The sequence below is a fragment of the Gordonia sp. p3-SID1431 genome (assembly GCF_025143765.1).
In the GTDB taxonomy this organism is placed as follows: Bacteria; Actinomycetota; Actinomycetes; order Mycobacteriales; family Mycobacteriaceae; genus Gordonia; species Gordonia hongkongensis.
The window spans coordinates 1-57,671 of sequence record NZ_JAMBDT010000018.1 but is presented as its reverse complement, the minus strand read 5'-3'; the positions used below and the strand labels follow the sequence as shown (position 1 = coordinate 57,671).

The window sequence follows — 57,671 nt, the reverse complement described above, 5'->3', positions numbered from 1 at the left end:
CTCCGCGTTCATGTAGCTGTTGGTGACCAGCTCGACGACCATCGAGGCGAGCTCGTCCGGCGCACCCAGGCGATGCGGGAACAGGACCGACTCGCCGAGCTTGGCCTTGAACGCCTCAGCCGCTTCGCCTTCACCGTAGATCGGGGTGTCGATCAGACCGGGGGCGATGGTGTTGACGCGGATGCCGACCGCGGCCAGGTCGCGCGCGACCGGGAGGGTCATGCCGACGACGCCGCCCTTCGACGACGAGTACGACGCCTGGCCGATCTGGCCGTCGAAGGCTGCGACGCTGGCCATGTTGACGATCGCGCCGCGCTCGCCGTGGCCGTCGAGCGGCTCGTTGCGGCTCATGGCGGTGGCCGCGAGACGGATGCAGTCGAAGGTGCCGATCAGGTTGATCGCGATGACCTTCTTGTAGGCGTCGAGGTTGTGGGCCGACCCGAACTCACCGTCGCGACCGATGGTGCGCTGCGCCCAGCCGATGCCGGCCGAGTTGACCAGCGCACGCAGCGGGCCCAGTTCGGTGGCCGCGTTGACGGCGGCTTCGATCTGTTCGGTCGAGGTCACGTCAACGGCGACGAACTGTCCGCCGATCTCCTTGGCGAGTTCCTCGCCCTTGTCCGCGTTCAGGTCGGCGACGATGACCTTTGCACCCTTGGCCGCCAGCTGGCGAGCCGCAGCCGCGCCGATGCCGGACGCGCCACCCGTGACGATTGCACTAGCTCCATTGATATCCACGCCCCGGAGCCTATCGAGCGTTCTATCGCTCGGTAAAGCCCTTCGGGGAAACACCCCGCATCGAAATCCTCCACATCAGATCACCCCGCGCCGAACCACCCCGGGGTCAGACGCACTTCACGATGGGTTCGGGCGCGTAGCGGACGGTGCGGGTGGACCGATCGATCTCCCGTCCGGTACGCGCGTCCTTGATGATCCGGGTGTCCGATGCCGTGAAACCCTTGCTCCCGCTGCTCGGGATGCAGTCGTCCCCGCGCGGAACGCGGACTCGCGGCGGATCGGTGGGGGCAACCCGCTCACCCGTGACCGACTCGACCTCGAACGCCTTCGTTCCCCAGAGCCGAACCGTCACCGACGACGGCGACCAGGCGGTCTCGATCAGCACGCCGTGCCGCGTGTTGTTGCGGAACTTTAGGTCGATGGCGCCTTCGAACACGGTCGCCTCCCGCGCCTCCGGGTACCGCGAGATGTAGTACGCGTGCTCGGTGTGGTCGACGTCTTCGAGCCCGGCGAAATAGGTCGCGTTGTACAGGGTCGTCGCGAACTGGGAGATCCCGCCGCCGACCGCGTTCGACGCCCGACCGTGGTCGATGATCGTCGACTCCACGTACCCCTGCTCCGCTCCGCGCGGCCCGGTGTGCCCGTTGAGCGAGAACACCTTTCCGGGCAGGACGAGGGCCCCGTCGACCTCGGCGGCGACGAGCCGGATGTTCTCCCCGGAAGCGCTCGAGAAGCCACCGGTGGTGTACTCGCTGATCAGTTCGGTGACCCCGAGCTTGCGCGCGGCATCGGTCGTGAGCTTCGGCTCGACGTCGTCGTAGACGACCTCGACCCTGCGATCGCCACCGTCGGCCGCCGCACTCGTGGCGACGGCGGCCAGGGTCTTCGGCCAGTTGATCGCGGCGCCGTCGACGCCCGGCACCACCTGCGGACGGCCGGACGCCAGACTGAACGTCGCGCTGACGGGGGCCCGTTGCGAGGCGTCGAGGTCGGGGGCGAGGATCTCGCGCCCCACCTTCTCGTCGGCTCGGGGGGTGAGCCCGCCGCGGCCGTCGGGCCCGAAGGTCACCATCGACGCCAGGTCTCCCGCGGGCACCTCGACCGTCCGTTTGCGGCGGTCCACGAGACTCACGGGAGCCGCGACCACCCGTTCGGCCGGTCCGGCGACGGTCGCGGCCACGACCTCGGCGCTCACCGTCGGCGAGAAGGGTTCCATGGGCAGGTCGACGGGGGCGCCGTCCAGCCAACGGTCGAGGAGGGTCGCGGCGGCAGCGTCTCGCGCGATGCGTTCACCCTTGGCGGGCTGATCCCCGACGGGCTCGGTGCCGTCGTAGTGCACACCACCCTCGACCGCGGCCTTCTCGAGTGACGCGCGCTGGGCGTCGAGCGCCGCGTTCATCGCCGTCCGATCCAGCGTGACGACCGGCTCGACGTCGAAGTCGCGGCCGAGCAGCGCGGCCAGACGGACGAGCGGATTGCGCGGTTGCTCGAGGAGACGAGCCCGCGTCGCATCGGCGTCGTATGTGAGTCCCAGCTCGGCGGGCGCGACCTCGGCCGAGCCCTCCGGCGTCCGCAAGACGACCGGTTGTCGCGAGCGCGCCGTCAGCTCGTCGAGTACGGAGGTGAGTTCGGCGGAGTTCCGACCGCCCGCATCGATACCGCCGACGACGGCGTTGCGTGGGGAATCGGAGCGGGTGGCCACGAACTCCGCGGCGAGGACGAGCGTGATCACGGCGACGACGGCGAGCACGGCGCGTAGCGCGGATCGTGCTCGGCGAGAGCCTGGGGTCACAACTCCATCCATCGGGGCTGGCAGCTCGGCGGGCTGACGACTTACCAATCAGGGGGGTGGCCGCAGAACTACGGTCGGGAAAGCAGGCGCTCCGGCCGAGCTGTCGGGTCGGGGGTCTGACAGCGCAGCCGGAGCTATAGACATATTTACGCTACTTTTCGGCCGGAGGCATCCCCGGACGGCCGATTCTGTCGAATATGTGACGAAGTACCCCGATTCGTCCCACGAAAGTGAGACGGATCGGCCGATCAGTCGCCGATCCGTCTCACTTATCGGGATTCCAGCTCTGGATGATGTCCGCTTCGGGTCGTCAGCCCTCGATGATCGCGGTGACGCCCTGGCCGCCCGCGGCACAGATCGAGATCAGCGCGCGACCGCCGCCGTTCTCCTTGATCTGCTTGGCCGCCTGCGCGACGATCCGGCCGCCGGTCGCCGCGAAGGGGTGACCCGCCGCGAGCGACGAACCGTGGACGTTGAGCTTGCTGCGGTCGATCGAACCCAGTGCCGAGTCGAGGCCGAGGCGCTCCTTGCAGTACTCCTCGGACTCCCAGGCCTGCAGGGTCGCGAGGACCACCGACGCGAAGGCCTCGTGGATCTCGTAGAAGTCGAAGTCCTGCAGTGTGAGCCCGTTGCGGGCGAGCAGACGCGGCACCGCGTAGGTCGGAGCCATGAGCAGCCCGTCGGGCCCGTTCACGTAGTCGACCGCGGCGGTCTCGCTGTCCACGAAGTAGGCGAGCACCGGCAGTCCGCGGTCGGCGGCCCACTCATCGCTGGCGAGCAGCACGGTCGACGCACCGTCGGTGAGCGGCGTCGAGTTGCCCGCGGTCATCGTCGCGTCGCCGAGGGAGACGCCGAAGACCGGCTTGAGCTTGGCGAGCTTCTCCGCGGTGGAGTCGCCGCGCAGGTTCTGGTCGCGGGTCAGGCCCAGGAACGGGGTGATGAGGTCGTCGAAGAAGCCGGCGTCGTAGGCGGCCGCCATGTTCTGGTGGCTGCGGGCGGCCAGCTCGTCCTGGTCGGCGCGCTTGATGCCGAACTCCTTGGCCGTGACGGCGGCGTGCTCGCCCATCGACATGCCGGTGCGGGGCTCGCCGTTGCGCGGGATCTCGATGCCGAGCTTGGTCAGCAGCTTCGCGGCGCCGAGGATCTGGTCCTTGGTGCTCCGCGCGCGATTGACCTCGAGTAGCTGACGACGCAGGCCCTCCCCCACGGCGATCGGTGCGTCCGACGTCGTGTCGACGCCACCGCCGATCGCGGCGTCGTAGCGGCCGCGGGCGATGCCGTCGGCGACCGTCGTGATGGCCTGCAGTCCGGTGCCGCAGGCCTGCTGGATGTCGAACGCGGGGGTGTACGGCGACAGCGCCGAGCCCAGCACCGACTCGCGGATGAGATTGAAATCACGGGCGTGCTTGAGCACGGCGCCGCCGGCGACCATGCCGAGCTGCTCGCCCTGCAGGTTGAAGCGGCTCACCAGGCCGTCGAGCGCGGCAGTGAACATCTCCTGGTTCCCGACCTTCGCGTACGCCTTGTCCTGGCGTGCGAACGGGATGCGATTGCCGCCGAGGATCGCGACGGGACGATCGCTGCGGGTCTTCGGCTTGCTGGTGGGGTTGGACTGTTCGGCCACGTCGATCTCCCAAGGGTCGGGTGCGGTATCTATAGCGTATTCTTACTCATCAGTAAGTTCGTTGTCGAACGACAGTCAGAGGAGATCAACGTGGCCGCCAACGGAAACACTGGCCTGTACTCGAGCTTCGTCCATTCCGCGCCCGGCGCATTCATCGCCAAGCAGGCCGGGTTGCCCGTCCCGCCGCCGCTGCGGCGCTACAAGGCCTCCGAGCCGCCGCTGCCCGGCCCCGTGCTGCTCGGCGGGTCCGGCCGGCTCGTCGAACCGCTTCGCGAGATGCTCTCGACCGAGGACTACGACCTCATCCAGAACGCCACGACCGGCCGCAGCGCCGACAAGTACGGCGGCCTCGTCTTCGACGCGACCGGCATCACCACTCCCGCCGAGCTGCGTCAGCTCTTCGAGTTCTTCCAGCCCGCGATGCGCTCGACCGCGGCCTGCGCACGGTTTCTGGTCATCGGCACCACGCCGGAGCTGGTCACCGATCCCTCCGAGCGCGTCGCGCAGCGCGCACTCGAAGGCTTCACCCGATCGCTGGGCAAGGAACTCCTGAAGGGGTCCACCGTCCAGCTCGTCTACGTCTCCCCCGACGCCAAGACCGGTTTGACCGGCCTCGAGTCGACCGTCCGCTTCGTGCTGTCGGCGAAGTCGGCCTTCGTCGACGCCCAGGTCATCCGGGTCGGCGGCGCCGACGCCACCGCGCCGAAGAACTGGGACAAGCCCCTGGAGGGCAAGGTCGCCGTCGTCACCGGTGCCGCCCGTGGCATCGGTGCGACGATCGCCGAGGTCCTCTCCCGCGACGGCGCGCACGTGATCGCCGCCGATGTCCCGCAGGCCGGGGACGCGCTGTCGGAGACGGCGAACAAGGTCGGCGGCACCGCCTTCCCGCTCGATGTCACCGCGGCCGACGCCGGCGCGAAGCTCGCCGAGCACGCTCTCGAGCGGCACGGCGGCATCGACATCATCGTCAACAACGCCGGCATCACCCGCGACAAGCTGCTCGCCAACATGGACGACTCCCGCTGGGACGCGGTCATCGCGGTCAACCTGATCGCACCGCAGACCCTCGTCGAGACGCTGCTCGAGAAGGGTGCTTTACGCGAGGGCGGCGCCGTCGTCGACGTCTCGTCGATCGCCGGCATCGCGGGCAACCGCGGCCAGACCAACTACGGCGCCTCGAAGGCCGGTGTCATCGGCCTCGTCGACGCCTACGCGCCGATCCTCGCCGAGAAGGGCATCACCATCAACGCGGTGGCGCCCGGCTTTATCGAGACCAAGATGACCGCGGCCATCCCGCTCGCGACCCGTGAGGCCGGCCGCCTGATGAGCTCGCTGCAGCAGGGCGGTCAGACCGTCGACGTCGCCGAGACCGTGGCCTACTTCGCCAACCCGGCGAGCAATGCCATCACCGGCAATGTGGTCCGCGTGTGCGGCCAGGGATTCCTGGGGGCCTGATGGGCAAGACGATCACCCTCCCGTCCGCACCCGGCACCGCCGAGCTGTACGGCAAGGCGGTCACCGCGCTGCTGCCCGGCATCGGCAAGCCGCCACGGGTGCCGGCCGACGCCACCGCACCCGAGACGCGTTACCGACTCGACGGCGTGCGGGTGGATTCGACTGCGCTGCAGGCGTACTGCCACGCGACCGGGCAGCGGTTCGGCGGCACCCTGCCGCTGACGTACCCGTTCGTGCTGCAGTTCCCGGTCGTCATGAAGCTCATGACGTCCGACGAGTTCCCGTTCGGTGCAGTCGGTTCGGTACACATGACGAACACCATCGAACGTTCGCGGCCCATCGAGGTCGGTGAGCCGCTCGACATCGTCACGCATGCACAGAACCTGCGCGAGCACCGCAAGGGCATCCTGATCGACGTCGTCAGCGAGATCCGCGTCGGATCGGAACTCGTCACCACCCAGACGGCGACGTTCCTGAAGCAGCAGCGCACCAGCCTGTCCGACGAGCCGCGGGGTCCTGAACCGAAGTCGAAGACCCCGCCGCCGCCGGACGCCATCCTGGCCGTCGACCTCAAGCGGATCCGCGAGTACGCCGCAGCCTCGGGCGACCGCAACCCGATCCACATGGGCAACCTGCCGGCGAAGGCCTTCGGCTTCCCCAAGGCCATCGCCCACGGGATGTGGAGTGCCGCAGCAGCTGTCGCGAACGTGGAGGCGCAACTGCCGGACGCGGTCACCTACGACGTCAAGTTCGGCAAGCCGATCCTGTTGCCCGCCAAGGTGAACCTCTACACCCGCCGCATCGACGGGAAGGGGAGCTTCGACATCGCGATCCGCGACCGCCGCAAGGGATTCCCGCACCTCACCGCGACGACGCGGGAGGGCTGAGGGCCCTCGCCTTTCGCTCCCGCGGTCTCGTTTCCGTCTCGCTTATTGGATCCAATCAGCGGATGGGAAGCGGGGCCGCGGGAGCGTTTGCGTTGCACCTCAGGTGTCGACACTTCAGGCGTCGGTACCGACGCCCTTCAGGCCGCGCCAGGTGATGCCGACGAGGAGGTTGGTGGCCTTCTCGAGGTCGACGTCACCCTCCGTGATGCGGTCGGCGACGGCCTCGGCGGCGCCGACGATCGACACGGCGGTGAGTTCGAAGTCGATGTCGCTGTCGACCTCGACGGTCGTGCCCGCCTTGATCAGTTGGGCGACCATCTCGGTGACCCGCTGGCGGCTCTCGGAGACGATGCCGGCGAAACCGGCGGTGCCGATGGCGACGCGGTAGAGCACCCGCCAGGACTGCCGGTGCTCGTGCACGAAGCGGAGGAACTCGCGGATCACCGTGACGGCCTGCTCACGCTGCGACAGCGAAGGGTCGAAACCGACGCTCATCGCGTCGATGAACAGACCGGACTCACGGGCGATGCACGCACTGAACAGTTCGTCCTTCGAGCCGTAGTACAGGTAGAGCATCGGCTTGGAGATCTGCGCCTCGGAGGCGATGGCGTCCATCGAGGTCTCGCGAAAACCGTTCTGCGCGAACACCTTGACGGCCGCATCGAGCATCTGCTGCTCGCGCACCGCGCGGGGCAGGCGCTTCGTTCCGCCCGACATGACCACCTCCGTTCACGACAACTGCTCCGACCGACGATATCAACAACTTACCAATCGGTAAGGTGAAACCCCATTCAAGCCGGTTCAGGGGTCTCAGCAGTTCAACAGTTCACCACACCCTTGGAGCGCAGGATGCGCACCACCTTGCCATCGAGGCGAGCGGGCGCGAGACGCCCGGCCGACACCGCGCGCTCGAGGTTGTCGAGCACCGACGCGACACGGTCGGTGGAGAGCCACAGCGCGACGTCCCCGCCAGCGAGGATGAACCTCTCCACCGCCTGCTCGATGGGGTACTGCGCGCTGATCGCCGCCATGCCCGACAGGTCGTCGGAGTAGATCACACCGTTGAACCGCGGACCGTCGTAGCCGACGCCGGTGCGCAGCATCTGGATCGCGGGTCGGCTGATGCTGGCGGGCAACCCCTTCGTCAGACCCGGGACGATCAGGTGGCCGACCATCGCGCCCGCGGTCCCGGGGTCGCGCAGGAGAGTCCGGAACGGCACGAGATCGCTGTCCTGCAGCTCGGCGAGCGACGGGACCGTCACGACACCGAGGTGCGAGTCACCCGAGCCGTGCCCGTGTCCCGGAAAGTGCTTGTACACCGGCGTGATTCCCGCGTCGGCCAGTCCTGCCGCATAGGCGCCCGCGTACTCGGTCACGACCGCCGGGTCGTTGCTGAAGGACCGGTCGCCGATCACCTCGTTGTCGGACTCGTCGCTCACGTCGGCGACCGGCGCGAAATCGACGGTGACACCGAGGCGCTTGAGCTTGCGGCCCACATCCGCCGCGATCGCGCGCACCTGCTCGGGCGTCTTGGTCTGGGCGAGTTCACGGGCCGAGGCGTGGTCGATGCCGAGCGCGGACAGGCGCGACACCCGCCCGCCCTCCTGATCGACGGAGACCATCAGCGGGATCGGCGAGTTCTGCGAAATACGTGCTGCCGCACCGCTCGTCAGAATCGCCTTGTCGGTCCAGCTCCCGACGAAGATCCCGCCGATCTCCTCGTTCTCGACGATCTGCTGCGCGTCGGCCGCCCCGGTGACGCCGACGACGATCAGCTGCGCCAGCTTCTGGCGTACGGACAGTTTCGCGAGTTCGCTTGCACCACAACTGTTTGCGACCGGAACGGTCGTCGGCGACGCCGACGAAGACGTCGAAGCGAGCGACGACGCCGAGTACGAGGGAGTCGGTGGCGGTGAGTCCGGCGTCGACGACGCGCACGCCGCCAGCGCCGCGCACAGTACGGCGACCGTCCCTGTCGTCATCGCATTCCGGATCCAGTTGTCACGGATCCCTTCACGACGAATCCGCCGGGGTCTGCGAGTTGGGCCCATGGCACGAGTCTGGCATGTAGTCTGAGCCAATGGACGTGGGGTCCGATTCGTCCGGGTCCGCCACCGCCGGGCGCGGTAGCGGCGGCAACAGTGCCGCACAAACACTGATGATCGCCTATGACGGGTCCCCGAACGCCGACCGCGCCATTCGCTACGCCGGACAATTCCTTCGCGCGCAATCCGCAGTGGTCGTCACCGCCTGGCAGCCCGGCGGCATGACGCCGGCACGTATGTCCACCCTCGCCGGCGGGATGCAGCCGTTCATCGACACCCAACTCGACGCCGGCGTCGACCAGGCGCTCGAAGACGAGGCCGCCTCGATCAACGAGCGCGGCGTGACACTCGCCGCCGAGTGCGGACTGACCGCACGCGGATCGCTCGTGGAGGTGGAGTCGACGGTGTGGGGTGCGCTCGTCGCCGCCGCCGAAGCGCTCGACGTCGATCTCCTGGTCACCGGAACGCGCGGGGCGTCGGGACTCAAGGCACTGCTGCGGTCCAGCGTCGCCGAGAGGGTCCTCAAACATTGCCATCGGCCGGTGTTCATCGTGCCCGCGAAGTGCGAGAAAGAACCGCAGGTCACGTTGTAGGGGATCTCTGCCGGGCAGGGATCTCTGCCGAGGTCACCAAGTGGCTTCGACACGGCGCCTCGCTTCGCTCGGGGCCGGCTCAACCAGCGGGGGGTGGCTTCGACACGGCGCCTCGCTCCGCTCGGAGCCGGCTCAACCAGCGGGGGCGGCACACCCGCCGGGCCGAGCGTCCCCACCTGACGGCCGAGCTAGTCGAGGTCACCAAGTGGCTTCGACACGGCGCCTCGCTCCGCTCGGAGCCGGCTCAACCAGCGGGGGGGGCGAGCCGGCTCGACCAGGGGGGCGGGCCCGCTCAACCGGCGGTGGGGACCAGCTCAATCAACAGTGACGTGTCCTGATCTGTGGGATGCGTGGCCTGGACGCCACGGGCGGCGTCGGAAACGATGTCTGCATGACGCGATCGGTGCTGATTCTCGGGTTCCCCGGGGTACAAGCCCTGGACGTGACGGGACCGGCCGACGTGTTCACCACCGCGTCGTACGCCCTCGCCGACCAGGGCGCGCAGGTCCGCTACGACCTGCGGCTGGTGTCGAAGTCCGGTCTGCCGGTGGGCACCGGCGTCGGTCTGGAGTTCGTCGCGCATCCACTCCCCGATCCGGCCGAACCGCTGGACATCCTGATCCTGCCCGGCGGCACCGGCGTCCACGACGCCTCCCGCGACCCCGACCTCGTCGACTGGATCCGACGGGCGGCGCAACGGGCACGACGCGTCGTCAGCGTGTGCAACGGCGCGTTCCTCGCCGCCGAGGCCGGCCTCCTCGACGGCAAACGCGCGACGACGCACTGGGCCGTGACCGGGTTGCTCGCCGAGCGATACCCGTCGATCCAGGTCGACGCCGAGGCCCTGTTCGTGCGCGGCAGCGACCGCGTGTGGAGTTCCGCGGGCGTCACCGCCGGTATCGACCTCTCGCTGGCCCTCATCGAGGAGGACCACGGCACCGAGCTCGCACAGCTCGTCGCGCGGTGGCTCGTCCTCTACATGCGGCGCCCGGGTGGTCAGAGCCAGTTCGCCCCGCCGGTGTGGATGCCCCGGGCCCGGCGCACGGCGATCCGCGAGATCCAGGAACGTATCGAGGCCGAGCCGGGCCGGGTGCACCGCGTCGACGACCTCGCCCGCGACGCGTCGATGAGCCCACGCCATTTCTCCCGCGTCTTCACCGACGAGACCGGTGAGGCGCCGGGCGCCTATGTCGAACGGGTCCGGACCGACGCCGCCCGTCGTGCACTCACCCAGAGCGACGACACGATGCCGGCGATCGCCACCCGGTGCGGATTCGGGTCCGCCGAGACGATGCGGCGCACCTTCGTCCGCCGGCTCGGCGTGCCGCCCGATCAGTACCGCCGCACCTTCCGCTAGCCGCACACCCGAGAACCCACGACCCGAAATGCATCCATGACCCAGATCGCGATCGTCCTCTACCCGCGGTTCACCGCTCTCGACTTCATCGGTCCCTACGAGGTACTGCGCGCGCTGCCCGACGCCGAGGTCAGATTCGTCTGGCACGAGCCGGGACCGGTCGTCGCCGACTCGGGCGTGCTCGTCGTCGGCGCCACGCATTCATTCGACGAGACACCGTCGCCCGACGTCGTCCTGGTGCCGGGTGGCCCCGGTTGTTTCGCCGCGTCACAGGACGAGAAGGTCCTCGACTGGCTGCGCGCGGTACGACCGGGCGCGCAGTGGACGACGTCGGTCTGCACCGGTTCGGTCGTCCTGGCCGCGGCCGGTCTGCTCGACGGCAGGCCGGCCACGACGCACTGGTCGTCGATGGCCGCGTTGACCCTGCACGGGGCGAATGCGGTGTCCGACGAGCGCATCGTGCGCGCGCTGCCCGACGACGACCTGGTCACCGCCGCGGGCGTGTCCGCCGGTATCGACCTCGCGCTGTGGCTGGCCGAGCAGATCGCCGGGCGCGCACGAGCCGAGGCGATCCAGCTGGTCATCGAATACGACCCGCAACCGCATCTCGATTCCGGGCACCGGTCCAAGGCGTCGGCCGGCACGATCGCGACGTCGACGATGCTGCTCAGCCACGACGTCGACAAGCCCGAACTGCTGAAGACGAGTGCGCGGCTGCTGTGGGATCGCACCCTGACGAAAGTGCGGTCTCGGCGTTGACCGCGGCCGCATCGATCCGCAGGTGTCAGCGGGTGTCACCCGGAATCGGACTTCGGCGATGGTAGTTTCATCGCCATGACCAACAACCGCCTTGTCGCCGGAGCCGTCGCCGGGGTCGCCGGCATCCTGGTGGGACTCGGCGCGGTGTTCCTCGGCGGGTTCCTGGCCTCCGAGAACAGCCCGTCCACCGATCTGAACAACATCAGCCCGAACAACGGATTCGTCCAGGGTTCGGTGGACTACGGTTCGCGCGGCGGAGCCGGCGAGACCAACTGACCCATCCACGACGCCGCCGGTCCCGGCGTCTCCTGATCGACAGCAGCCGCAACTGAGTACTCCGCCTCCGCCACCGGATCAGTCCGTACTCAGCCGACGCGGTATCGCCGTCGTCGGCGCGATCTCGCTGCTGATCTGCCTGCTGCAGTCACCGGGCCGCATCGCCGCCGACACCAAACTCGACCTCACCGCGAATCCGCTCGGGTTCCTCGCGCGCGCCGCGCATCTGTGGACGCCGAACGCACCGATGGGGCAGGTGCAGAACCAGGCCTACGGGTACTTCTTCCCCCACGGGGCGTTCTTCGCCCTGGGTGACCTTCTCGCCGTTCCGCCGTGGATCGTGCAACGCCTCTGGTGGGCGGTGCTGCTCACCGTCGGCTTCGTCGGCATCGTCCGCCTCGCCGAGATGCTGCGGCTGGGCTCGCCCGCCTCGCGGATCATCGCCGCCGCCGTCTTCGTGCTCAGCCCGCGGGTCCTGACCACCCTCGGCTCGATCTCATCGGAGACCCTGCCGATGATGCTCGCCCCGTGGGTGCTGATCCCGGTGGTGCGGGCACTCGACACGCGGGCCGAGAACGCTGCCCCGCTGTGGCGGGAGGCCGCGCGTGCGTCGGCCGCGGTCGCGCTGATGGGCGCGGTCAATGCCGTCGCCACGCTGGCAGCGCTCGGCGTCGCCGCTCTGTGGTGGCTGCTGCACAGTCCGCGCGACCGACGCTGGTGGCGGTTCGGCGCCTGGACCGCGGCCGGCCTGACCCTGGCATGCGCGTGGTGGGTCGTGCCGCTGCTGATCCTGTCGCGCGTGAGTCCGCCGTTCCTGGACTACATCGAATCGTCCCGGGTCACCACGCAGTGGACCTCGCTCACCGAGGTGCTGCGCGGGGCGAGTTCGTGGACGCCGTTCGTGTCGCCGGAGCGCGTCGCCGGGGCGGTGCTCGTCACCCAGCCCGCCGCGGTACTGGCGACCGGGACCATCGCGGCCGCGGGGCTCGCCGGATTGTGCATGCGGCACATGCCGTTCCGCGGCCGTCTCGTCGCGATTCTCGGCGTCGGCCTCGTCCTGATGTGCGTCGGCTACGCGGGTGAACTCGGGTCGCCGGTCGCCGAGCAGGTACGCGTCTTCCTCGACGGCCCGGGCGCCCCGCTGCGCAACATCCACAAGTTCGAGCCGCTGCTCCGCATCCCGCTGGTCCTCGGTGTCGCACATCTCCTGGCACGGGTTCCGCTGCCGGGGAGTGCGAGTCGCCGGGAGACGCTCTCCGCCTTCGCCCAGCCCCAGCGGTCGCGACCGGTCGCCGCGACCATCGTCCTGCTCGTCGCCGTGATCGGCGCCGGGTCGTTGATGTGGACCGGTCAGCTCGCGCCGGACGGTACGTACCAGGCGATTCCACGCCACTGGCAGCAGACCGCCGACTGGCTGACCGAGCACAGCGAACGCGACGACGGCGCCCCGCCCGCCCGCGCGCTGGTCGTCCCCGGCGCCCCGTTCGCCGACCAACTCTGGGGGCTCACCCGCGACGAACCGCTGCAACCCCTGTCCGACACCCCGTGGGCGGTCCGCGACGCGATCCCGCTCACCCCGCCCGGCGCGATCCGCGCCCTCGACTCCGTACAACGGGAGATCGCCGCGGGCCGTGGCTCCCCCGGTCTCGCCGCCACCCTCGCCGGGCAGGGCATCGGATTCGTCGTCCTCCGAGCCGATCTCGACCCCGACACCTCGCGGTCGGCCCGCCCGCTGCTCGCGCAACAGGCACTCGACGAGTCGCCCGGGCTCCGTCGCGTCGCCGAGTTCGGTCCGCCGATCGGGCCACCCAGCGTCCGAGGAGTGGTGCGCGACAACGGACTACGGCCGCCGATGCCCGCGGTGCAGATCTACGCCGTCGGCGAACCGGGCGCGCCGACGACCGGCACCGGTCCGCGACTCGTCGACACCACCGGGCTCCCCCGCATTGCCGGCGGGCCCGAGGCGATCGCCGAACTGGCCGACGTCCGCGCACGCCAGGGACTTCCCCCGCTCGGACCCGTCGTGCTCGACGCCGACGCCCGCCGCGCCGGGATCGTCGACGGCCCGTTGATCGTGACCGACACACCCGCTGACCGGGAGACCGACTTCGGCCGCGTCGACGACCACAGTTCGGCGATCAGGTCGCCGTCGGACCCGCGTCGGACACAGAACGCCGTCGCCGACTACCCCGTCGACGGCCAACCACTGGTCCACGGGGAATGGTTGTTGGACAACGAGAGCGGCGAAGTCGAGGTGTCGACGTCGGGATCGGCGGCGGACGCGGTCCAGCCCGGGCAGACCTCGCCGGCCAACTCGGCGGCCGCGGCCTTCGACGGCAACCCGCAGAGCGCCTGGGTGAGCGGCGGATTGGAGACCGCGGTCGGACGATGGATGCGCATCGGTTTCACGACGCCGCGCACCGATCTCGCGGTGACCCTGACGACCGCGAAGGCGCTCGGACCCGACGTCACGAGTGCGCTGATCACCACCGAGGCGGGCAGCACGGTGGTCTCCGGTCTCGCTCCCGGCGAACCGGTCACCGTGACCGCCCCCAGCGGCCCCACCGGTTGGCTCCAGATCCGCGCGCTCCGCACCGACGACGGCACGGCGGGAAACCAATTCGCGCTCGGTGAGGTGACGGTCTCCGATCTGCGAACCGCGACGCCGTTGCGGATCCGCCACCGCGTGGTGTTGCCCGAACTCGAGGCCGGCACCGACGTGGCCCAGTGGCTGCTGTACCAGGAGCTGTCCGGGCGGGCGTCGTGCGTCTCCGACCCCGAGCGGCAGATGACCAGGTGCGCACCGGGTCTCGCACTCTCGCCGGAGACTTCGGCGGTGTTCGGGCGCGCACTCTCGGTGCCGTCGGATGTCACCGTCTCCCCCACCGCGATCCTGCGACCCCGACCCGGTGATGCTCTGGATCGGCTTCTCGCCGAGGACGACCGGGTCACGGCGCGCGGGCCCCGCCCGGTGACCGATCCCCGCGGCGGGCCCGCGGCTGCCGTCGACGGCGATCCCGGAACATCGTGGACCGCACCGGAGATCCCCGACGAGGAAGAGTCGCCCGCGCGCGACAGGGAGACCGACGATGGCGCAGCGGACGAGAACAGTCCCACCCTGGTCCTCGACCTCCCGCGCGCACAGCGGGTCGATTCGCTGACCATCGACGCCCCGCGGGGCTATCCCGCCGCGCCCACCGAGGTCGCGGTCGACCTCGGGACGGGAGAGCAGATCCGCGAGGTCGACGAGAGCGGTCTCGTGCGGCTCGATCCCGCGGTCACCGACCGTGTCGAGATCACCATTCGCGCGCAGTCCGACCTCATCGACGTCAACAGCCTCGGGTTCGCCAGTCCCGCACCACCGGGAATCGCCGAGGTCCGGGTGTCGCCCACGCCGGCAGACGGTGTCGGTGTCGATGCCGGTGCCGACCGGGTCGTCGAGATCGGTTGCGACGACGGCATCGGCCTGACCGCTGCCGGACAGGTCGTCCGAATGTCGGTGCGCGCCAGTGTGTCCGACCTCCGCAGCGGGCAGCCGGTGATCGGCCGCCCCTGCGACGGCGGCCGGCTCGTGCTGCCCGCCGGCCAGCAGGAGGTGTCGGTCAATCCCGGCGACGCCTTCACCGTCGACGCCGTCTCGCTGGTGAACGGTGATCCGGTCTCGGCGCCCGCGTCGACGTCCCCCGCGGTGACCGAGTGGTCGCCGGTGCGGCGCGTGGTGACGGTCGACGCCGGTGCGCAACGACTGCTCGTCGTGCCCGAGAGCACCAACCCGGGGTGGCAGGCGCACCTCGACGGCACGCAGCTACGGCCGGTCGTCGTCGACGGGTGGCAACAGGGGTGGGTCGTCCCCGCCGGTGCAGGCGGAACCATCGAACTCACCTTCCGATTCGACTCGCTGTACCGGTGGGCGCTGGTGATCGGGCTCGCGCTGATGGCGCTGCTGCTCGTCGCCGCGTGGTGGCCGTCGGCGCGTCGCACCCGGGCCGGTGAACCCGTCGTGGTTCCGTCCGGGCGCGGCAACGTGCTCGCCGCGGGGGGTGCGGTGTTCGCCGCGGCGTGGCTGGTGTCCGGCTGGTGGGGACTCGCGGCCGCCGTCGTGGTCGGCACCCTCGCCGCAGCGGTACCGCAGAAGACCGGCGTCACAATCACATTCGTGGCGATGATGACCGCGACCATCGGGCTGGCGGCCGGCCCCTGGCACGCCTCGGGCGGGTACCACGGGTCGCAGTGGTGGGTTCAGCTACCGGCGCTGGTGGCGGTGTCGATGACGGCCTGGCTGGTGTTCTGGTCGGCCGTCGACGACGGGCCTGATGACGACGGGCCTGACGACGACAAGGCGTCGGCCGCGTCGTGGCGCGAACGGTGGCGACGACGATTCTCGCGGTTGCGCAACCAGTTCCGGGCCGGCTCTTCGATGAAGGCATAGCTGGCCGCAGCGACGCCGATCGACAGCCCGAGGGTGATCACGAGCACCAGGAGGGTGTCGCCGCTGAACGGCACGATGCCGAACAGCGGGAAGACCACTGCCAGTATCGCGACATGCCAGATGAAGATCCCGTACGACCACCTCCCGAGCGCGAGCATCACGCGTGAGGTGAGGATGCGGAACGGCCCGTCGTTGCAGACGAGTGGGGCGAGCAGCGCATATCCGCAGAGCGCGCCCAGAAACATCTTGGTGGCGAACTCGATCTCGGTGACCGCGCCGAGACCGGTCGGGCCGGCGATCCTGGTGCATGCCAGCGCGTAGGCGACGACGAGGACGCCCAGCATGAGCGGGCGGTTCGCGCTGAGGCGGATCGTTCCCGCCATCCAGCGGCCCGTCCACGACGTCCCGGATGCAGAACCCGACGCCGGTCCACGTTCGAGGACTCCGGCGATCTCGGCCAGGACCAGACCCGCGACGAACCACGGGAGGTGGCCGAACACCCAGTTCTTGGTCTCCACGCCGTCGGCCACGGGCAGCGAGGTGCCGACCCAGGCCCAGCCGAGGCTCAGCGCACCGAGGAGGACGAGCGCCGGCACCCGCGCCCGCAGACGGCTCCCGCGCAGCCGCAGGAGAGCGAAGCCGATGAGCGGCAGCAGTGCGTAGAAGGCGATCTCGACCGAGAGGCTCCACATCTGGGTCAGACCGGCGGTCAGTGTCAGCGGCACGAAGACCTGCGTGAGCGTGAGGTTCGCCAGCCAGACCTGCGCATCCGCTCCCTGCGCCTCGGGGAGCAGCAGGATCACCAGCGTCACCACGACCACGTAGGCCGGCCAGATCCGGACGACGCGATGGCGGAGGTACCGCGGCACCGACGGGTGCCCGGTCCCGCGATGCGCGGCGTCGACCCACGGTCGCCAGAGCAGAAAGCCGGAGAGCGCGAAGAACAAGGCGACCGCGAGGTCGAGACGACCGAGGACCGGTCCCAGCACGGGGATCTCGACCGCGCGGGTCTGGAAGGCCACGTGCGTGACCAGGACCCCGATCGCGGCGATGGCCCGCATGCCCTCGAGCTGCGGATAGAACCGCCGGGCGGTAGCCGTTGCGGGCTCGGCGGTGGCGGGGCTGGTGGGGCCGGGGTCGGTGCTGGTCATGCTGCTGACAGGGTAGCCGGGAGGCGTTGCGTACCCTCGCCACCATGTCCTCGCCGTCCTCGTCGCACCCGGAGCCCCATCGCTGGTCGACGGCGGACCTCGCGGGACCGACGCTCATCTTCGTCGGCGCGTTCCTGCTCGCGGTGACGATCGCGCTGCCCACCCTGCTCGTCGGCGGGTTCCGCACGATCCCGCTGAGCACCGACTTCACCACCGTCGCCACGGCCGACGACGCGACGATCTTCGACCGGTGCTCGCTGGAGACCCGGGCGGCCCGTACCGTCGGCGCCGACCTCGTCCGGCAGCAGCGCGTCGTGGCGGTGCAGCCGTCCGACGAACACCGGGTGACGCTGCAGGCCGGTACGTCGATCCAGGCCGAGAAGCTGCGCATCGACGATCGCGAGGTCGACCCCGGTGATCCGCGCCCCGGTGTCGATGCCGATGACCCGGCACAACCGTGCAACGAGGCGACCGTGAATGCCATCAAGGATCGGGTCACACTCGACCGGAAGAACGCGCTGCCCCGACTCGCCGCCCGCGGGGCGTCGGAGATCCAGTACGACAGCGGTCAGGCCGCGGTGCTCGTCCCGGACCGTCGCGGCGTCACCTATCTGCTGCCCTTCGACACGGCGACGGCCGACCGCGAGTTCTTCGACCCGATCACCCGCACCACCGTGCCGTTGGTCTACGACGGTGACACCGAGGTGCAGGGTCGCGACGTCGCACGGTTTCGCGCCGAGGTCCCTGACACCGACCTCGCCCGCGAAGCGCTGGGGCGACCGGTCGGCACGAATGTCTCGATCACGCGGCCGGCGTCGTGGTTCGGGTTCGGCGACTCGAGCCGGCCGTTGACCGCGAGCCTCCATCACCGGAGTTCGTGGGATCTCGCCGTCGACACCCGGACCGGCACCATTGTCGACGCCACGATCACCGTCGACGAGGCGTACCGCTTCCCCGACGGCATCCCCGGCGTCCCGGCCGGCTTCGAATTGCCGCATCTGCGCGCGACTTTCGGCTACGACGACGACACGCAGGCCCGGATGACGGACCTGGCCGACGATCTCGCGTCCCCGATCCTGATCTGGGGCCGGCTCGTACCCATCGGCACCGGGGTCCTCGGGGTCGTGGCGCTGCTGGCCGGACTGGTGCTCACCAACCCGGCCTGGCTGCCCACCCGGTTCCGGCGCCGGAGTGGCGCGGAAACCGTTGGCGGGCAACCGGAGTGACGGAGACCGGCGTCAGGAGGTCGACTCGGCGGCGAGCCTGCCGAGGGTGTCGTTCAGCTGGTGCTCGGTGACGAGCGGGAACTTGACCTTCTCGAGCAGCTTCTTGTCGGTGACCTTCGACCAGTCGTAGGTGTGGCGCACCAGCGTCTCGTTCGGACCCTGGGACTCCAACTCCCACAGCCATTCCCACCCGGGCGGCTCGGTGCCGGCGGGGGCGGTCTGCCATGCCAGCAGCTTGTCCTTGGCGTAACCGGTGACATGGTTGTCGGTCTTGTAGTCGCCGCCCATGTGGTCGCCCGACATGTTCATCGTGAACACGTCACCGACCTGCTGGATGCGATCGGCGTGGTCCACGCCGCGGATGAAACCCGAACCGTCGAGCGCCTGATGCCGTTCGGGATTGGAGAGGACGTCGAACACCGCGTCGACGGGCGCCTCGATCGTGCGTTGGACAGTGACCTGTGTGCTCTCGTTGTCGCTCATGACACAACACTGCCGAAACTTCGGGGACTCGGCAACGTCCGACCTCAACTCAGCGCGCGACCGCCCACGTCCCCAGCGCGGCGATCGTGACGGCCACCGCGGCGGTGCCCGCGACCCCGACCACCGAGCCGGTGAGGGTGACGATGACCAGCACCTCGGCGCCCACGACCAACCAGGGGCCCAGTGCCACCCGCGTCCGGTCGCGCGCGATCGCCGACAGCAGGACGACCTGCAGGACGGCGAGTGCGGCGCCGATGTAGGCGAAGAGCCACAGGATCGGCACCAAGGCGTCGTAGCCGTCCCCGAAGACGAACGGGACGACCGGGCCCGCCGCGCCCGCCAGCACGGTCAGGACGACCCCGATCCCGGCGACCACCGTCACCGCCTGACGCAACGAGGCCGACGACCGTGCTGGGTCGGCGAGACGCGGATAGAAGACGACGCCGATCGCCTGCGGGAGCCAGAAGGCCACCTTCGTCGCGATCGCGCCGAGGGCGTACACCCCGACCTCCTCGGCGTCGAGGACCCGGGGCGAGAGCAGCAGGTCGATCGACGACGCGACGATCAACACCAACTGGACCTGCGACGCGCGGACCACGCTGAGCACTCCGGCGGCCCCCGACGGTGCCCGCCCCGGCCCTCCGGCCCGTGACATCGACCAGACCACGAGCCAGACGACGCCCGCCGACGCGGCGGCCCCCAGTGTCCCGGCCAGCAGCCCACCGGCCGGTCCGGCGCCGGCGGCGAACGCCCCGATGATCGGCATCGATCGTGCGACGCCGACGACGGCCAGCACCCAGGACAGGGCCCGGAACTCGCCGCGCCCCTGCAAAATCCCCTGACCTGCGGCGATGAGCGCCAGCAGCGGTGCCGAGGCGAGTGCTGCGGCCGTCGTCGCGACGTCGGTGCGCAACAGCAGCGCGACCAGCGGGGTGGCGACGACGGTGAGTACGACGACCCAGCACGTCGTCACCACACCCAGCGCGCGGAGCCGTCCCTCGTCACCGCCGAGCACGACCTCCCGGGCGATGACGTTCTGCAGCGCCATCGCCGGCACGCCCAGCACGAGCATCGCCGACAGCAGCACCGCGAACTCGCCGTATTCGCTGACGTCGAGGAAATGCGCGCTCGCGACGAGGTGCACCACGTACATGCAGACGTTGGCCACCATCGACCCGATCGCCACCGACCCGACGGCGCCGACCGTGCCCGTCGTCCGACGCGTCTGCTGCATGGACCAAGTGTGCCGACTACACCGCCGCGGTCTCGCGCGGGGCGGGCACGAGGTACGCGTGCCGGGTTTTGCACGGGCAGTCGGGCATAGGCAACGATGGGAAGGCTGTTGCCGAGCGCGGGTCCCCCCGATCGCGCGTGTCCACCGGACCGAGAGACCGTGATGTACGACGACAACCCCACCTACGACGCCGAGTCGACCGACATCGGTTCGCGCATCGACCCGGTGCTGGCCCGGAGCTGGCTGCTGGTCAACGGCTCCCACTACGCCAAGTTCGAGCCGGCCTCGCGTTCGCGCGCCGACATCGTCGTGCTGGACATCGAGGACGCGGTGGCTCCGAAGGACAAGGTCTCCGCGCGCGACAACGTGGTCCGCTGGCTCGGGCCGAAGGAGGGTACGGCCGGCCCCGGCGCCGGAGACTGGGTTCGCGTGAACGGATTCGGCACACCGTGGTGGGCCGATGATCTCGAGGCGCTGTCGCAGACCGCCGTCGGCGGGGTGATGCTGGCGATGGTCGAGTCCGTCGACCACGTCACCGAGACCGCCAAGCGACTGCCCGGCCTGCCGATCGTCGCGCTCGTGGAGACCGCACGCGGGCTGGAACGCATCAGCGAGATCGCGGCCACCAAGGGCACGTTCCGTCTCGCGTTCGGTATCGGGGATTTCCGCCGCGACACCGGCTTCGGCGAGAACCCGCAGACCCTGGCCTATGCCCGTTCGCGTTTCACGATCGCCGCGAAGGCCGCCCACCTGCCCAGCGCCATCGACGGCCCGACGGTCGGTTCCAGCGCGCTCAAGCTCAGTGAGGCGACCGCGGTCAGTGCCGAGTTCGGCATGACCGGCAAGATCTGCCTCACCCCGGGCCAGTGCGCGCAGGTCAACGAGGGACTGTCCCCCTCTCAGGACGAGATCACCTGGGCGCGCGAGTTCTTCGCCGAGTTCGAGCGCGACGGCGGCGAGATCCGCAACGGCTCCGACCTGCCGCGGATCGCGCGGGCGACCAAAATCCTCGACCTGGCGCGGTCGTACGGCATCACCGAGTCCGACTACGACGACGACCCGGTGCACGCCCCCGCACCCTCGGACACCCACCACTTCTGATCGGCTCGCCGCGGTGACTCCCCGACGACTGTTGCCGGTTCTGTACGGCACCGGTGTCGCTGCGGCCGCGGTGATCCTGGCGCCGCTGCTGCCCGGCCTGATCGGGGCCGGCGACCGGTACCTGCTGTACCGCGATGCGGTGTCCACGCCGCGCACCCATGTCACGGACACCACGCTCGGAATCGGTGACCTGCCGCCTCGCGCCGTGCCGCAGGACTGGTTCCTTGCGATGGTGAGCACCGTCGTCGACGGCGGGATCGTCGTGCTGGCGGTCCTCGCCGCCTCCCTGGTGTGCGCGGGCGTCGGGTACGGACGTCTGGCAGCGCGCCTGGTCCCGGGCGCCGGGCGCACCGGTGCCGCGGCGGCCACCCTCGTCTCGGTGTGGAATCCGTTTGTCGCCGAACGTCTTCTCCAGGGCCACTGGAGCCTGCTGGCGGGGTACGCGGCGCTGGGGTGGATTCTCGTCGCGGTTCTGGATCTGCGGGAACGCCCGGACCCCGTCCGGTTCTCACAACTAGGCGGGCTGCTCGCCGTCGCGGGCCTGACGCCCACCGGTTCCGTCCTCGCTGGAATCGTCCTGGCGGTCGGGCTCCTGGCGCGCCCGATCGGGTCGCGACCCACGGCGGTCGCGCTCGGCCTGTGGGTTCTCAGCACCGTGCCCTGGCTGCTGACGTCGGTGATCTCCGACGCCCCGACCACGTCCGCGGCCGCCGGGGTGGAGGCATTCGGCCTGCGGTCCGAGCCGTGGCTCGGCCCCGTGGGTACGGCCCTGTCGCTGGGCGGGATCTGGAACGCCGACGCGGTGCCGGCGAGTCGGAGCATCGGGTGGGCCGCGGTGGCCACCCTCGGCCTGCTCCTCGTCGTCGCGGTCGGCGCCGGTCACCTGTGGCGTCGTCGCACGGAGTCGGACCCGCTGGTGCGCGCCATCGCCATGCTCGCGGCGGTGACCGCAATCGCGTTGATGCTGAGCACTTTCGGACCGGTCCGCACCGGCCTGGGGTTCGTCGTCGAGCAGGTCGGTGGCGGCGGGCTCCTGCGCGACACGCAGAAGTTCGCCGCACTTCTCGTCCCGGCTGTGGCGGTGTGTGTGGCAGCGGCCGTGGCAGCGGCGAGGCGTCGGGTCCCGTCTGGTTTCGCGTTCGCCGCGGTCGCACTGCTCGCGGTCGCGCCGCTCCCCGACCTGGCGTGGGGGGTCGGCGGTGCGGTGCGCGCGATCGACTATCCCGACGAGTGGCGGCAGGTCGCCGAGATCGTGCCGCCGGACCGGGGTTCGGTCGCCCTGTGGCCTCCCGGCACGGTGCGTGAGTACCCCTTCGCGCGCGATCCGTCGCTCGATCCCGCCGCACGGATGCTGCGGGCGCCGGTCGTCGAATCCGGCGAACTCCGAGTGGACGGCGAGGTGATCGACCCGGCCGGGAAGCATGCCGCAGCGGTGACGCGGGTGCTGGAGTCCGGCGGGTCACCGGTAGCGCTCGCCGAGCTCGGCGTCGGGTGGGTGCTGGTCGAGAACGGTTCTCCGCCTATCCAACTCGCGGACGCCGGACGCCTCGCCTTCGACGGGCCGGATCTGAGGCTGTATCAGGTGGGCGACGTCGTGGATCGGTCCGCCGACGCCACCGACCGTGCGATCGCCCTCGGCGCGCACCTCGTATGGGCCGCGCTGCTCATCACCGGCCTCGTCGGTCTCGGCGTCGGTGTGATCAGCGGCGCGAGTCGGACAGCACGGCGTCGAACGTCGCCATGAACCCGTCGCAGGTCGCCGACCACGAGTAGCGGCTGGCCGTGGTCTGCGCGTTCCGGCCGAGTCGGTGCGCCTCGTCCGGGTTGTCGATGAGTTTCCTTGTTGCGCTGGCCAGTTCGTCGACACCGTCGACGAGGAGCCCGGTGCGCCCGTCGTCGATGGAGTCGGCGAGTCCGGCGGCGCTGCGGTAACCGATCGTCGGGACACCGTGCTGGGCGGCTTCGACGACCGCGAGGCCCCATCCCTCCTTACGCGACGGCATGAGGTGGACCCGGGCCCGGGCGAGCAGTTCGTGCTTGCGGCGTTCGTCGACGTGGCCGTGGAAGGTGACCGCGTCGGTCACCGCGAGGTCGGCTGCGGCGCGGTGCAATTCGTCCGACCACCAGCCACCGCCGATGACATCGAGACGGGCGTCGACACCGTCGCGACGCAGCCGGGCGAGTACGGTCAACGCGTCCTCGACCTGCTTGTGGGGCACCAGCCGCGACAGTACGCAGAGTCGTACCGGCACACCGGGAGTCGACGCCCCGGTGCGCGCGAGCGCCTCGATACCTTGAGGTACCGGATCGATCCCGTTGCGCACGACCGCGATCCGCCCGGCATCGACCCCCAGCGCGACGAGTTCGGACTTCGACGGCGTCGAGACCGTGACGTATCGGTTGCGTCGATGGACGCGCGGCGAGACCCGCGACTCGAGGAACCACCCGATGTGGCCGAGCAGACGGCCGGCGACCGGCCACTGCTCGCGATGACAGTGATGGACGAGGACGACCGTCGGAGCCGGTGAGACGAGCGCCGAGAAGAACGGGACACCGTTCTGGGTGTCCACGACGACGTCGGGGCGACACCCCGCCAGCGGGCCGAACCCGAGCCGGCCCGCGACGATGGTCGCGAGTATGAGCGGATACACGCTGATCCGTCCGCCGGCGCGGAAGAACCGCATGCCGTCCCGGTGCTCGTGGCGGGGCGCCCCCGGGTACGCGGACGTGAGGAAGGTGACGTTCGCGCCGCGTCGAGCCAGTTCGGCGCCCACCCGTTCCAGGTAGGTCTCGCTGCCGCCGCCCTGAGGGTGGCGGGTGTCCCGCCAGCACAGGAGCAGGATGTTCGACGGTGTGCGCATGTTGTCCGTCAGCCTACCGACCAGGCCGTGAGCACCGGAATCCGCCGCACGTCCGCCCGGCGAGGAACCTGTCGCCGAGACACCCCACTAGAGTGACCCGACGATGACGACTTCACTTCCCGGGGGCGCGCGGATGGCCCGGCTCGCCACCCTGCGACGCGCCGCGGGACTGCTGAACGACTTCCGCTACGAACAATCCGATCCCGCGCGCTTCTACGGCGCGCTCGCCGGCGACACCGCTGACATGGTCGAGGCGTTCGTCCCCGACATGGGCGGATCGGTGGTCCTCGACGTGGGCGGCGGTCCCGGATACTTCGCCGACGCCTTCCGGGCCCGCGGCGCGCATTACGTCTCCGTCGAACCCGATCCCGCCGAGATGCACGCCGGTGGGCTCGAGCATCGCGGATCGGTCCGCGGCTCCGGCCAGGCCCTGCCTTTCGCCGACGGATGCGTCGACGTCTGCCTGTCGTCGAACGTCGTCGAGCACACACCGACGCCGTGGGAGATGGCCGACGAGATGCTGCGGGTGACGCGTCCCGGCGGCGTCGTCATCATCAGCTACACACTGTGGTGGGGACCGTTCGGTGGTCACGAGATGGGCCTGACGCACTATCTCGGCGGCCATCGGGCGGCCCGGCTGTACACCCGACGCCACGGTCATCCACCCAAGAACCTGTACGGCACATCGCTGTTCGCGGTCTCCGCCGCCGACGGGCTGCGCTGGGCCCGATCGGCGACCGGCGCCGGGCGCGCCGACCTCGTCACGGCATTCCCCCGCTACATCCCGCGCTGGATGTGGTGGGTCATGCGTGTGCCGGTGCTTCGGGACGTCCTCGGCACCAACCTCGTGCTCGTCCTGCGTCGACGCTGAAGTGCTCGAAGTCCGGTTGCGTCTGGCTGAGCCCACTGCTGGTTGAGCCGGGACTGAGCGAAGCGAAGCCCCGAGTCGAAGCCACCTCCGCACCCAGCGGCCTGAACTACTCGGCGGCGAGGTCCGCGGTGCAGTTGAGGGTGCCGCCCTGACTGGTGGCGGCGGCCAGCTGTTCACCGTCGGCGAGGATGGCGCACGACACCGGTCCGCGGATCACGATGGCCGACATGCTCGCGCGGGTTCCCTCGAGCTGCACCCGCTGGGACCACGGCGAGCCGATCGCCGGGATCACCGTCGGCGATCCCTGGCCGCGGGTGAACGTCAGCGCGACGACGTCCCCGTTGCCGGTCAGCTGGTAGGTGATGGTTCCGGAGCGCTGAGTCGTCGTCGTGGTCGACGTCGTCTCCTCGGTGGTCGGGGTGCTCGACGACGTCGTCTCGCTCGTCGTCGCCGGATCACTCGATTCGGTGGTCGACGATGACGCCGCGCTGGTGGAGTCGCCGTCGCCGGAGCGGGTGACCAGCACGACGACGAGACCCAGGACCACGAGCGCGATCAGGGCGACCAGCGCCAGCCCGATGGTCCGGCCCTTCGACCCCGAACCGCGGGGCGGTTCACCACCGGCCGGCGCGTCGTAGGGCGAGGCACCGTAAGGCGACCCGCCGGTGTACTGGGGGTCGCCATACTGGGGTTCGGTGTAGGGACCCGGATACGGCTGTCCCGGCTGATGCGGTTCGGTGTACGGACCCGGATAGGGCTGACCGGCCTGGTGCGGTTCCGTGTAGGGACCCGGATACGGCTGCCCGGGCTGCTGCTCGGTGTAGGCCTGCGACGGCGGTGCCGACGGGTCGAAGTCCGGATCGAACTGACGAGTCTCCGGCGGATCGTTCCGCGGATCGTTGGGATCGCCCTCTGGTGGTCGGGTCATGCGGACGATTCTGTCATCTGAGGGTCAGTCCCGACCCGACCACCACGAACCTGCGTCAGATGTCGGCGATCGCCTCGAGCGGTCCGGTGCGCGCCGCGCGGACGGCCGGCCACAACGCGGCCAGCACACCGACCACCGCCGACGCGATCAGCGTGATCGCGATGAGCGACCACGGGATCACCGGCGCGCCCAGGCCCCACTCGGCGAGCGTGCGTACCAACGCGACGCCGATGACGGTCCCGAGGAGCACACCCAGCACTGCGCCGAAGATCGAGATCAGCATCGATTCGAGGTAGATCGAGCGTCGGACCTGGGCTCGGATCATGCCGATCGCCCGCAACATCCCGATCTCGCGTTTGCGTTCGACCACCGACAGCGCGAGCGTGTTGATGATGCCGAGCACCGCGATCAGCAGTGCCAGCCCGAGCATCGCGTACAGCGTGCCGAGCATCTGATCGATCTGCGACGAGATCTGGCCCTTGAACTGATCCCGGTCCTGGATCTGCACCGTCAGGTAGTCCGACGTCGCATTCTCCAGATCGGTGCGCAGGGTCTCGAGGTCGGTGCCCGGCGCAGCGTTCACGAACAGCGTGACATTGACCCGCGCGAAGGGCGGGACCAGCTTCTCGTAGACGTCCGGACCCACGACCCACGGCTGCAGCGCTTCGTTGTCCGCGTAGACGCCGGCGATCGGGACCTCGACCTGCTCGCCCGTCGCGGAGGTGAACGTGACGACGTCGCCGCGCTGCCAGCCGTTCGCCTTGCCGGTCCGCTCGCTGATCAGCATCCCGTCAGCGGGCAGATCCGACGACGCGCCGTCCTGCATGTCCATCACGGTCACGCTGTTCAGCGGGCCGCCGAGCGCCGAGAACCCGGTCTCCGACTTGTCGTCGACCTTGGCCTGGACGATGCCGAACGACACCACCTCGGCGACGCCGGGCACCCCGTCGATCGCCCCCGTCACCGCGGGCGGCAGGGGCGACTGGTTGGTGCCGGCCACGATGTAGTCGGCCGTGATGCCGGCGTCGACGGCGTCGTCGACCGTGCCCTTGAACGACTGTCCGAGGGTGCCGATGATCGCGACCAGCATCAGCCCGAGGGTGAGCGCGAACGCCGTCGCGGCCGAGCGCCGCGGGTTGCGGACCGCGTTGGTCCGGGCGAGGCGCCCGATCATGCCGAAGGGCGCACCGATGACCCGGCCGAGCACGCTGACGAACGGACGCGCGATCGCCGGGCCGATGAGGACGGCCGACAGGACCGCGCCCGCGGCGCCGGCACCCACCGTGATCGCGGGGCCCGCACCTTCACCCATCGCGCCGACCACGATCGCGGCGATCGAGGCGACACCGATGACCGCGCCGATGATCGTGCGGTTGCGCAACGAGGCCGACCCCTCGGCGGCCGATGCGCGCATGGCCTCCACGGGCGGCACCCGGGCGGCTCGCGCCGCCGGCACCCAGGCACTGACCATCGTCACCACGACGCCGACCAGGATGCCGGCGAGGATGGCATCCGGACCGATCGCCAGCTCACCGTCCGGCAGGCCCGACGTCGCACTGGTGATGGCCTTCAAGGCGGCCGCCAGCCCGATGCCGATGGCGAGACCGAGCGCGCCGCCGAGGACACCGACGACGAAGGCCTCGAACAGCACCGAGCGCGAGACCTGGCGCTGGCTCGCGCCGACCGCCCGGAGCAGCGCGAACTCCCGATTCCGTTGCGCGACGATCATCGAGAAGGTGTTGTAGATGATGAACGTGCCGACGACCAGACCGATCGCGGCGAACGCCAGCAGGATGTACTGGAAGATCTGCAGGAACTCGTTGACCTGCGCCTTCTGGTCCTCGCGGACCTGGTCGCCGGTGCGGACGTCGTAGAGATCGGCGTCGGCGCCGAGCGCGGAGATGATCCGTTCCTGCAACTGTTCCGGGGTGACCCCGGCGACGGCCGACATGTCGACGACGCCGACGTGCTCACCGTCGGTGAACAGGCGGGCCGACGTCGCGGCGTCGAACTGGGCGTTCACGTAACCACCCGTCGAGCTGGGCGCGTCGACGAGGCCGACGACGGTGACCTCGAGCGGCTCCGAGTTGCCCTGCCCGACGACGATCTTCGTCTTCGACCCGACCTTCAACCCCGCGGCCTCGGCCGCCGAGGTGTTCAAGACGATCTCGCCGGCGTTCTCGGGCCCGCGTCCACCCGGCAGGATCCGCGACTCGTCCGGGTCGAGCGCCTCCGCCGGCGGGATGTAGGTGCTGCCCACGCTCGGGGCGCCACCGGTCTGGATGGCCTTGCCGTCGGAGTCGGCGACCGTGACCAGGCCGTTGTTGTTGACGACGAGTTTGTCGATACCGAACTGGGCACGCTGGTCGCGGAGCTGGTCCACGATCGTGTTCGGCACACCCGGCGACTGCCGGTCGGCCGGGGTCACCTCGACCGCGACACCCTGCGCCGCACTGTCGAAGATGTCGTTGAAGGCCTTCGAGATGGACCCGGTGAACACGATGGACCCGGCCACGAATGAGGTGCCGAGGACGATCGAGAAGAGGGTGAGGAACAGCCGGAGCTTGTGTGCGCGCAGGTTCCGTAGCGAGACCCGGCGCATCACCGTGGAGGACGCCACGGCTCAGAGCGCTTCGGCGGTGTCGGGCGCAGGCACGTTGTCGAGGTTCTTCATGACCTCGAAGACGTCGTCGGCCGACGGCCGGGAGAGCTCCTGCACGATCTGGCCGTCGGCCAGGAACACCACTCGATCGGCGTACGACGCCGCGCGCGGATCGTGGGTCACGATGACGACGGTCTGCTTGAACTCGTCGGTCGCCGCCCGCAGGATCGACAGCACCTCGCCCGAGGAGCGGGAGTCCAGGTTGCCCGTCGGCTCGTCGCCGAAGATGATCGACGGCTTCCCGATCAGCGCACGGGCACAGGCCACGCGCTGCTGCTGACCACCGGACAGTTCGCTCGGCAGGTGTCCGAGCCGGTCGGTGATCCCGAGTCGGGCCACGACGGCGTCGAACCATTCGGTGTCGACGGTGCGGCCGGCGATGTCGACCGGCAGTGTGATGTTCTCCTTGGCCGTCAGCGTCGGCACGAGGTTGAACGCCTGGAACACGAAGCCGATGCGGTCGCGACGCAGCATCGTCATCGCCTTGTCCGACAACGCGGTGAGATCGGTGTCGCCGATGAACACCTTGCCGTCGCTCGCGACGTCGAGACCGGCGAGGCAGTGCATCAGGGTGGACTTACCCGACCCCGACGGCCCCATGATCGCGGTGAACTCGCCCTCCCGGAACGAGATGGAGACGTTCTTCAGGGCCTCGACGGCGGTGTCGCCGACGCCGTACCGCTTGGAAAGGATGTCTGCCCCGGCAGCAACCGCGTGCTTCGGCGTCCCAAAATCATCGCCACCGTCGTCTCGAGCGGCCACATCAGTCGTCGTCATGCCCTCAACGGTGCCAAATCCTGCGCCGGTTGGCCATCAGGTAACACCCTGACCCCACCCTGACGGCAGTGACGTTGGGCACTGCTGCGGCCTCTACTTCGGGATCTGGACCTCGAACGAGTGGAGGCGGTTGGGCGATCCGACGTTGTCCGACACCACGAGAAGGGTGCGGGTGCGGGTCTTCGCGAACGGGTTGTCGGGATGCCAGTTACCCCAGGCGAGTCCCGACATGTTGCCGGTGAGCAGGTGCGGCGTCGCGGTGGTCGAGAAGATCCGACGCTTGGTCATCGCCTTCTCGCGTCCGCTGAGCTTCTTCTTGTTCGTCACCGAGGTGGCGCCCCGGGTCGTCGTCCAGAAGATGTTCGACAGCTTGCCCGGGCCACGTTCGAGCACGAGGAAGTCCGTCGAGTTGATGGCCAGCACATCGGCGGCCACCTTGTTGGCGTCGGTGCGATAGACGAACTCGCGATTGGTCTTGCCGAAGGTCAACAGACGAGCCGATCGTGCGGCGTCCTGCCGGAGTCCGCCGGCGGTCAGGACGCTGACCTGACCCTGGGGTCCGACGGCCACGCCGGTGAGTCCGCGCTGGCCCGCCAGACCCGACTTCGACGACGGGCGCCACACCGACGGGAGCGGCAGGTCGCGGAGGACCTGTCCGATGGGCCCGATCTGCCGGACGAACTGGTTGTTGCCGCCGCTGACGACGGTGTAACCGCCCGCGGACTGACGGATGCCCTCGAACTGGGCCTGTCCGGGCAGCAACGGGAGGAACCACGGGCCGAGGACCGTGCCGCCGCCGTTGATCCGCGGCTGCCCGGTGAAGGACGCGGTGACGGAGGTGTACCCGATCGACGCCGTGAAGAAGCGAGCCGGGAGCACGTCCTCGGCGATCATCACGTAGTTGCCGTTACCGGTCCGATCGATGCCGGAGATCCGGTTGACGGTGGGAAGCCCGTTCCCGATCGTCGTCGAATCCGTGAAGAACGCCGTGACCCCGGCCCCGGAAGACGGTGTCGCCGAAGCCGGTTGGACCGCGACCGACGACGCCAGTCCCAGCGCGCAGGCAGCGGCGACCGAGGCGCCCCACAGACGTAGTTTCATGAGGGGCACGATACCTCAACCGTCACTTCAGACCCATCCGTACGTTCAGCCCCGGAACCGCGCAGCAAGGCCGCGTCAGGCCAGGCGCTGCTTCAGACCGTCGAGCTCGTCGCGCAACGAGCTCGGCAGCTTCTCGCCGACGAAGTCGAACAGCTCCTCGATGGACGGGATCTCCTCGCGCCACTCGTCGGGATTGAAGGCGAGCGCCTCCGCGACGTCCTCCGCAGGCACGTCCAGACCGCTGACGTCGATCGACTCCGGCTTCGCGACGATGCCGATGGGGGTCTCGACACCCTCGGCCTCACCCTCGATGCGCTCGATGATCCACTTCAGCACGCGGCTGTTCTCGCCGAATCCGGGCCACAGGAAGCGCTTGTCGTCGCCCCGACGGAACCAGTTGACGTAGAACACCTTCGGCAGCTTCGACTCGTCGGCGTTCTTGCCGATGTTCACCCAGTGCTGCAGGTAGTCGCCGACGTGGTAGCCCATGAACGGCAGCATCGCCATCGGGTCGCGGCGCACGGTGCCGACCTTGCCCTCGGCCGCGGCGGTCTGCTCGGAGCCCACGGTGGCACCCATGAAGACACCGGTCTGCCAGTCGCGGGCCTCGGTCACCAGCGGCACCGTGGTCTTGCGGCGACCGCCGAACAGGATCGCCGAGATCGGCACGCCCTTCGGGTCATCCCACTCGTCGGCCAGCGACGGGCACTGCGAGATCGGGGTGCAGTAGCGCGAATTCGGGTGCGCGGCCTTGTGATCGGACTCCGGCGTCCAGTCGTTGCCGAGCCAATCGGTGAGGTGCGCGGGCGCCGGGCCGTCGATGTCCTCCCACCAGATGTCGCCGTCGTCGGTGCGGGCGACGTTGGTGTAGAGGGTGTTTCCGGCCTCGATGGTCTTCATCGCGTTCGGGTTCGAGTCGTAGCTGGTACCGGGAGCGACACCGAAGAAACCGAATTCGGGATTGATCGCGTACAGCCGGCCGTCCTCGCCGAAGCGCATCCAGGCGATGTCGTCGCCCACGGTCTCGGCCTTCCAGCCGGGGATCGTCGGCTGGAGCATCGCAAGGTTGGTCTTGCCACAGGCACTCGGGAACGCCGCGGCGATGTAGTACACCTTGTTCGCCGGGCTGGTCAGCTTGAGGATCAGCATGTGCTCGGCCATCCACCCCTCGTCGCGGGCGATGACCGAGGCGATGCGCAGGGCATAGCACTTCTTTCCGAGCAGCGCGTTGCCGCCGTAACCCGATCCGAACGACCAGATCTCGCGGGTCTCGGGGAAGTGGGTGATGTACTTCTCGGTGTTGCAGGGCCACGGCACGTCGGCCTGGCCGTCCTCGAGGGGCGCACCGACGGAGTGCAGCGCCTTCACGAAGAAGCCGTCCTCGCCCAGGATCTCCAGGACGCGGGGGCCGACGCGGGTCATGATCTTCATCGACAGCACGACGTACTCGGAGTCGGTGATCTCGACACCGAGCTTGGGATCGTCGGAGTCCAGCGGGCCCATGCAGAACGGGATGACGAACATCGTGCGGCCGCGCATGCTGCCGCGGTAGAGCTCGGTCATCGTCGAACGCATCTCGGCGGGATCGACCCAGTTGTTGGTCGGGCCGGCGTCCTCTTCCTTCTCCGAGCAGATGTAGGTCCGCGACTCCACGCGGGCCACGTCGGCGGGGTCGGAGTTGGCGAGGAAGGAGTTCGGCTTCTTCTCCTCGTTCAGCTTCACCAGGGTGCCGGCCTGCACGAGGTCGGCGGTCAGGCGCTCCCACTCCTCGTCACTGCCGTCGGACCACACCACCCGGTCGGGCTGGGTCAGCTCGGCGACCTCGGCCACCCAGGCCAGCAGTCCCGCGTGCTTCGTCGGAGCGCTACTCGGGTCCAGTCCGGGAATGGTGGCTGCGGTCATCGTTGGGGCCTCCTCCGAGGTGGTGGCCGCTTGAATGGCCACCTGTCAGGTCGTCTCGCGGTCAAGGATACGTCCACCGAGCGGGCGCTAGGTCACGGGGTTCGCCAGGTGCGGTCTATCCCACGCCCGACGGACAGGTGACAAAAGTCCCTGGTGATCGCACGCGCTCGGTCTCGGCGCGGAACGGGCCGGGTCGGGCGCCGGTCACGTGTCAGCCGATTCGTCCCGATCCGCCGGAGATCCACTGGCCGGTATCCGGGTCGAGAACCGCGGAACGGAACTCGCCGTCCGCACCGATCTCGGTGATCTTGTCGACCTGCCCGTCCCGATCGCTGTCCGTGTACACCGTAAACCCGTCGGGCCCGTTGCGGGTGAGCGAATCGTTGATGCCGTCGTTGTCGGTGTCCACCTCGGCGGGTCCGAGATCCCAGATCCGGCCGTCGTCGTGCATCCACAAGTGATCGTCGAGATCGTCGGACGCCGGTGTCTCGTGCAGTGCGGCCACCGAGTCGACCGAGTGCGGGTCGGCGCCCTCGGCCGCGCCGAACAGCGAGGCCTCCTCCGGGCGGGCCGGGTCCGGAAGGTCGTCGGGGAACATCGGGTCCATCGAGATCACTGCTTCCCGTCGTCGTGGCCGGCCCGGGCGACCCCGGCCGTTCCGTCGTCATGCCCTCGGTCGTCCCGACGTCCCGCCGGATCGTCGGATTCCTCACCCGGGTCGTCGGTGCGGGAGACGACCGCCCAGAGCGATTCCGACCGCGCCACCAACTCACGGCGGATCTCCGCCGCGCGCTCGCGACGGGTTCGAGCGTCGCGGACGCCGACCCCGCTGCGCAGTCGGCGGATCTGCTCGTCGAGGCGCGCGACGTCGGCCGCCACCTCTCGGTTACGGCGTTCGTGCGCCCGGGCGATCTGGCCGGCGATCCGGGTCTCGGCCGCGGTGACGCGCAGGGCGAGCTGGTGATCGAGTGTCGCCCGCGCCTCGGCGAGGAGCTCGGCGGTGCGTGCCTCGCGATCGGAACGCTCCGCAGCACTGCGCCGGACACGGATCACCCACGCCGCGACCGCGACTCCGAGGATCAGGGCGAGCGGCATGCTGACCCACTGCAACGTCTGGACCGACTCCATCGGTGCGACGACGAGGCGTCCCACACCCAGACCGGTCGAGGCCCCGAGGACGACCACCAACGCGTCTTCGGCGCCTGCGCGCCGCGCCCGGCCGCTCGACCGCTCGGTGTGGAGGGGTACCGCGGGCCAGTCCTCGTCCGCCGACGGCTCCGCGTCCAGGCCCACCAGGGCGGTCGACCGGACCGCGTCGACGCGCTCGTCGGCGCGACGACGGACGCCGTCGGCGAGGGCGGCCCAGCCGGTACGGACCCAGGCGCCGTACGCAGAATTCGCGGCGGGAGCGTGGCCGGCGGCGGACGCCGCCAGATCGCGCACCCCGGCGTGCAGTTCCGCCGACGTCTGCGATCGGACGCGCGCGAGTCCGGCGCGCACGGCCGCCAACCGGTCCGGGCGTCCGCGGTCACGTGCGGCGACCAGTTCGCGACGCACGGCCAGGAGATCATCGACGGCAACCTGTGCGGACGCCGCCTCGTCGGCGCCGCTCGCCGGCGCGCCGAGGAGGTGCTCGACCGCCCCGAGGCCCGCCGCGAGCCTTGCCCGCTCGGCGCGGAGTACGCCCGGCGCGTCAGTCGTCTCACGCAGCCACTCCACGAGGGCGTCGATCCCCGACTCGTCCACCGCACCCTCGAGGGCCGCGACCGACGACACCCCGAACAGCGGCAGCGTCGCGAACGGGTCGAGGACGGCCCGGTGGGCGCGCACGGTCCGCGGCCACTCCCAGAACGCGTCGATCTTCGTGCACACGATCGCCACGGTCCCGACCTGCGCGCGCATCTGCTCGACGAGGAGACGTTCCTCCTCACCGACCGACGACGACGGGTCGACGACCACGACCGCCGCACCGGCCGACGCACCCGAGCGCCCGCCGCGGGCGACGATGTCGAGGTCCGGGGCGAGCGCCCGGCAGGCCTCGACCAGCGTGCGGACGCCCACTCCGTCGGTCCCGACGACCAGCACGTCGGTGCCCGCGTCGACCCCGATGGCGTCGAAGCCGGTCAGCTCCCGCGCGGCGGCGAGTGCCGTGTCGGTCATGTGCCCGCTCCTGCCCCGGCCAGAAGTCGCTCGGCACCGGCGCGGTCGACGCCCGCCGCGGCCGCCTCCTCCAACCGGGCGCGCAACTCGACCTCACGCCAATGCCGAATCCGGTCGACTCGCTCCCCGATCGGTCCCGCGAGATCAGGAACGCCGCTGGCGTCGCGGAGCGCCCGGCTCAGGGCCTCGGCGTTCGCGGCCACGGCGGAACGGGACTCGATGAGCGCGAGCGCGGTGTCGATGCCGTAGGCGTCGAGCCGGCGCAGCAAACCCTGCCGCATCAGCCGTTCGTCGGAACCCGGACGTCCCACGAGGAACCGGCCGGCCATCGACGGCATGCCGACGCCTGCGGCCGCCATCGTCGCCAGCGCGGCGAATTCGGCGTCGTCGAGGTCGGCGCAGGCCAGCAACTGCGAGACGGGGTACACCGGCGTGTCCAGACGCCCGGCACACGACGCCGCGACCTCGACCGCAGCATCCCAGTCGCCGTGCGTGTCGGCCTTCCCGAGCACCACGAGCACACGGTCGGCCGGGAGGGACGCGAAGAGTTCGCGGTCGGCGCGCCGCGGCGGTCCCGCCAGGACCAGAACCCACAGATCGGTGTCAGCGGCCCCCTGCTCGTCCTCACCGGGCCCGATCACGGTGAGCGACAGTCGTTCTCGCAGCGCACGAGCCATCGTGTCCCGACCGGTCCCGGGCCGGCCGACGACCTGGACGTGCAACGGACGGAGGAAACGCCGGCCCGCGCCGGCCAGGACGGGCACGAGCGGCGACACCGGGTCGACGAGGTCGACGAGTCGTCCCTGCTCGGCGGCCGTCCACAACTCGCTCCCGGCGGGCACGCCACGCCGGCCACCGTTCACCGGTGCCCCCACCGCAGCCTCCTCGCCATCCGACCCCTGCGCCTCCCACGACCCGCGTCCACCGCACCGCCACCCCGGGCATCGGCGCACGTGAACCGCGACAGGGCCGAGAATAATCGGGATCCGGGCGAACGGCGGAGACAGCTCCACATCCCCTCGCGGGGCCGGACGGGTCCGCGTCCGCACCGCTGCCGTCCGGGCCGCCATTCCCCCGCGACTTCGCCGCGACGGCACGATGCGCAACGATGGACGCGTGAACAACAGCCCCGACAGGTCCCGGTTGTACCCCCGCGTGACGAGCTTCCGCTTCCGCCGCGGCACGCTGACGACCGGTCAGCAGCGCAACTGGGAGACCCTGTGGCCGGTGCTGGGCCGCGACCTCGAGATCGGGCCGGAGCGGGTCCCCGAGCCGCAACTCGACCTCACCGAACTGTTCGGGCGCGAGGCCCCGAAGGTCCTCGAGATCGGCAGCGGTACCGGCATCTCGACCGCCGCGATGGCCGAGGCCGAACCGGATGTCGACGTCGTGGCCGTCGAGGTCTACAAGCCGGGCCTGGCCCAGCTCCTCGGCCTCGTCGACCGCAACGGCCTGACCAACGTCCGCCTGATCCGCGGCGACGCGGCCATCGTCCTCACCGAGCTCATCCCGTCGTCGAGCCTCACCGGTGTGCGGCTGTTCTTCCCCGACCCGTGGCCCAAATCGCGTCACCACAAGCGACGCTTCGTCCAGACCGGCACACTGGAACTGATCGCGGACCGGCTCGTCCCGGGCGGGGTGCTGCACATCGCGACCGATCACGCCGGTTATGCGGAGTGGATCGCGGAGGCGCTCGCCACCCAGGACGCCGACCGCCCCCACGTCGTGCAGTTGACGCGGGAGTCGCCGATCTCGCTGCAGCGGCCGACGACGAAGTTCGAGGGACGCGCGGAGCGCGAGGGCCGCTACGTCAGCGAGTTCGTCTACACGCGGCCCATCCCGCCGGCCGCCTCGACCGGCGACACCCCGACGGGAGCCCGCCATGAGTGACCACAGCCCGACCGGCTTCGCCGACACCATCTCCGGCCAGACGGGGACGCGCCGCATGCTGCTGGTGTGGGACGCACCCAACATGGACATGGGCCTCGGCGCCCTGCTCGGCGGACGCCCCACCGCCGCGCACCGTCCCCGGTTCGACGCCCTGGGCCGGTGGCTGCTGCAGCGGACCGCAGATGTGTCCGCTCTCACCGACGGAGGCGGCGCGGTCGAGCCCGAGGCCACCGTGTTCACCAACATCGCCCCTGGTAGCGCCGACGTCGTCCGGCCGTGGGTGGACGCTCTCCGTAATGTCGGTTTCGCCGTGTTCGCCAAGCCGAAGCTGTCCGACGACAGCGATGTCGACTCCGACATGCTCGACCACATCGAACTTCGCAGGCACACTGTTGGACTAGCCGGCGTGATCGTGGCGTCCGCCGACGGTCAGGCATTCCGCGAACCGCTGCTCGAGGTGGTCGGCGACGGGGTGCCCGTCACCGTCATCGGGTTCCGCGAACACGCCAGCTGGGCACTGAGCACCGAAGAACTGGAGTTCATCGATCTCGAGGACATCCCCGGCGTGTTCCGCGAGCCGCTGCCACGCATCGGCCTGGACTCCCTGCCCGACGAGGGCGCCTGGCTCACACCCTTCCGCCCGCTCAGCGCACTCTTGCGCTGACCTGCGGCGTCGTGGCCCTGCCGGGGTCGTCGGGCGGCGGTCCGCGACCCGGCATCCGACGCCGATGCGGGTGTGCCCGCGCGTGACCCCGAGGCCCACGCCTCAGGGATCACTCAGGCAACACTGTCAGGATCTTTCCGGAAACTGACAGAATCGCCACCGGCGCCCCGAGACGACGGCGCCGAACAGGCCCGCCCAGTCGTACACGAAAGGACATCGCGTGTTCCGGTTCATCGGCACATTCGTCTACCGAATGCGCTTCCTCGTCATCGCGGTGCTCATCGCGATGATGGCCGGACTCGGGCTGTACGGTCTCGATCTCGGCAAGCACCTCAGTCAGAGCGGCTGGTTCGATCCGACGTCGGAGTCCGACACCGGTGCGCGCTACGCCGACCAGGCGCTGGGGCGCGACCACACGTCCGACATCATCCTGCTGGTCACCCCACCGGAGGGCACCCGCGTCGACGACAAGGCGTTTGGCGCGAAGGTCGAGACGTTCGTCGAGGACCTCATCGCGACGCACCCCGACATCGTCGGACGCGCCGATCCCGGTCTGTACGACCCGTTCCTCGTCCAGCCCGCGCAGAGCACGCTGCAGGAGCGGCTGTTCACCGAGGACGGCAGACACGCCTTCATCAGCATCGGCGTCGCGGGCAACGACGACACGACGGTCCTCAACAACTACAAGACCATCGAACCGTTCTTCGAGGACATCCCCGAACGCTTCGATCTACCCGGTACGACCTTCGAACTCGCCGGCCTGCAACCGGTCGCCGGATCGATGGCCGAGGGCATGGACAAGGACATCCACCGCGCCGAGGTCCTCGCGCTGCCGCTGGTGGCGATCATGCTGTTCTTCGTGTTCGGCGGCGTCGTCGCCGCCTGCCTGCCCGTCCTCATCGGTGGCCTGACCATCGCCGGTTCGCTGGGCATCATGAAGATCCTCGCGCTCACCACCGAGCTCAACATCTTCGCGCAGTCGGTGGTCACGCTGATCGGTCTCGGCATCGCGATCGACTACGGCCTGTTCATCGTGTCGCGTTTCCGCGAGGAACTCGGTGAAGGCTATTCGACCAAGGCCGCGGTCCGAAGAACCGTGATGACCGCCGGTCAGACGGTGGTCTTCTCCGCGACGATCATCGTCGCCGCCCTGGCGTGTCTCCTGATCATGCCGCAGGGATTCCTCAAATCCGTCGCCTACGGCGCGATCGCATCGGTGTCCCTCGCCGCGATCCTGTCGATCACCGTCCTCCCGGCGATCCTGGGCATCCTCGGACCCCGCGTGAACATGCTGTCGATCAGCACGGTCATGAAGTACACCGCGGTCCCGCTGGCCCGCCGCTTCTCCGGCGAGGAACGCGCAGCGGCCATCGAGAACCGGTTCAGCGGTCGCATGAAGACCAGCCAGGAAGTCGAGAACGGCTTCTGGGGCCGACTCGCGACGTGGGTGATGAAGCACCCGGTCAAGACCGCGGTCCCGACTGTGCTCCTGTTACTCGCGCTGATCATCCCGTTCGGCAGCATCCAGTTCGGCGGGATCAGCGAGAAGTTCCTGCCGCCGGACAACCCCAACCGGGTCGCGCAGGAGAAGTTCGACGAATACTTCCCGAGCGAGCGAACCGAGGCCATCAAGCTCGTCATCATCTACGACGAGTCGAGCCAGGCCGACCAGAACAAGCTCGACGCCATCGCGCAACGCGCCGACGCGGTCCCCGGCTTCACCAACAAGTTCAGCGACGCCGACAAGTCCGACTTCGGGTCGTTCGACGCCGAGCGGTACCCGAACGTGGGCGTCTACCAGGTGTCGGCCGGTCTCCAGGACCGGAACACCGCCGCCCAGGCGATCGAGCAGTTGCGCGCGATCGACACCGAGGGCCTCACGATGTACGTCTCGGGTACCCCGGCCCTCACCCAGGACTCGATTGACGCGCTGATGCAGCGGCTCCCGCTGATGGCGGTCATGCTCGTCCTCATCACCGGCCTGCTGATGTTCCTGCAGTTCGGTTCGATCGTCCTGCCGATCAAGGCCGCGCTCATGACGGCCCTGGGTCTCGGTGCCACGCTCGGCATCCTGACGTGGATCTTCGTCGACGGTCACGGCGCCGAGCTGGCCAACTTCACCCCCGGCCCGCTGTTCGCAGCGGTGCTCGTGCTGATCATCGCCATCGTGTTCGGCCTCTCGACCGACTACGAGGTGTTCCTGCTCTCCCGCATGGTCGAGGCCAGACAGAAGGGCGCGAGCACCACCGAGGCGATCCGCAGCGGCACCGCGCACACCGGCGGCATCATCACCGCGGCCGCCGCGATCCTGGTCGTGGTCACCGGCGCGTTCAGCCTGTCCGAGATCGTGATGATGAAGTACATCGCGTTCGGCATGATCGCCGCGCTGATCCTGGACGCCACGGTGATCCGCATGTTGCTCGTCCCGTCGGTGATGAAGCTGCTCGGGGACGACTGCTGGTGGGCACCGCGGTGGATGCGCGTGGTCCAGCGCAAGATCGGCCTCGGCGAGACCGTCCTCGACGACGAACCCGACGAACAGCGCGACGCCGGTGCCGGCGCCCGTCCGATGAGTGCGGGCACCGTGGTGGCCGAGGCGCCGACCTCGGTGATGGCCGCGGCACGCAGACAACCGGTCGCCGCCGGAGCGGTTCCCGCCCGGGGTCGTGTCCCGGCCGCCGTCGGCCGCCCCGCCGCACCGGCGCGGCCCGCCCCGGACCGACCGCTCACCAACGGCCGCCCGGCGGGTCAGGCCCCCGACCAGCGCACCGGTTCCGGGCCCACCCCGACTCCGCCGTCCCCCTCGGGTCCGCCGCCGACCACCACCGGCCGCCCGGGTACTGCGCCGACCCCGCCGCGCACTCCGCCGGCGCGCGTCGGACCGACGCCCGTGCCCGGTGCCCGGGCCCCCGAACCGGCCGGACGCCGTCCCGCGACGCCCTACCGCCGCTCCACCGTGTCGAAGGGTGATCGTCCCGACACCGGCGGCTGGAGCCTCGGCGAGGGCGGCATCCGACTCGGCGACGCCGCACCTCACCCGGGGAACGGGGACCGTCCGACGGTCACTCCCCCGTCCGCCCCACCACGGGTGCCGGAGACCGGCGGGCGTCCGAATCCCGGAACCGCCCGGCCGACGCCGGAGCCGACCGGCCAGCGCTCACCGCTCGGACGCCGGCCCGCCCTCGACGAGACCGGCCGTCGCCCCCTGGCCGCCTCGGTCAGCCCCGAGACCTCGACCCCGTCGTCTCGGAGTCGTCGCAGCAACGGTCCGTCGCCGATGGAGCGCGGACTCAGCGCCGATGCGACCCCGGCCGCCGCGCGGCCCGACGCCGGTCCCGCCTCGGGTGAGCAGGATCGCCCGGCCGACGAGTCGAACCGTCGCCGTCGCCCGCGTACCGACCGGCACGCCCGGTCCGACGAGACCGGTGACGACGGCCAGATCAGCGTCCAGGAACTGCTGAAGCGGAGTCGCTCACAGAACTGACCGCTCGGACCCCCGTTCGCGGCCACGGGTCTCGTAAGCGGATTGATCGCGAGTCACGATCAATCCGGGATGGGTCGGCACTGGGCTTTGCCCTGATGTGACCTACCACACATCCCGCGCATGATGTCTGCCAGCACATCAACGCTGGAGGGACAGCCGCATGACTTCATCCACCACCTGGACATCACCGGAGCATCGCAGGAGCGTTCTCTGGGTCGTCCCCCTTGCCACCATCGCAATCGTCTTCGACGGGTACGACCTCGTCGTCTACGGCACGGTCCTGCCCACCCTGCTCGACGACCCGTCCCAACTCGGTCAGCTCACCCCGGCCACCGCCGGGGCGCTGGGTTCCTACGCGCTCATCGGCGTCATGATCGGCGCGCTGCTGGCCGGCGCGCTGCTGGCCGGCGCGGTCGGTGACCGGGTCGGTCGCCGACGGATGATGCTGTTCAACATCATCTGGTTCTCGGTCGGCATGGGTGCGACAGCCCTCGCCACCAATCTGACCTCGTTCGGCATCCTGCGGTTCGTGACCGGCATCGGAATCGGCGGCCTGGTCGCCACCGCCGGCGCGATGGTCGCCGAGTTCGCGCCGCCCGCGAAGAAGAACCTGTTCAACGCCATCGTCTACAGCGGCGTCCCGGCCGGCGGCGTGCTCGCCGCGATCCTGGCGATGGTGCTCGCCGACCACGCCGGCTGGCGCGGACTGTTCTGGGTCGGCGCACTGCCCCTCGTCACGTTGCTGCCCCTCGCGCTGCTGCGGATGCCCGAGTCGCCGCAATGGCTCGCCACCCGGGGTCGTCTCGCCGACGCGGAGGCGGTCTCGGCGCGCACCGGAATCCACGTCGGCCCCGCTCGGCCGGTCGCGGCCACCGCACCCGCCGCAGCCGAGAAGGTCGGTTTCGCGGTCCTTGCCTCGCGTCGCTTCGCCGGTCCGACCCTGCTGCTGGGCGTGATGAGCTTCGTCGGCCTGCTGCTGACCTACGGTCTCAACACATGGCTGCCGCAGATCATGAAGGAAAGCGGCTTCAACGCGAAGGGTTCGCTGTCGTTCCTGCTGGTCCTCAACGGTGGCGCCATCGTGGGCGGACTCATCGCGGCGCGATTCGCCGACCGCCGGGGACCGCAGCAGGTCGTCGCGACGTCGTTCTGCCTGGCGACGTTCGCACTCATCGGACTGACCCTGTCCCTCCCGCTGCCGGTGCTGCTGGCCGCGGTCGCCGTCGCCGGTACCGGCACCATCGGCACCCAGGTCCTGATCTACGGTTTCGTGTCGAACTTCTACCCGACCGAGGCACGCGCCGCCGGCGTGGCCTGGTGCGCCGGCTTCGGTCGACTCGGCGGCATCTTCGGTCCGGTGATCGGCGGCCTGCTGATCGGCGCCGGGATCTCCTCGGCCACCGCGTTCCATCTCCTCGCCGGGATCGCGCTCATCGGTGCCGCGGCCACGATGCTGGTCAAGTCACCCAAGCCGGCAGACGCGCCCGCGAGCGGTTCGCTGACGACCTCGGGGCTCGCCGTCAGCGAGTGACCCGGCGGGACCCGCCACCGTCGAACACGGCCTGGCCGAGGACTCAGTCCTCGTCCAGGCCGTGTTCGATCACGTAGCGGGTCAGTTCCACGCGGTTGCCGAGCTGGAGTTTGCGGAGGGTGGCCTGGACGTGGTTCTCGACGGTCCGGTGACTCAGGTCGAGGCGCCGCGCGATCTGCTTGGCGCTCAGTCCTTTTGCGACCAAACGCAGCACCTCGGTCTCACGCTCGGTGAGCGCGGGCGCGGCGGGTGCGGCGTCGGGTTGCTGGGACATGCGCCGGTACTCGCCCAGCACCAGCCCCGCGAGTCCCGGGGTGAAGACCGCCTGGCCGTCGGCCGTCGCCCGGACGGCGTCCACCAGTTCTTCGCGTGACGACGACTTCACCAGATAGCCGCTGGCCCCGGCCTTCACGGCCTCGAGGACGTCGTCGCGCTCACCCGATGCGGACAGCACGAGGATGCGGGTCTTCGGCGAGACCTCCAGGACCGCCGTCGTCGCCTCCGTACCGGTGCCGTCGGTCAGCTGCATGTCCATCAGGACCACGTCGGGGGTGACGGCGGCCGCGCGTCGACCGGCACTGCCCACGCCGTCCGCGGTGGCGACGACGTCGAATCCCTCGTCGGCGAGATCGCGGGCCACCGCCTCTCGCCAGATCGGGTGGTCGTCGACGACCATGATCCGCAGCGGCGCCCGCCCTTCGTCACTCCGGCCTGCACTCATACTTGATGCTCCCCTTCGCCGTTCAGCTCTCGTCCCGCGGGACGGTGAACTCCCATTCCGTACCCGCACCCGGTTCGGTGTCGAGGCGCGCGGTGCCGCCGAGGGATTCGATCCGTCCGACGATCGACTTCGACACCCCGACGCGCCCCTGCGCGACCGCCTCGGCGAGCCTGCCGTCCGGGATGCCGATCCCGTCGTCGCGCACACTCACCACCACATCCGATCCCAGATCCTCCACCAGGATGTACGCACGCGCACCAGGACCCGCGTGATTGACCACGTTGTCGAGTGCGTTGACGACCGCCGCACGGATCTCGGCACCCCGATGCGCCGGGATCATCACCGGGTCGGCGGGAGCGCTGACCGACACCCGCGCGTCGGCGAAGACGCGCAGGGCGGCGGCGAGATCAACGCTGCATTGCGCATCGGGATCGGCGGCGACGGGTTCGTCCGTGTCGGAGATCAGCCGACGCAGCGTACGCTCCTGCTCCGCCGCGAGGGTGGCGAGTTCACCTGTCGGACCGCCGATCTCGCGTCCGCGACGCGCGATCAGCGCGAGCACCTGGAGTACCCCGTCGTGCACCTCACGGGAGAGCCGTTCGCGTTCCTCGGCAGCCGCGGCGATCCGCGCCGCCCGGGACAGCTGGTCCTGGACCCGACGCGCGTTCGCAGCCGCGAGCCCGACCGCCATGCCGGTGGCCACGATGACGATGATGGTCGCATTCCGACCGAAGTCGAGGTTCAGTTCGCCCTTCACGAAGGTGCTGGTGCCGCCGATGATCAGCCCCGACACGATCCCCCCGACCGGGCCGGTGAGGATCGCGACCGAGATGACCGCGTTGGTGGCCCACAGCGTCGTCGGCCAGGTCTGGTTGTTCCACGCCCACTCCGCGCCGGCGACATACGACGTCGACAACATCAGGGCGCAGACGACGAGCACCTCGGCACCGACCCACACCCGGTTGCGCGCGAACCCGACGAAGTAGCCGATCCCGCTGACCAGCGTCCACGCGGAGAGCAGGCCGAAGAGCACCCAGGCGACGCCGCCGCGGTCGAGGTCGGGGTTGACGGCGATGTGGAAGCCGAGCGCGTACAGATAGGACAGCAGCCGGAAGATCTGGGCGCCCCGCCACAGCGGACCGACCGGGTCGTCGTCGATGACGCGTGCCAGACGATCCGGATCGGTGTCCCGGTCCGGCGGGCCGACCTCGAGCCCCGACCACCGGCGCGTCACGTTCCCGCGCCCCGACCGTCCCCGTCCCGGTCACTGCCCTCGCGGTCGGTCTCGACCTCGTCCCGGCGACCATCCGCCGGGCGTTCCGATCCTGGGTTCCCGGCCTTTGAGGGGGTGCCGGGGGCCTCGCGTGCGAGCGTCTCGGCCGCGGCGTCGGGATCGTCGGTGTCCCACGCCGGCGAATCCGGCTCGGCGACGACCCCCGGGCGCCCGTCCACGGACTCGGTCGAGTCCCCCTTCAGGCGTCGGATCGCGGTGTTGAAGAACGCAATCAGGGGCACCGCGAGCAGACCACCGATGATGCCGGCCGACACCAGGCCGGCCGCGATCCCGAGCACCACCGCAACCGGATGCAGGCGCACCGACCGCCCGAGCAGGAACGGTTGCAGCACATGGCTTTCGAGCTGCATGACACCGACGACGATGGCGAGGGCGACGACCGCGGCGATCCAGCCCTGGGTCACCAGGGCGACGAGCACCGCCAGCGTGCCGGTGACCAGGGCACCGACGATCGGGATGAAGGCGCCCAGGAAGACCAGCGAGGCCAGCGGAAGCGCCAGGGGCACTTGCAGGATGGCGAGTCCGATCCCGATACCGCAGGCGTCGACGAAGGCCACTGCGACGGTCGCCCGGACGTACCCGACGAGTGTGCCGAAACCGGCGATACCCGCCTCCCACACCCGATTCCGATTGGTCTGTGGGATGAGCTTGACCGAGAACTGCCAGATCTGACCACCGCCGTAGAGGAAGAAGATCAGCAGGAACAACGTCAGCAGGGCGCCGGTGATGATCTCGCTGGCCGTGGTGGCGGTGGCCAGCGCACCGCTGGTGACACGGTCCTGGTTGTGCTGGATGAAGTCGAGGGTGTCGGTGCCGAAGTTGCGCACCTGGTCGCGATCGAGCCCGAGAGGCCCGTTGATGAGCCATTCCCTGGTCTTCTCGACGGTCACGGTGACCTGCTCGGCGAGTTCGGGAACACCGTCGATGAACTCGCGGACCACGAAGGTCATGACGGCGGCGAGCAACCCGATCGCGACGACGAGGTTGACGATCACCGCCAACGAGCGCGGCAGACCGCGCCGGTCGAGTGCGTCGACCCCGGGAACCAGCATCGCGGAGATCAGGATGGCGAGGGCGACCGGCACGAGGACTTCCTCGAACTCCCGGAACAGCCTGGTCGCGACGTAAGCGGCCGCGACCAGGAGCAGTAGCCGCCACGCCCACTCCGCCGCCGCGCGTACCTGCGGATGGACCTTCGCCCGGTCGATGGACGCGAGGTCCCGGACGTCGCGCGGCCGGTCGGCTCGTTCGGCTTCGGTCACGAGAGTCACACTAGTGCTGCACCGCGGGGACAGGAGTCCGTACACACCCCCGATTGCGCAGGTCGCCGACGGGGGTCGTCACCGACACCGGCCCCCCTACCCTAGGGTGGCACGTATGTCGTCGGAGGATGTTGGCTCGCCGGGGGGCGCGGCAGCCCCGGTGACCCGTCCTCGGTTCTGGTGGGTCCGATGGGTCCTGCTCACCGTCGTCCTGGTCATCCTCGCCGTCGAAGTCGTTCTCATCTGGCCCGAATTGCGGGGCGCCTGGCTGCGTATCGGCGAGATCGAGTGGCACTGGGTCGCGGCGTGTCTCGTCGCCGCGATGCTGTCGATGGACAGTTTCGCCCAGGTCCAGCGCGCACTGTTGCGCTCGGCGGGCCTGCGGGTCACGCAGTGGAAGTCCCTGTCGGTCATCCTCGCAGCCAACTCGCTGAGCCAGACGATGCCGGGCGGCCAGGTCCTCGCCCCCGCGTTCACCTATCGGGAAACCCGCAAGTGGGGTGCGACACCGGTCATCGCGTCGTGGCAGGTCGTCATGTCGGGCCTGCTCGCCGGCATCGGTCTCGCGGTGCTCGGGTTCGGCGGTGCCCTCCTGGCCGGAGCGAAGACCAGCCCGTTCTCGGTCGTCTTCTCCGTTGCCGGGTTCCTCGCGGTCGCGGTGGTCCTGCAGTACCTGGCCAGTCATCCGGAATCGTTGAAGAGCACCGGGATTCGAGTCCTGGGTTGGGTGAACCAACTCCGGAACAAGCCGGAGGACCACGGCACCGAGAAGTTGTTCGAGACCCTCGAACAGCTCCGGGCGGTGCAGCTCACCAAGCGCGACACCTCGGTCGCATTCGGCTGGAGCCTGTTCAACTGGGTCGCCGACGTCGGGTGTCTGATGTTCGCCTGCTGGGCGGTCGACGCCCACCCGAGCATCTCCGGACTGATGGTCGCCTACGCGGCGGGCAAGGCCGTCGGCTCGGCGATCCCCCTGCTGCCGGGCGGCATCGGCGTCGTCGACGCGGTGCTCGTCCCCGCACTGACCAGCGCCGGCATGCCCGCCGCCGACGCCATCACCGCGGTCCTCATCTACCGGCTGATCAGCTATGTGATCGTGTCGGGCATCGGCTGGGTGGTCATCGGTCTCATGTTCCGTAACCGCATCAAGCGCGACGACACGTTCATCGACGAGGTCGAGCGGGACGCCGACGCCCTCGAACGCTCGGCCGACGACCCGTCGCCCACGACGCCCGACGGTACGGCGCTCCCCATCCCGCCGCCGGATGGTGTCGAACCGCCGGGCCCGGGGGCCCCGCCCACGGACGGACCCGACAACCCGCAACGAGGGGACTCCGCACGAACGTCCGACACCGATCCGCCGTCGGACCCGGTACGGTAATCCACCATGCTGAGCTCGAAGACGGACCGGGGCTCCGACGCGACGGCAGAGACGGGGTCCTCGCCGGCGCGCGGAACGGCGACGGGTCCCGTCGCCGCCCTGTTCGACGCCGTGGCGATCACGGTCTTCGTCCTCATCGGCCGGGCCAGTCACGAAGAGGGCTATGCGCTGACCTCGGTGCTGCACACGCTGTGGCCGTTCCTCGCCGGCTGTGCGGCCGGCTGGTCGATCACCTACGTCTACGCGCATGTGCGGTCGAGCGACTTCTTCGGTCACGACTTCCGGCCGGACCGGGTCGTCCCGGTCGGTCTCGTCATCTGGTTCTGCACGGTGACCGTCGCGATGATCCTGCGCTTCATCCTCAGCCAGGGCGTGGCGGTCAGCTTCGTCATCGTCGCGGCCGTGGTGCTCGCGCTCTTCCTGCTCGGCTGGCGAGCCGTCTTCGCCTACCTCGGTCGTCGCGCCGCCGCCTGACGACGAGAGTCGCGAGCGTTCGCGGACCTACTTGATCGTGAAGTACTTCTGCGCGACCTGGAGTGCGGCGGTCCCCGACTTGGGTCCCTCGGTGTAGATGACGACGACCTGACCGCCCTGGAGCCCCACGAACCAGCCGGGCCCCTCGGGGCCGTTGGTGCCGACGAGGGCACGCAGTCCCGGCGCGCGGGTGAGGTCACTGGCGTCGCCGGTGGCGGCAGTGGCGGTCATCGCCTGCAGCACCGGCCGGACGACGGCCGGATCGAGCCCGCCGAGCTCACCGCCCGCGATCTTCGTCGGCACGTTTTTCAGCACGAACGGCGGCACCGACGAGGCCTGCCCGGCCGCGCTGCGCGCCATGGCGACACCGAAGGCGGCCATGTTGGTCATCGACATCATGCTCGAGCCGGGACGGTAGTCGATGGTCGCGATCCCGGGACGGTCAGCGGTCGGAACGCTCGCACCGGGCACCGTGAACTGGACGCCGAGTCCGAGCCGGTCGAGCAGTTCGTCGCCACGCTGCTGCTCCGACCCGACGGCTCGCCCGATCGCATCGAAGACGGGGTTGAGGGTGGTGCCGACCGGATAGGGCTGGTCGAGGTCTACGCCGCTGTCGATCGCGTACGAGTTCTGCGCCATCCCGGTGATCGCACCGGTCTGCGCGTCGAGGGTCATGATCGTCGCGGGTTGACCGACCTCGACGGCCGCGTCGCCCAGGGACAGCTGGACGCCCTGGTCCATCGTGGTCGGGACGTCGGGTCCGGGAGGACCCTGCTCACCGGCCAGCTTGCGGGGCGCGGCACCCGGACCGAGCATCTCGACCTGCCACCCGGCGGTGGCGTCGCGGATGGCCTGCCAGTAATTGGTCAGCCCGTCCTCGAGGGGGGAGGACAGGCGCCGGTCCGCCATCACCAATTGATCGGATCGGTTGACCACGACACCGGGGACCCGACGCGGGTCGCCGGCGAGCACCTCCATGTCGGAGTCCCGCAGACCGACCGCGGTGATGGCCCGGCCCGGCGTGGCGTCGAGCTTCTCTCGGATGACCTGCCCGGTGATCAGCGGCGCGATGGGCGCGATCACCCGGGCCAGCGCCCGCACCGAGGCGTTGAGGTCCGGGGTTCGGGTGGGATCGAGCACGATCTCGTTGACCGGCTGGGCGTACATGAAGACCCGGCCGGTTCGGCTGCGGACGGTCGGGGCCGGCTTCGCGTCGGTGCGGATCTCGCGCAGGGTGCCGCCGGCGGTGAGGCCGGCGTGCAGGATCGCGGGGTCCCAGGTCACCTTCCAACCCGACGACAGCTTGCGCGCGGTACCGCCGCTGGTCGACTCGTACACGCGGCCCTTGTCCCAGTTCCAGGTGGTGGTGACCGAGAAGGTCGCCGTCCCGTCGCTGTATTCGACGGGGTTGTCGACGTCGACGTCGACGCGTTGGGCACCCATCTGTCTCAGAGTGGTGGTGAGACTGTCACCGGCTTGTCCCGGTGCGGTGGTGAACGTGGCGGCCCCGCCGGCGTCCTGGCGGCTGAGGGCGTCGGCGAATGCGTCGATGGCGGCAGCGGCGCCCGTGTCGGTCGAACCGGCGAACCCGCAGGAACTCACCATGACCGCGCACGTGACCGCGGCACAAGCGGCTGTCGTCGCGCGCTTGACCCAGATCTTCATGACGACAATTTTCACTCGTGTAACACTCGAAATCGACGCCGCCAGCTTCCATTCGGGGATCAAGCCGGTCACGAACTCATCTCGCCCACGGGACTTTTGACACTCCGCGGCGTGCGCGATCGCCGTCCGAGATCGACGTCGACAGATCCCGGACCCGGCCGTCCCCGACCGCCCTCACCTTGCCGCACTGCGACAATGGGCGCATGATTTTCACCGTCTTCCGCGGCGATGATCGTCCGGTCACCGCCACCGACTGGCTGACCTCGCGGCACTGCTTCTCCTTCGGCGACCACTACGACCCGTCGAACACGCACTTCGGCGCGCTGCTCGCCGTCAACGACGAGGTCGTCGCCCCCGGCGCGGGCTTCGATCTCCACACCCATCAGGAGAGCGAGATCGTGACGTGGGTGGTCACGGGGACGCTGGTCCACCGTGACTCGGCCGGGCACTCCGGTGTCCTCTACCCCGGCCTGGTGCAGCGGATGAGCGCGGGCACCGGCGTCGAACACTCCGAGCGCAACGACTCATGGCCCGACCTTCCCGACGCCGGCACCGAGCCCGTCCGCTACGTCCAGATGTGGCTGATGCCCGACCGCCACGGTCTCGCGCCGTCGTACGCGCAGGCTGATGTCCGCAACCGCCTCGCCGCGGGCGGACTCGTACCGATCGCGTCGGGCGTCGCCGATGTCGACGCCGCGGTCTCCGTCGCCAACTCGGGCGCCACCCTGTTCGCGACGCGACTCCGCCCCGGCGAGACCGTCGAGGTGCCCGCTTCCCGGTTCACCCACCTGTTCGTCGTGCACGGACAGGTCGAGGTCGACGGGGTCGGCGTCGAGGAGATCGGCGTTCTGGACCCGGGTGACGCCCTCCGAGGCGTCGACTCCGCGTCGTTCCCGATCCGCGCCGGCGACGACTCCGACGCCGAGGTGCTGGTGTGGTCGATGGCCGCCGGGCTGGGTGCGTAGAGCTCTGGCCGCCACCGATCACCGTCGGCGCGTGCCCCACCGTGCGGCGAGGCGTCGGCGCCGTCAGGGGTTGATGCTCTTGGCCGCGATGGCCACACCTATCCAGCGGTGCAGGAATTCCCGCAACTCAACCGGGGTGCGTGTGAGTTCGCGCGGATCCACGAGCAGTGACTGGACGAACCGCAACATCACCTCGACGAGCTCGTCCATGTCGTCCTCGACCCACCCGTGGGCAGCCCAGTCGACATCGAGATGTTCGACGATCACCCGACCCATCGCGATCGCCTGGGGTGACGTGACCTCGGCAGTGAAACGGCCGTGCTCTGCCTCGGCGAAGAGCAGGCCGAATCGCCGGTGTTGTCGCAGCCGTTCGAAGGTCAGGGCGATGGCTTCGACGATCGCATCCGCCGGGTCGGTCAACCCCTGTAGCGACCGAGCCAGATCCGCCAGGAATTCGTCGGTCGCGTGCTGCGCCGTCGCCGACAGCAGGGCTTTCGTGTCCGGGAAGTAGCGATAGACGGTCTGACGGGCCACCCCGAGCCGCTGAGCGACCTGACGGATGTTGACGCCACCGGCTCCGGCGTCCATCAGCTCGCCGGCCGCAACGACTATGCGCTTGCTCGCTTCGTCATCGTCGGTCGGAGGGGTGGCCCCGGCCCAGCCGTGGGTGCGCATCCACACATTGTGTCGTGCTGCGGGGATCCCCGCAGCCCCTCCCCTCAGGCCGGACGTCGCAACACGGCTGGACATAGAACGTGTTTCATGTATTGTCAGGCCCCAGCCGACTGAACGGACCCGAAAGGACAGCCCCCGTGACGATCGACATCCCCGAAACCACTCCCTCGACCAGCTCGTACGGTGCCGATCTCACTCGTCGAGCACTGGATCTCGCGATGTCCAGCAGCACCGACATGGCCGAGTCGACTCTCCGCGTACCGCTGGACTACTACCGCGACGACAAACTCGCCGAACTCGAACAGACTCGACTGCTGCGCGAGACGCCGCTGGCGCTGCTGGCCTCGGCGCAGATCCCGAACAACGATGACTACGTCGTACGAACGGTGCTCGACGACTCGTTGCTCATCACCCGTGATCGAGACGGGCAGACCCACGTCTTCCTGAACTACTGCCGTCATCGCGGTGCGATGCCGGCCTGTGGCGCGGGCAACGCCCGACGCTTCACGTGTCCGTATCACGCGTGGGTCTATGACAACACCGGCAAACTCCGCGGGGTCCCCGGCAAAGCCGGATTCGACGATCTCGACCGCTCCGACTACGGACTGGTCGAACTGCCGAGCGAGGAACGGCACGGATTCATCTGGGCCGTCCTCACCGCCGATGCGCCGCTCGACCTGGACGCCCACCTGGGCAGTTTCGACGACGAGCTCGCCCGTTGGAGGTATCAGGACTTCCAGTACCACGACGAGCGACATCTCGAATCGACGGTGAGCTGGAAAGGCGCCCTGGAGGCTTTCGCCGAGGGTTACCACTTCCCGTTCGTCCACGGCAACAGCGTGATCGGTCAGAACACGATCGCGAACACGCACGTCTACGACGAGTACGGGCCACACCATCGGATCGGGTTCCCGTTCAACTGGATTCGCGACCTCGCGGACAAAGAGCCCGACGCCACCTGGGACGATCCGAGCGCCTACATGGGCCTCATCTATTGGATCTACCCGAATCTCATCCTCGCCAACAGTCCGGTGGGGGTCGAGGTCATCGACATCCTCCCTGCCGGTTCGGCGACCCGCTGCACCGTGCGCCACAGCTGGATGGCCAAGTACCCGGCCGACACTCCGGAACAGACCGAGATGTATGCCGGCATCTTCGCCCAGGTACACGCGGCGGTCCGCGACGAGGATTTCGCGATGCTGCCACAGTGCGGCGAAGGTGTGCGACGCGGCCAGCACGAACACATGGTCATCGGGCGCAACGAGATCGGGGTGCAGCACATGGTCCGGGTGATGGCCGGACATCTCGGCATCGCGCTCGGATGACCCGGCGGACCGTCGACCACGCGCACCGGCGACGCTCGAGATCCCGGTGATGGCGTACACCGGCGCCCGCGCCGAGATCTGGGACCGCTGATGGACATCGACTGGTGCTCACTCGAAGATCACCTGATCCGCTGCATCGAACTCGCGGTCGCCGAAGCCGCCGAGCAGCATCCGGCGAACACCGTCTACGCTGCCGCCCTGACCGATGTCCACGCTCGGGACATGCTCTTCCTGTGGCCGTCGATCCGGGTGGCGTGGCAGCCCCAGGGCTCCCCGGCCACCGAGCGCGGCGACCTCCGCAAGCGGGACGTCGACGACTGGGACCGGCTCGTCGACGCGCCCCCGACCGGGGATCTGTGGGCAGAGCGGCTCACCGCGTCCGTGGGCCGGCACGGCCATCCTTGGAATGTCGTTGCCGCGCAATTTCATCGGAGTCTCGGCAACGCCTGCCGTCGCGCGACGGCGACGCTTCCCGGGTCGGCCCACCTCGACGACGACTTCGTCGTACTCGTCCACGATCCCGAGTGCCGAGAGGCCGCGATCCGGGCATCGGTCGACGACGAGGTTCTGCGACGGCTCTTTCCCGAGCTCCACCGGACCTCGGCGATCGAAGCCCGCCTCGACCGTCTGTCCGAGCCCGACCGAATCGATGCGCTGGTCGAGATCCTGACCTCCGACACCGACACCGACGGCGAACTGCGCCCGGTCGCTCGCCGACTCCTGGCCGCGCAGGGCCCGATTGCCGCGCAGCGCGTGGTGGACGAGCTGCGCAGCACCCCGCTCGATCCATCGAACTCGCATCGGGTCGACCGCCTGTATGACGTCCTCATCGACACCGGGATCACCGATTCCCAGGTCGCGGACCGGTTGGCGGACACCGTCGAACGGGCAGGCAATCGGCCCGTCGACGTGGCGAAGGCGGCCACAGTACTGTGCATGCTCGGCCACGTCCATCGAGCCACGCACCTCGTGGCGGGCCTCCCCGACGACATGGCCGCCCAGGCCCTCAGCGCTCCTTTCCTGGCCGAGCACCGGCGAACGCCGCTCGACTATCGACTGCTGGCCGAGATCCTCGCCGCCCGTCCGGTTCTCGACGACCTCATGCTCGCCTCGTTGACGCCCACACGCATACACGACATCGCCCACGAGGACCTGCGCACCGCTTCCGACGCCCTGGCGTCCCCGTGGCAGTTCATCCGGCGCCACGCCGCGATCGTGCTGCTCTCCTCCCACCTGTGACCCGGCGCGCGACGCCAGCCGGTCACGCCGGCAACCCGGGAACTACACCGCAGGTCGACGCCGATCAGACCCGGCGTCGAGCTGACGTGCCATCTGCGCGTACCCCTCCCACACCGAGGCGTAGCGTGGTCGCCAGTCGGTGGCTGACCGAAACCGCCTGTTGGACACCCGAAGCGAACGTGTCAGCGACGTGGTGCGTTCGCCGAGCAGGAGGGCGGCCCGGCCGGGCCCGGTCACGTACGGGTGCTTGCCGACCGCACCCGCCAGGGCGGCCGTGTGGTGCATCTTGGTGACCGGTAGGTCGTCGACGATGTTGTAGGTGCCGGAACCGATTTCGAGTGCGGACACCACGGCGCCGGCGGCATCGGCGAGGTGGATCGAGGAGACGTAGGCGCCGGGTCGGCCGGCCCGGAAACCGATCCGTCGTCGGGCGAGCGCCATGAGCTGCTCGCTGTGGGCGGCGCCGACGCCGTAGAACAACCCGAACCGGAGCACCACGCCGACCCCACCCGAATCGGTGAACCGGCGGGCCGAGGCCTCGGCCGCGTGGTTGCCCACCGCGATCGGATAGTGGTCGACCGGCGACTCCTCGTCGATCCACCGGTCACCGGCGTCGGTGTACACCATGGCGACCGATTCCTGCACCACCCGCGGCACGCCGGTGGCGAGTGCGGCGTCGACCACCGCGGCCGAGCCCTCCCGCCGTATGCGCTGGCAGTCCGCCCAGGCCGACTTTCGGACGAACGATGCGGTCCCCGGAAGGGAGGACGCGAGATTGACGACCGCGCCGCAGCCGTCGAAGTGTTCGGCGAGTCCGTGTCGATCGAACAGCGACACCCGAATCGGGGCGGCGCCGTGGGCACGCAGCGCGGAAGCGGCGGCATCCGAGCGCGCCAGCGCACGCACGTCGTGTCCCGCGGCGACCATTGCGGGCACCGCGTATCCCCCGATGGCCCCCGTACCGCCGGTGACGAATACCCGCATGCGGGCGAGTATTCCGGATCGCGTTGCGGTTTGTCCCGATTACCGGGACGAACCGCACCGTCATGTGGTTCGCCGGTCAGTCCCCGGCTGCGACAGCGCGTGCAGATCCTTTGCGGTGGGTGACTTCTCGACCGTGTCGGGATCGGGATAGGTGTGCAGCAACCGGTCCGCGGTGCCCGCGGTGGTGACCGCGAACCAATAGTGCTCGTTGCGGTAGTGATGGAATCGATGGTTGCGCCACAGCCGGCGATAGTAGGCGCGGCGCGGCCGGTAGTCGGAGTGGATCAGATAGTGCGTCCATTCATAGACCAGTCCGATCGCCGCGAGCGTCGCCATGAACGTGAGACCGCGCTCGGCACTGGCGAAGACGAGGAGCCCCACCGCGACGGCCGCGAGGACGACCGTGACCAGCACCTGCCACGGGATGAACACCAGGGGGATGTTCCGCGGGTCCGAGTGGTGCTCGCGATGCTTACGCGCCACCAGCGGATCGATGGTGACCGGTCCCAGGCGCTTCGGCCGCCAGTGCAACACGACGACGTGGATCAGCCATTCGGCCAGCGGGAAGCTCGCGATCATCACGACCGGGACGACCAGATCGGCGATCCCCCACCCGCCCAGCCAAATTCGCGCCGCCGACGAGGTCACCAGGAACGCGGCGATCATCCAGGGCGACGGGTGCCGGAGGAACTCGGCGAATGCGGCACGCAGGGTCGTCGACCGCCGTGATCGCATTCGCCGTTCCTCCGCCGCCACCTGCCGGCGCGCTCTGTGGTCGATGTGGTCGGCGTCGATGCTCTCGGCAGACATTCAGTTCCCCTCTCCGATGTCAGACTCCGCACCCTCGAGTGCCTGACAGAGTTCGAGCAATGCCGCGGTCGCGGGCGCGAGCAGTTCACGGGCAGCGGCCTCGGCGCGGCCGGGTTCGCGAGACGTGATCGCGTCGACGAGCGCGCGATAGCCGTCGATGTTGCCGACCTCCGGCTCCAGCATCGACGCGAGCGCGGGAAGCGCCGGTTCGTACGCGGCGCGGAGCGAGTTGTACATGAGACGGAATGCGATCGAGTCGGCCGCGTCGACGATCGCGCTCCAGAACTCGAGTGCCGCGACCTGCTGTCCGACCGGGTCCGGTTCGGCGGCGAGATCGGCGAGCAGCGCTGTCAGCCTGGCGATCTGGTCGTCGGTCACCCGCCTCGCCGCCAGCCCGGCGACGCCCGGGCCGATCGCGGCACGTGCCTCGACGATCGAGCGAGCGACACTGGGCACGAGCGCGCCGCCCCGGATCAGGAGTCGCGGCAACAGATCGAGACCACCCGTCCGCGCTATGTCCTGGACCCGTGCGCCGTCGCCCTGCCGAATGGAGACCAGACCGGCCGCCGCCACCCGCTTCAACGCTTCCCGCACGGTGGGCCGCGAGACGCCGAGGATGCGGGTCAATTCCCGTTCGCTTGGAAGGGCCTCGCCGGCCGGTAGGTCACCCGACAGCACGCCCTCGACGATCTGGTCGAACACGATCTCGGGGGCGCTCTGCTGGGACACGGGCTCGAACGGCATGCACCGACCGTAGAACCCGGAGGACTGGTGGTCAAGTGGTCAGACCACTCGCGGCCTGAGGAATGTTCGGTGGGCGCTCGGGTTGTACCCACCATGAGTGACATCGCCGCGCCTTCGTCCGACACCTTGACCGCCGACGATCTGGACTTTCTCAGCCGCCCACTCCTCGGCTTCTTCTCGACGGCGACCGGCCCGACGCCGCCGCAGCCTCGGCCGGTGTGGTTCGAGGCGACCGCGGACGGCGAGATCCAGCTCTTCACCGGTCCCGATTCGCTGAAGGTGCGTCGTCTGGCCGCCGATCCGCGCGCCTCGATCGTGGTCGCCACCCCGGTCGAGGAACGCGAGCGCTGGATCTCCGTTTCCGGCCCCACGCGCATCGAGACCGACGGTCCAGCCGCACGCGAACTCGCAGCACGACTCGCCGACCGCTACTGGGACCTCGACGACCCCACCCGCGCACAGGATCTCGCGGAGATCCTCGCCGACGACTGGGTGCGGATCGTCATCCGGCCGGACAAGATCCGGCGACTGAGCTTCTGAGCGGGGCCTTCGACTCGGCCGCGGCTCATCGCAGCTGATCGAGCAACCGCAACCACACCTCGCTGATGGTCGGATACGACGGAACCGCATGCCACAGCCGCGAGAGCGGGACCTCGCCGACGATGGCCACCGTCGCCGAATGGACGAGTTCCGCGGTCTGCGGCCCCACGAAGGTCGCACCGACGAGGATGTCGCGGCTCGCATCGACGACGAGACAGGCGTGACCCGAGTACTCGGGATCGGTCAGGTAGGACCCCGCCACGGAGATGTCCCCGTCGGCGATCCGTACGTCGATGCCTGCGTCCTTCGCCTGCTTCGCGGTCAGCCCGACAGATGCGATCTCGGGCCGGGTGAACACCACCTGCGGTACGGCACCGTGGTCGGAGCTCGCGACGTACCGCGGACCGTCGAGGTCCCGGTTCTCGGCACGTGCGGCGATCACGTCCCCGGCCACCCGCGCCTGATACTTACCCATGTGTGTCAACGCATTACGGCCGTTGACATCTCCCACCGCGTACAGCCACGGGTGGTCGGCCACCGTCAGATGGTCATCGGCGCGCAACGGGCCGCCCGCCTCGAGTCCCACCGACTCCAGACCGAGATCCCGCGTCGCGGGCGAGCGTCCCGCCGCCACCAGGATCTCGTCGACGACGAGCTCGCCTGCGCCGTCACCGTCGAGCCGGATGGTGGCGGGGCCGCCGTGGATGCGTCCGTAGCCGGTGTCGGCGGCGCCGGGCCGGTCGACCGACTCGATCGTCGTCCCGAACCGGATGTCCACGCCGCGGGCAGTCAGCGAGTCCGCGATCCGCTCTGAGACGAACGACTCCATCTTGGGCAGCAACCGGTCACCGCGGATGGCCATGACGACCTCCGCACCGAGGTCGAGCAACCAGGTCACCGCTTCGCACGCCACGACGCCACCGCCGACGACGAGGATCCGCTCCGGCACCTCGACGAGATTCGTCGCGTCCCGGGAGGTCCACGGGTGCGCCTCGGCCAGACCCGGTGTCGGCGGGATCGACGCCGTGCTCCCCGTCGCCACCACGACCGCCTCACGCGCCGTCACCACCGTGTCGCCGACGGTCACCTGTCGTTCACCCGACAACCGCCCATGCCCGCGGATCACCGTCATCCCGGCACCTTCGGCCCATTTCACCTGCCCGGAGTCGTCGTGGGTCGCCCCGGGCCCGTCCCGTCGGTCGTTCACTGTGTCGCGCCACGCCAGGAGTGCGTCGGCGTCCGGACGATCGCCGCTCACCCGTTCACGCGCACCCGCCAGGGCACGGGCTTCCTCGAGCGCGGACCCCGGACCCAACAACGCCTTGCTCGGCATGCATGCCCAGTACGAGCACTCACCCCCCATGAGCTCGTGCTCGATGACGACAGCAGTTCGATCGCTGCCCCGTATCGCATAGTCGGCGACATTCTCGCCCACCGGACCGCCACCGATCACGACGACGTCGAAGGTTGCATCCATGGGTTCAGCGTAGGTGGGTTTCGGCTCCGCGGTCGGCGAGTGCGCACGTTCCGAGGAGAGCAGTGTGCGACTCCTGGGAGTCGCTCTGTCGACGCTGCCGTTCACGAGCCCGCGCTCACCCCCCCCCGCGGGTT

46 protein-coding genes and 1 pseudogene (1 of these 47 running past the window's edge) are annotated in these 57,671 nt (G+C 69.7%); 21 read left to right on the top strand and 26 right to left on the bottom strand.

Annotation, left to right across the window (positions count from 1 at the left end; translation table 11 throughout):
* The 3 genes from M4D77_RS07040 to M4D77_RS07030 all read right to left on the bottom strand — a co-directional run.
* On the bottom strand, nucleotides 1-738 hold the 5' portion of the coding sequence (locus M4D77_RS07040) for an SDR family NAD(P)-dependent oxidoreductase (protein WP_058252218.1). It extends 42 nt beyond the left edge of the window; 738 of the gene's 780 nt are visible here — the first part of the coding sequence; the start codon lies at nucleotides 736-738; its stop codon lies off the left edge, out of view.
* 106 nt (nucleotides 739-844) lie between these two features.
* Nucleotides 845-2,542 (bottom strand): VanW family protein, encoded by a 1,698-nt coding sequence (locus tag M4D77_RS07035; RefSeq protein ID WP_259935856.1) that lies wholly within the window; start codon nucleotides 2,540-2,542, stop codon nucleotides 845-847.
* Nucleotides 2,543-2,840: 298 nt separating this feature from the next.
* Nucleotides 2,841-4,154, bottom strand: a complete 1,314-nt coding sequence (locus tag M4D77_RS07030; protein WP_259935855.1) for an acetyl-CoA C-acetyltransferase — start codon at nucleotides 4,152-4,154, stop codon at nucleotides 2,841-2,843.
* 90 nt (nucleotides 4,155-4,244) lie between these two features.
* On the opposite strand from M4D77_RS07030, the gene M4D77_RS07025 reads away from it, so the two are divergent.
* Both M4D77_RS07025 and M4D77_RS07020 read left to right on the top strand, forming a co-directional pair.
* A complete protein-coding gene (locus M4D77_RS07025; protein WP_137809638.1) occupies nucleotides 4,245-5,609 on the top strand; it encodes a 3-oxoacyl-ACP reductase in 1,365 nt (454 codons plus the stop codon).
* Nucleotides 5,609-6,496, top strand: coding sequence for a MaoC/PaaZ C-terminal domain-containing protein (locus tag M4D77_RS07020; RefSeq protein ID WP_159371599.1), 888 nt, complete (start codon nucleotides 5,609-5,611; stop codon nucleotides 6,494-6,496). Before M4D77_RS07025 ends, M4D77_RS07020 begins: the two co-directional genes overlap by 1 nt.
* A gap of 114 nt (nucleotides 6,497-6,610) precedes the next feature.
* Here M4D77_RS07020 and M4D77_RS07015 read toward each other — a convergent pair whose 3' ends face one another.
* Together M4D77_RS07015 and M4D77_RS07010 are read right to left on the bottom strand one after the other, a co-directional pair.
* A complete protein-coding gene (locus tag M4D77_RS07015) occupies nucleotides 6,611-7,213 on the bottom strand; it encodes a TetR/AcrR family transcriptional regulator (protein WP_247450456.1) in 603 nt (200 codons plus the stop codon).
* 101 nt (nucleotides 7,214-7,314) lie between these two features.
* The gene (locus tag M4D77_RS07010) at nucleotides 7,315-8,478 is read right to left on the bottom strand and encodes a glycoside hydrolase family 3 N-terminal domain-containing protein (protein ID WP_259935854.1); all 1,164 of its coding nucleotides are present in this window, start codon (nucleotides 8,476-8,478) and stop codon (nucleotides 7,315-7,317) included.
* 98 nt (nucleotides 8,479-8,576) lie between these two features.
* On the opposite strand from M4D77_RS07010, the gene M4D77_RS07005 reads away from it, so the two are divergent.
* From M4D77_RS07005 to M4D77_RS23790, 5 genes and pseudogenes are all read left to right on the top strand, one after another.
* Nucleotides 8,577-9,134, top strand: a complete 558-nt coding sequence (locus M4D77_RS07005; RefSeq protein WP_058252224.1) for a universal stress protein — start codon at nucleotides 8,577-8,579, stop codon at nucleotides 9,132-9,134.
* A gap of 391 nt (nucleotides 9,135-9,525) precedes the next feature.
* Complete coding sequence (locus tag M4D77_RS07000) at nucleotides 9,526-10,491, top strand: GlxA family transcriptional regulator (protein WP_259935853.1); 966 nt, start codon at nucleotides 9,526-9,528, stop codon at nucleotides 10,489-10,491.
* A 36-nt stretch (nucleotides 10,492-10,527) separates the two neighbouring features.
* Entirely contained in the window at nucleotides 10,528-11,250 is a 723-nt protein-coding gene (locus M4D77_RS06995; protein WP_078113247.1) for a DJ-1/PfpI family protein, read from the top strand.
* A 75-nt stretch (nucleotides 11,251-11,325) separates the two neighbouring features.
* A complete protein-coding gene (locus tag M4D77_RS06990; protein WP_004023745.1) occupies nucleotides 11,326-11,526 on the top strand; it encodes a DUF2613 domain-containing protein in 201 nt (66 codons plus the stop codon).
* Between the two features lie 52 nt (nucleotides 11,527-11,578).
* Nucleotides 11,579-13,645: pseudogene (locus M4D77_RS23790) on the top strand (DUF3367 domain-containing protein); the annotation flags it as partial.
* 2,120 nt (nucleotides 13,646-15,765) lie between these two features.
* Here M4D77_RS23790 and M4D77_RS06980 read toward each other — a convergent pair.
* A complete protein-coding gene (locus tag M4D77_RS06980; protein ID WP_189340123.1) occupies nucleotides 15,766-17,106 on the bottom strand; it encodes an acyltransferase in 1,341 nt (446 codons plus the stop codon).
* 44 nt (nucleotides 17,107-17,150) lie between these two features.
* On the opposite strand from M4D77_RS06980, the gene M4D77_RS06975 reads away from it, so the two are divergent.
* Nucleotides 17,151-18,332, top strand: coding sequence for a DUF3068 domain-containing protein (locus M4D77_RS06975; protein ID WP_259935852.1), 1,182 nt, complete (start codon nucleotides 17,151-17,153; stop codon nucleotides 18,330-18,332).
* A 12-nt stretch (nucleotides 18,333-18,344) separates the two neighbouring features.
* Here the strand turns inward: M4D77_RS06975 and M4D77_RS06970 are convergent, their stop codons facing one another.
* Together M4D77_RS06970 and M4D77_RS06965 are read right to left on the bottom strand one after the other, a co-directional pair.
* Nucleotides 18,345-18,815, bottom strand: a complete 471-nt coding sequence (locus M4D77_RS06970) for an SRPBCC family protein (protein WP_078113249.1) — start codon at nucleotides 18,813-18,815, stop codon at nucleotides 18,345-18,347.
* A 49-nt stretch (nucleotides 18,816-18,864) separates the two neighbouring features.
* Nucleotides 18,865-20,049, bottom strand: a complete 1,185-nt coding sequence (locus tag M4D77_RS06965; protein WP_165629442.1) for a polysaccharide biosynthesis protein — start codon at nucleotides 20,047-20,049, stop codon at nucleotides 18,865-18,867.
* Nucleotides 20,050-20,211: 162 nt separating this feature from the next.
* Here M4D77_RS06965 and M4D77_RS06960 point away from each other — a divergent pair, with 162 nt between their 5' ends.
* A complete protein-coding gene (locus tag M4D77_RS06960) occupies nucleotides 20,212-21,150 on the top strand; it encodes a CoA ester lyase (protein WP_259935851.1) in 939 nt (312 codons plus the stop codon).
* A 13-nt stretch (nucleotides 21,151-21,163) separates the two neighbouring features.
* A complete protein-coding gene (locus tag M4D77_RS06955; protein WP_259935850.1) occupies nucleotides 21,164-22,894 on the top strand; it encodes a hypothetical protein in 1,731 nt (576 codons plus the stop codon).
* On the opposite strand, the gene M4D77_RS06950 is transcribed toward M4D77_RS06955, so the two are convergent.
* A complete protein-coding gene (locus tag M4D77_RS06950; protein WP_259935849.1) occupies nucleotides 22,851-24,011 on the bottom strand; it encodes a glycosyltransferase family 4 protein in 1,161 nt (386 codons plus the stop codon). The two genes, M4D77_RS06955 and M4D77_RS06950, sit on opposite strands and share 44 nt — an antisense overlap.
* A gap of 103 nt (nucleotides 24,012-24,114) precedes the next feature.
* On the opposite strand from M4D77_RS06950, the gene M4D77_RS06945 reads away from it, so the two are divergent.
* Nucleotides 24,115-24,882 (top strand): class I SAM-dependent methyltransferase, encoded by a 768-nt coding sequence (locus tag M4D77_RS06945; protein ID WP_259935848.1) that lies wholly within the window; start codon nucleotides 24,115-24,117, stop codon nucleotides 24,880-24,882.
* A gap of 106 nt (nucleotides 24,883-24,988) precedes the next feature.
* Here the strand turns inward: M4D77_RS06945 and M4D77_RS06940 are convergent, their stop codons facing one another.
* The 8 genes from M4D77_RS06940 to M4D77_RS06905 form a co-directional block, all read right to left on the bottom strand.
* Complete coding sequence (locus tag M4D77_RS06940; protein ID WP_065630340.1) at nucleotides 24,989-25,810, bottom strand: hypothetical protein; 822 nt, start codon at nucleotides 25,808-25,810, stop codon at nucleotides 24,989-24,991.
* Nucleotides 25,811-25,865: 55 nt separating this feature from the next.
* The gene (locus M4D77_RS06935; RefSeq protein WP_259935858.1) at nucleotides 25,866-28,412 is read right to left on the bottom strand and encodes an ABC transporter permease; all 2,547 of its coding nucleotides are present in this window, start codon (nucleotides 28,410-28,412) and stop codon (nucleotides 25,866-25,868) included.
* Nucleotides 28,413-28,433: 21 nt separating this feature from the next.
* Nucleotides 28,434-29,249, bottom strand: a complete 816-nt coding sequence (locus tag M4D77_RS06930) for an ABC transporter ATP-binding protein (RefSeq protein WP_259935847.1) — start codon at nucleotides 29,247-29,249, stop codon at nucleotides 28,434-28,436.
* 93 nt (nucleotides 29,250-29,342) lie between these two features.
* Nucleotides 29,343-30,350 (bottom strand): esterase-like activity of phytase family protein, encoded by a 1,008-nt coding sequence (locus M4D77_RS06925; RefSeq protein WP_226511772.1) that lies wholly within the window; start codon nucleotides 30,348-30,350, stop codon nucleotides 29,343-29,345.
* Between the two features lie 75 nt (nucleotides 30,351-30,425).
* On the bottom strand, nucleotides 30,426-32,252 hold the full coding sequence (locus M4D77_RS06920) for a phosphoenolpyruvate carboxykinase (GTP) (protein WP_137809622.1): 1,827 nt from the start codon (nucleotides 32,250-32,252) through the stop codon (nucleotides 30,426-30,428).
* Between the two features lie 211 nt (nucleotides 32,253-32,463).
* A complete protein-coding gene (locus M4D77_RS06915) occupies nucleotides 32,464-32,859 on the bottom strand; it encodes a DUF6802 family protein (protein ID WP_065630444.1) in 396 nt (131 codons plus the stop codon).
* Between the two features lie 5 nt (nucleotides 32,860-32,864).
* Nucleotides 32,865-34,412 (bottom strand): hypothetical protein, encoded by a 1,548-nt coding sequence (locus tag M4D77_RS06910; RefSeq protein WP_259935846.1) that lies wholly within the window; start codon nucleotides 34,410-34,412, stop codon nucleotides 32,865-32,867.
* Nucleotides 34,409-35,287, bottom strand: a complete 879-nt coding sequence (locus tag M4D77_RS06905) for a hypothetical protein (protein ID WP_137809619.1) — start codon at nucleotides 35,285-35,287, stop codon at nucleotides 34,409-34,411. Before M4D77_RS06905 ends, M4D77_RS06910 begins: the two co-directional genes overlap by 4 nt.
* A 223-nt stretch (nucleotides 35,288-35,510) precedes the next feature.
* Between M4D77_RS06905 and trmB the strand changes: the two genes are divergently transcribed.
* From trmB to M4D77_RS06885, 4 genes are all read left to right on the top strand, one after another.
* Nucleotides 35,511-36,302, top strand: coding sequence for a tRNA (guanosine(46)-N7)-methyltransferase TrmB (gene trmB / locus M4D77_RS06900; RefSeq protein WP_259935845.1), 792 nt, complete (start codon nucleotides 35,511-35,513; stop codon nucleotides 36,300-36,302).
* The gene (locus M4D77_RS06895) at nucleotides 36,295-36,966 is read left to right on the top strand and encodes an NYN domain-containing protein (RefSeq protein WP_058252241.1); all 672 of its coding nucleotides are present in this window, start codon (nucleotides 36,295-36,297) and stop codon (nucleotides 36,964-36,966) included. Before trmB ends, M4D77_RS06895 begins: the two co-directional genes overlap by 8 nt.
* A gap of 220 nt (nucleotides 36,967-37,186) precedes the next feature.
* Nucleotides 37,187-40,450, top strand: coding sequence for an MMPL family transporter (locus M4D77_RS06890; protein ID WP_259935844.1), 3,264 nt, complete (start codon nucleotides 37,187-37,189; stop codon nucleotides 40,448-40,450).
* Nucleotides 40,451-40,610: 160 nt separating this feature from the next.
* A complete protein-coding gene (locus M4D77_RS06885; RefSeq protein WP_259935843.1) occupies nucleotides 40,611-41,981 on the top strand; it encodes an aromatic acid/H+ symport family MFS transporter in 1,371 nt (456 codons plus the stop codon).
* Nucleotides 41,982-42,024: 43 nt separating this feature from the next.
* On the opposite strand, the gene M4D77_RS06880 is transcribed toward M4D77_RS06885, so the two are convergent.
* From M4D77_RS06880 to M4D77_RS06870, 3 genes are read right to left on the bottom strand one after another with little or no spacing between them, the layout of a single operon-like run.
* On the bottom strand, nucleotides 42,025-42,702 hold the full coding sequence (locus tag M4D77_RS06880) for a response regulator transcription factor (protein WP_058252243.1): 678 nt from the start codon (nucleotides 42,700-42,702) through the stop codon (nucleotides 42,025-42,027).
* 22 nt (nucleotides 42,703-42,724) lie between these two features.
* Nucleotides 42,725-43,936, bottom strand: a complete 1,212-nt coding sequence (gene macS, locus M4D77_RS06875) for a MacS family sensor histidine kinase (RefSeq protein ID WP_259935842.1) — start codon at nucleotides 43,934-43,936, stop codon at nucleotides 42,725-42,727.
* Nucleotides 43,933-45,258 carry an AI-2E family transporter gene (locus M4D77_RS06870; protein WP_259935841.1) on the bottom strand — a complete coding sequence of 442 codons (1,326 nt, stop codon included), beginning with the start codon at nucleotides 45,256-45,258 and terminating at the stop codon, nucleotides 43,933-43,935. The genes macS and M4D77_RS06870 overlap by 4 nt, the downstream gene beginning before the upstream one ends.
* A 115-nt stretch (nucleotides 45,259-45,373) precedes the next feature.
* On the opposite strand from M4D77_RS06870, the gene M4D77_RS06865 reads away from it, so the two are divergent.
* The gene (locus M4D77_RS06865) at nucleotides 45,374-46,639 is read left to right on the top strand and encodes a YbhN family protein (protein WP_137809615.1); all 1,266 of its coding nucleotides are present in this window, start codon (nucleotides 45,374-45,376) and stop codon (nucleotides 46,637-46,639) included.
* A gap of 6 nt (nucleotides 46,640-46,645) precedes the next feature.
* Nucleotides 46,646-47,113, top strand: a complete 468-nt coding sequence (locus tag M4D77_RS06860; RefSeq protein ID WP_058252246.1) for a DUF3054 domain-containing protein — start codon at nucleotides 46,646-46,648, stop codon at nucleotides 47,111-47,113.
* A gap of 27 nt (nucleotides 47,114-47,140) precedes the next feature.
* Here M4D77_RS06860 and M4D77_RS06855 read toward each other — a convergent pair whose 3' ends face one another.
* Nucleotides 47,141-48,778: an NTF2-like N-terminal transpeptidase domain-containing protein gene (locus tag M4D77_RS06855; protein WP_259935840.1), complete on the bottom strand. Its 1,638-nt coding sequence runs from the start codon at nucleotides 48,776-48,778 to the stop codon at nucleotides 47,141-47,143.
* 203 nt (nucleotides 48,779-48,981) lie between these two features.
* Here M4D77_RS06855 and M4D77_RS06850 point away from each other — a divergent pair, with 203 nt between their 5' ends.
* Nucleotides 48,982-49,743 (top strand): pirin-like bicupin family protein, encoded by a 762-nt coding sequence (locus tag M4D77_RS06850; protein ID WP_259935839.1) that lies wholly within the window; start codon nucleotides 48,982-48,984, stop codon nucleotides 49,741-49,743.
* Nucleotides 49,744-49,806: 63 nt separating this feature from the next.
* On the opposite strand, the gene M4D77_RS06845 is transcribed toward M4D77_RS06850, so the two are convergent.
* Nucleotides 49,807-50,418, bottom strand: coding sequence for a TetR/AcrR family transcriptional regulator (locus M4D77_RS06845; RefSeq protein WP_205333642.1), 612 nt, complete (start codon nucleotides 50,416-50,418; stop codon nucleotides 49,807-49,809).
* Between the two features lie 143 nt (nucleotides 50,419-50,561).
* Between M4D77_RS06845 and M4D77_RS06840 the strand changes: the two genes are divergently transcribed.
* Nucleotides 50,562-51,743: an aromatic ring-hydroxylating dioxygenase subunit alpha gene (locus tag M4D77_RS06840; RefSeq protein ID WP_247452157.1), complete on the top strand. Its 1,182-nt coding sequence runs from the start codon at nucleotides 50,562-50,564 to the stop codon at nucleotides 51,741-51,743.
* Between the two features lie 90 nt (nucleotides 51,744-51,833).
* Nucleotides 51,834-52,982 (top strand): hypothetical protein, encoded by a 1,149-nt coding sequence (locus M4D77_RS06835; RefSeq protein ID WP_247450474.1) that lies wholly within the window; start codon nucleotides 51,834-51,836, stop codon nucleotides 52,980-52,982.
* A 42-nt stretch (nucleotides 52,983-53,024) separates the two neighbouring features.
* Here the strand turns inward: M4D77_RS06835 and M4D77_RS06830 are convergent, their stop codons facing one another.
* The 3 genes from M4D77_RS06830 to M4D77_RS06820 are packed head-to-tail and all read right to left on the bottom strand — an operon-like array spanning nucleotide 53,025 to nucleotide 55,520.
* Entirely contained in the window at nucleotides 53,025-53,966 is a 942-nt protein-coding gene (locus M4D77_RS06830; RefSeq protein WP_259935838.1) for an NAD(P)-dependent oxidoreductase, read from the bottom strand.
* A 60-nt stretch (nucleotides 53,967-54,026) separates the two neighbouring features.
* Entirely contained in the window at nucleotides 54,027-54,761 is a 735-nt protein-coding gene (locus tag M4D77_RS06825) for a sterol desaturase family protein (protein ID WP_205333664.1), read from the bottom strand.
* Nucleotides 54,762-54,776: 15 nt separating this feature from the next.
* A complete protein-coding gene (locus tag M4D77_RS06820) occupies nucleotides 54,777-55,520 on the bottom strand; it encodes a FadR/GntR family transcriptional regulator (RefSeq protein WP_065630325.1) in 744 nt (247 codons plus the stop codon).
* A 93-nt stretch (nucleotides 55,521-55,613) separates the two neighbouring features.
* On the opposite strand from M4D77_RS06820, the gene M4D77_RS06815 reads away from it, so the two are divergent.
* Nucleotides 55,614-56,060, top strand: a complete 447-nt coding sequence (locus M4D77_RS06815; RefSeq protein ID WP_205333644.1) for a pyridoxamine 5'-phosphate oxidase family protein — start codon at nucleotides 55,614-55,616, stop codon at nucleotides 56,058-56,060.
* Nucleotides 56,061-56,085: 25 nt separating this feature from the next.
* Here M4D77_RS06815 and M4D77_RS06810 read toward each other — a convergent pair whose 3' ends face one another.
* On the bottom strand, nucleotides 56,086-57,537 hold the full coding sequence (locus M4D77_RS06810; protein WP_259935837.1) for an NAD(P)/FAD-dependent oxidoreductase: 1,452 nt from the start codon (nucleotides 57,535-57,537) through the stop codon (nucleotides 56,086-56,088).
* Nucleotides 57,538-57,671 lie beyond the last annotated feature (134 nt).

Bases quoted from the DNA above. Each gene is read 5' to 3' on its own strand.
- M4D77_RS07005 (WP_058252224.1), top strand. From the start codon at position 8,577: ATGGACGTGGGGTCCGATTCGTCCGGGTCCGCCACCGCCGGGCGCGGT.
- M4D77_RS06990 (WP_004023745.1), top strand. From the start codon at position 11,326: ATGACCAACAACCGCCTTGTCGCCGGAGCCGTCGCCGGGGTCGCCGGC.
- M4D77_RS06820 (WP_065630325.1), bottom strand. From the start codon at position 55,520: ATGCCGTTCGAGCCCGTGTCCCAGCAGAGCGCCCCCGAGATCGTGTTC.
- M4D77_RS06950 (WP_259935849.1), bottom strand. From the start codon at position 24,011: ATGCGCACACCGTCGAACATCCTGCTCCTGTGCTGGCGGGACACCCGC.
- M4D77_RS06860 (WP_058252246.1), top strand. From the start codon at position 46,646: ATGCTGAGCTCGAAGACGGACCGGGGCTCCGACGCGACGGCAGAGACG.
- M4D77_RS06850 (WP_259935839.1), top strand. From the start codon at position 48,982: ATGATTTTCACCGTCTTCCGCGGCGATGATCGTCCGGTCACCGCCACC.
- M4D77_RS06915 (WP_065630444.1), bottom strand. From the start codon at position 32,859: ATGGACCCGATGTTCCCCGACGACCTTCCGGACCCGGCCCGCCCGGAG.
- M4D77_RS06930 (WP_259935847.1), bottom strand. From the start codon at position 29,249: ATGACGACGACTGATGTGGCCGCTCGAGACGACGGTGGCGATGATTTT.
- M4D77_RS06830 (WP_259935838.1), bottom strand. From the start codon at position 53,966: ATGCGGGTATTCGTCACCGGCGGTACGGGGGCCATCGGGGGATACGCG.
- M4D77_RS06940 (WP_065630340.1), bottom strand. From the start codon at position 25,810: ATGACCCGACCACCAGAGGGCGATCCCAACGATCCGCGGAACGATCCG.
- M4D77_RS06970 (WP_078113249.1), bottom strand. From the start codon at position 18,815: ATGAGCGACAACGAGAGCACACAGGTCACTGTCCAACGCACGATCGAG.
- M4D77_RS06935 (WP_259935858.1), bottom strand. From the start codon at position 28,412: ATGCGCCGGGTCTCGCTACGGAACCTGCGCGCACACAAGCTCCGGCTG.
- M4D77_RS06980 (WP_189340123.1), bottom strand. From the start codon at position 17,106: ATGACCAGCACCGACCCCGGCCCCACCAGCCCCGCCACCGCCGAGCCC.
- M4D77_RS06835 (WP_247450474.1), top strand. From the start codon at position 51,834: ATGGACATCGACTGGTGCTCACTCGAAGATCACCTGATCCGCTGCATC.
- M4D77_RS07020 (WP_159371599.1), top strand. From the start codon at position 5,609: ATGGGCAAGACGATCACCCTCCCGTCCGCACCCGGCACCGCCGAGCTG.
- M4D77_RS06920 (WP_137809622.1), bottom strand. From the start codon at position 32,252: ATGACCGCAGCCACCATTCCCGGACTGGACCCGAGTAGCGCTCCGACG.
- M4D77_RS06945 (WP_259935848.1), top strand. From the start codon at position 24,115: ATGACGACTTCACTTCCCGGGGGCGCGCGGATGGCCCGGCTCGCCACC.
- M4D77_RS06885 (WP_259935843.1), top strand. From the start codon at position 40,611: ATGACTTCATCCACCACCTGGACATCACCGGAGCATCGCAGGAGCGTT.
- M4D77_RS06925 (WP_226511772.1), bottom strand. From the start codon at position 30,350: ATGAAACTACGTCTGTGGGGCGCCTCGGTCGCCGCTGCCTGCGCGCTG.
- M4D77_RS06855 (WP_259935840.1), bottom strand. From the start codon at position 48,778: ATGAAGATCTGGGTCAAGCGCGCGACGACAGCCGCTTGTGCCGCGGTC.
- M4D77_RS06880 (WP_058252243.1), bottom strand. From the start codon at position 42,702: ATGAGTGCAGGCCGGAGTGACGAAGGGCGGGCGCCGCTGCGGATCATG.
- M4D77_RS06865 (WP_137809615.1), top strand. From the start codon at position 45,374: ATGTCGTCGGAGGATGTTGGCTCGCCGGGGGGCGCGGCAGCCCCGGTG.
- M4D77_RS07035 (WP_259935856.1), bottom strand. From the start codon at position 2,542: ATGGATGGAGTTGTGACCCCAGGCTCTCGCCGAGCACGATCCGCGCTA.
- M4D77_RS07010 (WP_259935854.1), bottom strand. From the start codon at position 8,478: ATGACGACAGGGACGGTCGCCGTACTGTGCGCGGCGCTGGCGGCGTGC.
- M4D77_RS06965 (WP_165629442.1), bottom strand. From the start codon at position 20,049: ATGCAGCAGACGCGTCGGACGACGGGCACGGTCGGCGCCGTCGGGTCG.
- M4D77_RS06960 (WP_259935851.1), top strand. From the start codon at position 20,212: ATGTACGACGACAACCCCACCTACGACGCCGAGTCGACCGACATCGGT.
- M4D77_RS06895 (WP_058252241.1), top strand. From the start codon at position 36,295: ATGAGTGACCACAGCCCGACCGGCTTCGCCGACACCATCTCCGGCCAG.
- M4D77_RS06845 (WP_205333642.1), bottom strand. From the start codon at position 50,418: ATGCGCACCCACGGCTGGGCCGGGGCCACCCCTCCGACCGACGATGAC.
- trmB (WP_259935845.1), top strand. From the start codon at position 35,511: ATGCGCAACGATGGACGCGTGAACAACAGCCCCGACAGGTCCCGGTTG.
- M4D77_RS06975 (WP_259935852.1), top strand. From the start codon at position 17,151: ATGTCCTCGCCGTCCTCGTCGCACCCGGAGCCCCATCGCTGGTCGACG.
- M4D77_RS06995 (WP_078113247.1), top strand. From the start codon at position 10,528: ATGACCCAGATCGCGATCGTCCTCTACCCGCGGTTCACCGCTCTCGAC.
- M4D77_RS06810 (WP_259935837.1), bottom strand. From the start codon at position 57,537: ATGGATGCAACCTTCGACGTCGTCGTGATCGGTGGCGGTCCGGTGGGC.
- M4D77_RS07015 (WP_247450456.1), bottom strand. From the start codon at position 7,213: ATGTCGGGCGGAACGAAGCGCCTGCCCCGCGCGGTGCGCGAGCAGCAG.
- M4D77_RS07000 (WP_259935853.1), top strand. From the start codon at position 9,526: ATGACGCGATCGGTGCTGATTCTCGGGTTCCCCGGGGTACAAGCCCTG.
- M4D77_RS06910 (WP_259935846.1), bottom strand. From the start codon at position 34,412: ATGACCGACACGGCACTCGCCGCCGCGCGGGAGCTGACCGGCTTCGAC.
- M4D77_RS06815 (WP_205333644.1), top strand. From the start codon at position 55,614: ATGAGTGACATCGCCGCGCCTTCGTCCGACACCTTGACCGCCGACGAT.